Source organism: Microbispora sp. ATCC PTA-5024 (genome assembly GCF_000511135.2).
GTDB lineage: Bacteria > Actinomycetota > Actinomycetes > Streptosporangiales > Streptosporangiaceae > Microbispora > Microbispora corallina.
In genome coordinates, this window is sequence record NZ_KI866523.1 from 627,106 (window position 1) to 668,538 (window position 41,433).

45 protein-coding genes, 2 tRNA genes and 1 other RNA gene are annotated in these 41,433 nt (G+C 71.6%); 21 read left to right on the forward strand and 27 right to left on the reverse strand.

The annotated features are described in order from the left end of the window. Both MPTA5024_RS15370 and ffs read right to left on the reverse strand, forming a co-directional pair. Positions 1–1,745: DNA polymerase III subunit gamma and tau (locus MPTA5024_RS15370; RefSeq protein WP_051458213.1), on the reverse strand; the 1,745-nt coding region annotated here is incomplete at its 3' end. A 42-nt stretch (positions 1,746–1,787) separates the two neighbouring features. Further along, an RNA gene (gene ffs / locus MPTA5024_RS39005) (signal recognition particle sRNA small type) lies at positions 1,788–1,883 on the reverse strand. An 86-nt stretch (positions 1,884–1,969) separates the two neighbouring features. Here ffs and MPTA5024_RS15375 point away from each other — a divergent pair. Both MPTA5024_RS15375 and MPTA5024_RS15380 read left to right on the forward strand, forming a co-directional pair. Next, positions 1,970–2,055: transfer RNA gene (locus MPTA5024_RS15375), tRNA-Ser, on the forward strand. 662 nt (positions 2,056–2,717) lie between these two features. Beyond that, positions 2,718–4,055, forward strand: coding sequence for a YcaO-like family protein (locus tag MPTA5024_RS15380; RefSeq protein ID WP_051458214.1), 1,338 nt, complete (start codon positions 2,718–2,720; stop codon positions 4,053–4,055). 57 nt (positions 4,056–4,112) lie between these two features. Here MPTA5024_RS15380 and MPTA5024_RS15385 read toward each other — a convergent pair whose 3' ends face one another. After that, positions 4,113–4,466, reverse strand: coding sequence for a hypothetical protein (locus MPTA5024_RS15385; protein WP_036324714.1), 354 nt, complete (start codon positions 4,464–4,466; stop codon positions 4,113–4,115). A gap of 148 nt (positions 4,467–4,614) precedes the next feature. Continuing rightward, a complete protein-coding gene (locus MPTA5024_RS15390; RefSeq protein WP_084369717.1) occupies positions 4,615–6,120 on the reverse strand; it encodes a phospholipid carrier-dependent glycosyltransferase in 1,506 nt (501 codons plus the stop codon). A gap of 231 nt (positions 6,121–6,351) precedes the next feature. Between MPTA5024_RS15390 and ypfJ the strand changes: the two genes are divergently transcribed. From ypfJ to MPTA5024_RS15405, 3 genes are all read left to right on the forward strand, one after another. Continuing rightward, entirely contained in the window at positions 6,352–7,218 is an 867-nt protein-coding gene (gene ypfJ, locus MPTA5024_RS15395; protein ID WP_036324716.1) for a KPN_02809 family neutral zinc metallopeptidase, read from the forward strand. Between the two features lie 58 nt (positions 7,219–7,276). Further along, on the forward strand, positions 7,277–7,573 hold the full coding sequence (locus tag MPTA5024_RS15400) for a type II toxin-antitoxin system VapB family antitoxin (protein ID WP_036324717.1): 297 nt from the start codon (positions 7,277–7,279) through the stop codon (positions 7,571–7,573). A 235-nt stretch (positions 7,574–7,808) separates the two neighbouring features. Next, positions 7,809–8,027: a hypothetical protein gene (locus tag MPTA5024_RS15405; protein ID WP_084369718.1), complete on the forward strand. Its 219-nt coding sequence runs from the start codon at positions 7,809–7,811 to the stop codon at positions 8,025–8,027. Positions 8,028–8,253: 226 nt separating this feature from the next. On the opposite strand, the gene MPTA5024_RS15410 is transcribed toward MPTA5024_RS15405, so the two are convergent. From MPTA5024_RS15410 to MPTA5024_RS15425, 4 genes are all read right to left on the reverse strand, one after another. Continuing rightward, positions 8,254–8,338: transfer RNA gene (locus MPTA5024_RS15410), tRNA-Ser, on the reverse strand. Between the two features lie 93 nt (positions 8,339–8,431). Continuing rightward, positions 8,432–8,908: a tRNA adenosine(34) deaminase TadA gene (tadA, locus tag MPTA5024_RS15415; RefSeq protein ID WP_198167170.1), complete on the reverse strand. Its 477-nt coding sequence runs from the start codon at positions 8,906–8,908 to the stop codon at positions 8,432–8,434. Positions 8,909–8,917: 9 nt separating this feature from the next. Continuing rightward, a complete protein-coding gene (locus tag MPTA5024_RS15420) occupies positions 8,918–9,400 on the reverse strand; it encodes a tRNA adenosine deaminase-associated protein (protein WP_036324719.1) in 483 nt (160 codons plus the stop codon). 15 nt (positions 9,401–9,415) lie between these two features. Then, the gene (locus tag MPTA5024_RS15425) at positions 9,416–9,904 is read right to left on the reverse strand and encodes a tRNA adenosine deaminase-associated protein (protein WP_036326306.1); all 489 of its coding nucleotides are present in this window, start codon (positions 9,902–9,904) and stop codon (positions 9,416–9,418) included. A gap of 139 nt (positions 9,905–10,043) precedes the next feature. On the opposite strand from MPTA5024_RS15425, the gene upp reads away from it, so the two are divergent. From upp to MPTA5024_RS15450, 6 genes are all read left to right on the forward strand, one after another. Next, positions 10,044–10,682, forward strand: coding sequence for a uracil phosphoribosyltransferase (gene upp / locus MPTA5024_RS15430; RefSeq protein WP_036324720.1), 639 nt, complete (start codon positions 10,044–10,046; stop codon positions 10,680–10,682). A gap of 112 nt (positions 10,683–10,794) precedes the next feature. Continuing rightward, on the forward strand, positions 10,795–11,013 hold the full coding sequence (locus MPTA5024_RS15435; protein ID WP_036324721.1) for a hypothetical protein: 219 nt from the start codon (positions 10,795–10,797) through the stop codon (positions 11,011–11,013). A 77-nt stretch (positions 11,014–11,090) separates the two neighbouring features. Continuing rightward, entirely contained in the window at positions 11,091–11,267 is a 177-nt protein-coding gene (locus MPTA5024_RS40880; protein WP_157099485.1) for a hypothetical protein, read from the forward strand. After that, the gene (locus MPTA5024_RS15440; protein WP_036324722.1) at positions 11,264–11,794 is read left to right on the forward strand and encodes a PH domain-containing protein; all 531 of its coding nucleotides are present in this window, start codon (positions 11,264–11,266) and stop codon (positions 11,792–11,794) included. The genes MPTA5024_RS40880 and MPTA5024_RS15440 overlap by 4 nt, the downstream gene beginning before the upstream one ends. Before the next feature lie 132 nt (positions 11,795–11,926). After that, positions 11,927–13,255 carry a helix-turn-helix domain-containing protein gene (locus tag MPTA5024_RS15445; RefSeq protein ID WP_036324723.1) on the forward strand — a complete coding sequence of 443 codons (1,329 nt, stop codon included), beginning with the start codon at positions 11,927–11,929 and terminating at the stop codon, positions 13,253–13,255. Between the two features lie 99 nt (positions 13,256–13,354). Next, positions 13,355–14,041 (forward strand): FadR/GntR family transcriptional regulator, encoded by a 687-nt coding sequence (locus tag MPTA5024_RS15450; protein WP_036324724.1) that lies wholly within the window; start codon positions 13,355–13,357, stop codon positions 14,039–14,041. A gap of 80 nt (positions 14,042–14,121) precedes the next feature. Here MPTA5024_RS15450 and dnaN read toward each other — a convergent pair whose 3' ends face one another. From dnaN to MPTA5024_RS15465, 3 genes are all read right to left on the reverse strand, one after another. After that, positions 14,122–15,213 (reverse strand): DNA polymerase III subunit beta, encoded by a 1,092-nt coding sequence (dnaN, locus tag MPTA5024_RS15455; protein WP_036326309.1) that lies wholly within the window; start codon positions 15,211–15,213, stop codon positions 14,122–14,124. Positions 15,214–15,308: 95 nt separating this feature from the next. Beyond that, positions 15,309–15,956, reverse strand: coding sequence for a response regulator (locus tag MPTA5024_RS15460; protein WP_036324725.1), 648 nt, complete (start codon positions 15,954–15,956; stop codon positions 15,309–15,311). Further along, positions 15,947–17,446 (reverse strand): sensor histidine kinase, encoded by a 1,500-nt coding sequence (locus MPTA5024_RS15465; protein ID WP_063794698.1) that lies wholly within the window; start codon positions 17,444–17,446, stop codon positions 15,947–15,949. Before MPTA5024_RS15465 ends, MPTA5024_RS15460 begins: the two co-directional genes overlap by 10 nt. A 132-nt stretch (positions 17,447–17,578) precedes the next feature. On the opposite strand from MPTA5024_RS15465, the gene MPTA5024_RS15470 reads away from it, so the two are divergent. From MPTA5024_RS15470 to MPTA5024_RS15485, 4 genes are all read left to right on the forward strand, one after another. Beyond that, positions 17,579–18,445 carry an ABC transporter ATP-binding protein gene (locus MPTA5024_RS15470; protein WP_036324726.1) on the forward strand — a complete coding sequence of 289 codons (867 nt, stop codon included), beginning with the start codon at positions 17,579–17,581 and terminating at the stop codon, positions 18,443–18,445. 43 nt (positions 18,446–18,488) lie between these two features. Then, the gene (locus MPTA5024_RS15475) at positions 18,489–19,259 is read left to right on the forward strand and encodes an ABC transporter permease (RefSeq protein ID WP_051458427.1); all 771 of its coding nucleotides are present in this window, start codon (positions 18,489–18,491) and stop codon (positions 19,257–19,259) included. A gap of 74 nt (positions 19,260–19,333) precedes the next feature. Next, complete coding sequence (locus MPTA5024_RS15480; protein WP_051458215.1) at positions 19,334–20,125, forward strand: helix-turn-helix domain-containing protein; 792 nt, start codon at positions 19,334–19,336, stop codon at positions 20,123–20,125. 79 nt (positions 20,126–20,204) lie between these two features. Further along, complete coding sequence (locus tag MPTA5024_RS15485; protein ID WP_036324727.1) at positions 20,205–20,663, forward strand: SRPBCC family protein; 459 nt, start codon at positions 20,205–20,207, stop codon at positions 20,661–20,663. A gap of 17 nt (positions 20,664–20,680) precedes the next feature. Here MPTA5024_RS15485 and MPTA5024_RS15490 read toward each other — a convergent pair whose 3' ends face one another. Further along, positions 20,681–21,124: an ester cyclase gene (locus tag MPTA5024_RS15490; RefSeq protein ID WP_036324728.1), complete on the reverse strand. Its 444-nt coding sequence runs from the start codon at positions 21,122–21,124 to the stop codon at positions 20,681–20,683. 191 nt (positions 21,125–21,315) lie between these two features. Between MPTA5024_RS15490 and MPTA5024_RS15495 the strand changes: the two genes are divergently transcribed. Then, positions 21,316–22,050, forward strand: a complete 735-nt coding sequence (locus tag MPTA5024_RS15495; protein ID WP_036324729.1) for a metallophosphoesterase — start codon at positions 21,316–21,318, stop codon at positions 22,048–22,050. Positions 22,051–22,073: 23 nt separating this feature from the next. On the opposite strand, the gene MPTA5024_RS15500 is transcribed toward MPTA5024_RS15495, so the two are convergent. Together MPTA5024_RS15500 and MPTA5024_RS15505 are read right to left on the reverse strand one after the other, a co-directional pair. Beyond that, the gene (locus tag MPTA5024_RS15500; RefSeq protein ID WP_036324730.1) at positions 22,074–23,372 is read right to left on the reverse strand and encodes a carotenoid oxygenase family protein; all 1,299 of its coding nucleotides are present in this window, start codon (positions 23,370–23,372) and stop codon (positions 22,074–22,076) included. Positions 23,373–23,385: 13 nt separating this feature from the next. Further along, positions 23,386–23,943, reverse strand: a complete 558-nt coding sequence (locus tag MPTA5024_RS15505; RefSeq protein WP_157099486.1) for a hypothetical protein — start codon at positions 23,941–23,943, stop codon at positions 23,386–23,388. A 98-nt stretch (positions 23,944–24,041) separates the two neighbouring features. Here MPTA5024_RS15505 and MPTA5024_RS15510 point away from each other — a divergent pair, with 98 nt between their 5' ends. Together MPTA5024_RS15510 and MPTA5024_RS15515 are read left to right on the forward strand one after the other, a co-directional pair. After that, complete coding sequence (locus MPTA5024_RS15510) at positions 24,042–24,647, forward strand: PadR family transcriptional regulator (RefSeq protein ID WP_051458216.1); 606 nt, start codon at positions 24,042–24,044, stop codon at positions 24,645–24,647. A 389-nt stretch (positions 24,648–25,036) separates the two neighbouring features. Next, on the forward strand, positions 25,037–25,360 hold the full coding sequence (locus MPTA5024_RS15515) for a YciI family protein (RefSeq protein ID WP_036324731.1): 324 nt from the start codon (positions 25,037–25,039) through the stop codon (positions 25,358–25,360). Positions 25,361–25,365: 5 nt separating this feature from the next. Here the strand turns inward: MPTA5024_RS15515 and MPTA5024_RS15520 are convergent, their stop codons facing one another. Both MPTA5024_RS15520 and dnaB read right to left on the reverse strand, forming a co-directional pair. Continuing rightward, on the reverse strand, positions 25,366–26,502 hold the full coding sequence (locus MPTA5024_RS15520) for a hypothetical protein (RefSeq protein WP_198167171.1): 1,137 nt from the start codon (positions 26,500–26,502) through the stop codon (positions 25,366–25,368). A gap of 58 nt (positions 26,503–26,560) precedes the next feature. Beyond that, entirely contained in the window at positions 26,561–27,928 is a 1,368-nt protein-coding gene (gene dnaB / locus MPTA5024_RS15525; protein ID WP_036324732.1) for a replicative DNA helicase, read from the reverse strand. A 290-nt stretch (positions 27,929–28,218) separates the two neighbouring features. On the opposite strand from dnaB, the gene MPTA5024_RS15530 reads away from it, so the two are divergent. Further along, entirely contained in the window at positions 28,219–29,544 is a 1,326-nt protein-coding gene (locus MPTA5024_RS15530) for an MATE family efflux transporter (RefSeq protein ID WP_036324733.1), read from the forward strand. A 77-nt stretch (positions 29,545–29,621) separates the two neighbouring features. Here the strand turns inward: MPTA5024_RS15530 and MPTA5024_RS15535 are convergent, their stop codons facing one another. The 7 genes from MPTA5024_RS15535 to rpsF form a co-directional block, all read right to left on the reverse strand. Beyond that, positions 29,622–30,365, reverse strand: coding sequence for an amino acid ABC transporter ATP-binding protein (locus MPTA5024_RS15535; protein ID WP_036324734.1), 744 nt, complete (start codon positions 30,363–30,365; stop codon positions 29,622–29,624). Beyond that, the gene (locus tag MPTA5024_RS15540) at positions 30,362–31,201 is read right to left on the reverse strand and encodes an amino acid ABC transporter permease (RefSeq protein ID WP_036326327.1); all 840 of its coding nucleotides are present in this window, start codon (positions 31,199–31,201) and stop codon (positions 30,362–30,364) included. The genes MPTA5024_RS15535 and MPTA5024_RS15540 overlap by 4 nt, the downstream gene beginning before the upstream one ends. 221 nt (positions 31,202–31,422) lie before the next feature. Next, entirely contained in the window at positions 31,423–32,328 is a 906-nt protein-coding gene (locus MPTA5024_RS15545) for an ABC transporter substrate-binding protein (RefSeq protein ID WP_036324735.1), read from the reverse strand. 147 nt (positions 32,329–32,475) lie between these two features. Beyond that, positions 32,476–32,922, reverse strand: a complete 447-nt coding sequence (gene rplI / locus MPTA5024_RS15550; protein WP_036324736.1) for a 50S ribosomal protein L9 — start codon at positions 32,920–32,922, stop codon at positions 32,476–32,478. Positions 32,923–32,939: 17 nt separating this feature from the next. Beyond that, positions 32,940–33,176 (reverse strand): 30S ribosomal protein S18, encoded by a 237-nt coding sequence (gene rpsR / locus MPTA5024_RS15555; protein WP_036324737.1) that lies wholly within the window; start codon positions 33,174–33,176, stop codon positions 32,940–32,942. Between the two features lie 82 nt (positions 33,177–33,258). After that, on the reverse strand, positions 33,259–33,795 hold the full coding sequence (locus tag MPTA5024_RS15560; protein WP_036324738.1) for a single-stranded DNA-binding protein: 537 nt from the start codon (positions 33,793–33,795) through the stop codon (positions 33,259–33,261). Positions 33,796–33,887: 92 nt separating this feature from the next. Continuing rightward, complete coding sequence (gene rpsF / locus MPTA5024_RS15565) at positions 33,888–34,178, reverse strand: 30S ribosomal protein S6 (RefSeq protein WP_036324739.1); 291 nt, start codon at positions 34,176–34,178, stop codon at positions 33,888–33,890. 189 nt (positions 34,179–34,367) lie between these two features. Here rpsF and MPTA5024_RS15570 point away from each other — a divergent pair, with 189 nt between their 5' ends. Beyond that, on the forward strand, positions 34,368–34,685 hold the full coding sequence (locus MPTA5024_RS15570) for a hypothetical protein (RefSeq protein ID WP_051458217.1): 318 nt from the start codon (positions 34,368–34,370) through the stop codon (positions 34,683–34,685). Between the two features lie 70 nt (positions 34,686–34,755). On the opposite strand, the gene MPTA5024_RS42190 is transcribed toward MPTA5024_RS15570, so the two are convergent. Continuing rightward, positions 34,756–34,932, reverse strand: a complete 177-nt coding sequence (locus MPTA5024_RS42190) for a hypothetical protein (protein ID WP_198167172.1) — start codon at positions 34,930–34,932, stop codon at positions 34,756–34,758. A gap of 167 nt (positions 34,933–35,099) precedes the next feature. Between MPTA5024_RS42190 and MPTA5024_RS15575 the strand changes: the two genes are divergently transcribed. Continuing rightward, on the forward strand, positions 35,100–35,900 hold the full coding sequence (locus tag MPTA5024_RS15575) for a deoxyribonuclease IV (RefSeq protein ID WP_036324740.1): 801 nt from the start codon (positions 35,100–35,102) through the stop codon (positions 35,898–35,900). A gap of 42 nt (positions 35,901–35,942) precedes the next feature. Here MPTA5024_RS15575 and MPTA5024_RS15580 read toward each other — a convergent pair whose 3' ends face one another. From MPTA5024_RS15580 to MPTA5024_RS15590, 3 genes are all read right to left on the reverse strand, one after another. Further along, positions 35,943–37,175: a glycosyltransferase family 87 protein gene (locus tag MPTA5024_RS15580; RefSeq protein WP_157099487.1), complete on the reverse strand. Its 1,233-nt coding sequence runs from the start codon at positions 37,173–37,175 to the stop codon at positions 35,943–35,945. A gap of 173 nt (positions 37,176–37,348) precedes the next feature. After that, complete coding sequence (locus MPTA5024_RS15585; RefSeq protein WP_036324741.1) at positions 37,349–38,668, reverse strand: glycosyltransferase family 87 protein; 1,320 nt, start codon at positions 38,666–38,668, stop codon at positions 37,349–37,351. Between the two features lie 259 nt (positions 38,669–38,927). Beyond that, positions 38,928–41,433 (reverse strand): transglycosylase domain-containing protein (locus tag MPTA5024_RS15590; protein ID WP_051458219.1); only part of this gene is annotated, 2,506 nt, incomplete at its 5' end.

Here is a 41,433-nt window from a genome sequence, read left to right on the forward strand (position 1 = left end):
CCGGCCGCGGGGCCCTGCGGACCGGAGGGTCCGCGCGTGGCCGGACCGGCGGGGCCCGGCCCCGAACCGCCGACCACGACGTCCACCCGCCAGGTGCCGCCGAGCACGTCGCTCAGCGCCGCCGCCACCACCTCGTCGCGCTTGCCCTTGAGGAAGCCCTGCACGTCTCCGGGCTTCTCGAAGCCCACGGTCACGACGTTGCCCTCCACGCCGAGCAGGCGGCCCTGCGCGTTGAGGATCATCCAGGCGACGCGCTGCCGGTTCTTGATCGCCTCCAGCACCTGCGGCCACGCCTGCTGGACGGGCCCGCTCCCCGCGGCGGCGGGAGAGGCCGCGGCCGGCGCGGTGGGAGCCGGGGCCGCGGCCGGGGCGCCGGGCCGTACGGGAGTGGGCCAGTCGTCGGCGGCGGGCGCCTCGCCCGCGGAGGTGGGCGTCTGTGAGCCCTCAGCCCGGGGGGCCGGAGCGGCCTGAGGGGGGTGAGGGACCTGCGCCGGGGCGGCCGGCGGCGCGGACGCGGGCGGCGTCGTGGCGGCGGGCGTGGCGACAGGCGCGGAGGCGACCGGCGCGGAGAGGACCTGACCGCCCGCGGGAATGCCGCGCTCCAGCCGTTCGAGGCGGGTCAGCAGCGCCGCCTCCCCCTGCTCGGCGGCCGGGAGCAGCACGCGGGCGCACATGAGCTCGAGCAGCAGCCGGGGCGACGTGGCGCCGCGCATCTCGGTCAGCCCCGCGTTGAACACCTCGGCGGCCCGGGTCAGCTCCGCCGGTCCCATCGACGCGGCCTGGACCTTCAGCCGTTCCAGCTCGTCGGCCGGCCGGTCGAGCAGGCCGCTGCTCGCCGCCTCGGGGACGTTCGACAGGATGACCAGGTCGCGGAAGCGCTCCAGCAGGTCGGTGGCGAAGCGGCGGGGGTCGTGACCGCCCTCGACCACCCGGTTCACGGCGTGGAAGACGGCCGCGCCGTCGCGCCTGGCGAACGCGTCGACGACCTCGTCCAGCAGGTCGCCGTCGGTGTAGCCGAGCAGGGACACGGCCCGCTGGTAGGTGATCCCGCCGTCGCCCGCGCCGGCGAGAAGCTGGTCGAGGATCGACAGCGAGTCGCGGGCCGACCCGGCGCCCGCCCGCACCACCAGCGGCAGCGCCGCCGGCTCGTACGGCACGGACTCCGACTCGAGGATCTCCTCCATGAGCTGGCGGAGCGTGGCCGGCGGCATGAGCCGGAACGGGTAGTGGTGGGTGCGGGACTTGATCGTCCCGATGACCTTCTCCGGCTCGGTGGTCGCGAAGACGAACTTCAGGTGCGGCGGGGGCTCCTCCACCAGCTTCAGCAGCGCGTTGAAGCCCTCACGGGTGACCATGTGGGCCTCGTCGATGATGTAGATCTTGAAGCGCGCCGAGACCGGGGCGAAGAAGGCCCGCTCACGAAGGTCGCGCGCGTCGTCGACGCCGCCGTGCGACGCGGCGTCGATCTCGATCACGTCCAGGTGGCCGGGGCCGGTCGCGGCCAGGGCGACACACGACTCGCACTCGCCGCAGGGGTCGGGCGTGGGGCCCTTCTCGCAGTTCAGGGAGCGGGCGAGGATGCGGGCGCTGGAGGTCTTGCCGCAGCCGCGGGGCCCGCTGAAGAGGTAGGCGTGGTGGATGCGCCCGCTGCGCAGGGCCTGACGCAACGGCTCGGTGACGTGCTCCTGCCCCTTGACCTCGGCGAACGTCCCGGGTCTGTACTTGCGGTACAGCGCAAGACTCATGCCGCCTCCTCGGGGGGTCGACCCGGCCGGCGAATCCGCTAACTGAGAGACCCCTCGCACACCCGCCAGAGCCCGCTTATCCTTGCTGCCTTCCGGCCCTGGGGAGGTTCACAGGATGACGCCGCGCGAGGGGTCCGGTGCACAGTCTAACCACTCGGGAACGATGCGCAGGCCGTTCGGCGGCACGGTCATCACGGGCCGGAAAGTCCGCTAAGCTGTTCGGCGGAGGATTCGCCTAGTTGGCCTAGGGCGCACGCTTGGAAAGCGTGTTGGGGGCAACCCCTCAGGAGTTCGAATCTCCTATCCTCCGCGCTTGGTTGAGCAGCAAGAACGCGAAAGGCCCGGTCCATCCAGCCGGGCCTTTCGCGCGTTCCGGGTCTCACCACTGGTCTCGGTCGAACCCGCCGCCGACTCGCCGAGCCGATCGACCCCCGCAGGTGCGTACGTGATGCTTGCGTGCCCGTGGTCCCTGTTTGATCTGAGCCGGGCAGCGTGTTTTGGCAGTACGGAGGGGCGATTGGTATTCGCTCGACCGATTGGGGGCGATGGTGCCCATTACAAGTCAGGGACCCATGAGGAAGGAGACCGATCATGGGTGCTTACCGTCCTGATATGCGTCAGTGCGAGCAGGCTCAGCAGGAGCTGACGAAGGCGGAGGAGAGCCGGCTCCAGGAACTGCTGGCCGCGTTCCGCGAGACCGAGTGACACGTCACCGCCGCCGACGGCGGTGGTGACCCGGGTGGGCACGGCAGCTTCCGTGCCCACCGCTTCCCGACCCGCACCCACGCTCCCGCCGCGTCCGAACCCGCACAATCCAAGCGCTCGGAAAGCCCACCGCTCCCAGACCGGCACATCCGAGCGGCCGACACGCGCACCGCTTCCAGACCGGCACGCTCCCCGGTGACCCGCTCCCGAACCGGCGCCTCCCCGGTTCCCACCGTCGTCACACCGGCACACCGGAAGGACGCGGGCATGGACCACCTCGATCAGCGAAGCGCCACCAACGGCAGTCCGGTCGCGCGCCCGGCGGGCGGCCCGCCGCCGTCGGGAGTGGAGCGGGCGGTGCCGCTGCCGGAGGCGGAACGCCTGGTCCTGGCCGCCCTGCGGGAGCTGGCCCTGGAGGCCGGGCTCGAAGAGCTCCAGGCCGGCGGCGAGCCGACGGCCTACCGGTGCGTGTTGCGCACCGCCACCGGCCAGGTGGCGCCGGAAGGCGTCGGCATGGGCAAGGGCCTGCGCCAGGAGGCCCGGGTGGGGGCGCTGTTCGAGGCGCTGGAGCACTACGCGACCGGCCCGGAGTGGTTCGACCCGGCCGGGACGCGCCTGCGTCCCGCCCGCGCGCTGGCCGGCGGCGTCCTCGCCCGGGACGTGATCGCCCCGCTGCTGGCCGAACTGGGCGACCAGCCGCTGGCCTGCCACGACTACATCCCCCTGCACGCGAACACCCTCGACGGGGCCGGAGGCGACCACGAGCAGGTGGCGGCGCCGGTGTTCCTGGGCGCCCCGTGGTACCTCGAAGACGGCGGGGAGGAGGCCCGCGCGGCCGCGGGCGATCGCTGCGACTACCGGTGGGTGGCGCGCTACAGCAGCAACAGCGGGTCGGCCATCGGCGTGACCGCCGCTGAGGCGCTGGTGCACGCCCTCAACGAGGCCGTCGAACGCGACGCGTACTCGCTGCTGCTGGCACACGCCTTCCTCGGCGGCGGGCACCGGCTGCGCCGCGTGGACGTCGCCACCCTCCCGGGTGATCTGGCGGCCGCGCACGCCCTGGCCCAGCGGCTGGCCGGGCAGCGGGTGCATCTGCTGGACATGACCACCGACCTGGGCGTGCCCACCTTCCTGGCCTACGCCGCCCCCACCTCCGGCGTTCCCCACCGGCGCGGCGCCGGGACCTCGCTGAGCGGCCACTACGCCGCCTGGCGGGCGCTGACCGAGTTCATCCAGGGCGTCCTCAGCGGCGATCACTCCGGCGCCCACCCGTCTGACCTGTCCGCGCTGGCCCGCTACCCCGAGCTGCACGCCTGTGGCCGCTTCGACCTCACGGCCCACCTGGCGGTGGCCCGCACCGTGCCCTACGTCCCGCCCACCGCCGTCCCGGCGACTCCCGCCGAGCACCTGCGCGCGCTGGTGGACGTCCTCACCCGCGCCGGTCATCCTCCGTACCACCGGATCGTGGCCGAGCTTCCCGGCGGCATCACCGCCGTGCACACCCTGGTGCCGGGCCTGGAGCGCTTCATGCTCATCCTGCAGGGCGCCCTCATCCTGCCCGGTCCCCGCGCCCAAGCCGCCCTCACCACCGCGGCCCTCCCCTGACCGGACGGCGCCGGCGGGGAGGGGACGGGCCGATCGGACGGCCCGCCCCCTCCGGCCTCACCGGCCGGGGGTCTTCACCCCGTTGAGCGTGCTCCCGCCCTGCGCCGTCTGTCCCAGCGGCGCCAGGCCGTGGTGGTGGTGACGACGGTGGTGGTGGTGCCGGTGGTGGTGCCGGTGGTGGCGGCCCAGCCGGCGGCCGAGCTGCGGGTCCAGGTGTCCGCCCTGCACGTGGGTCTCCCGCCCCGCCGAGGACGCCGGCGTCGACCCCTGAGCCGAGGACGCCGGCGTCGTCCCGTGAGCCGAGGACCTCGGCGTCGACGCGTGATTCGAGGCGAACGCGGTTCCCGTCGCCGCTCCGCCGACGGCGAGCCCCGCCACCGCGAGACCGGCGATCGTGAGTGTGAGTTTCATCGGCCTTCCGTTCCTGGTCGCTTGTTGTAACCGACGCAGGACAGCCTGTACGTGTGACGGTGAGACGACCGTTCTGGGCGGATGAGGGCCGGGCAAAGTCGGGGTCAGGCCGTGGGAGATCGACACGCCCGGCCTCCCCCAGCCGGGATCAGATCCAGCTGGGGAACATCATGCGGCTGTGCCAGTCATCGTACGGCACGGGGACGGCGGTGAGGACGGGCCACAGCCACCAGAAGTCCACCAGCGCCAGCAGCGCGAACGCCCCGATGACGGAGGCGCCCAGCGCGCGCCTGGCGGGGGAGGCGTCCACGCGGCCGAGGATCAGCCCGCACGCCAGGACGATGGCCAGGATCATGAACGGGACCATCGGGAGCGCGTAGAACAGGTACATCGTGCGGTGGTCGGCCAGGGCGTAGTAGAACCACGGCAGCCAGCCGGCCGCGTAGATCAGGAGCACGCTCCCCGCCCGCCAGTCCCGGGTCGCGGCATACCAGGTCAGCGCGGCCACCAGGGCGAGCAGTCCCGCGTACCAGATGACGGGGGTGCCGGTGCCGAGCACGGCCTGCGAGCAGGTGGCCGCCCCGCAGACGCCCTTGGGCGACTCGTAAAAGAAGGCCACCGGACGCAGCAGCAGGGGCCAGGTCCACGGCTGCGACTGGTAGGGGTGCGACGCGTCCAGTCCCTCGTGGAACCCGAGCACCTGGCTCTGGTAGTGGACCAGCGACCGCACCGAGTCGACGACGAAGAACACCCAGCCGTTCGAGGTCGCCTGGGCCCAGTTCCGGCCCCATCCGGCGGCGGAGGCGAACCACCCTGCGAACGAGGCGACATACACCACCAGGGGCGACACGACCGTCCACGCGAGGCCGAGGGGCCAGTCGAGCCGCAGCGACTCCCGGAAGGGACGGCGCAGGCCGATGGCGTGCCGCGCACCCGCGTCCCAGACCAGTCCGAGGAGCGCGAAGGCGACGACGAAGAACAGGCCGGACCACTTGGTGGCCAGGGCCGCCCCCACGCAGAGGCCGGCCGCCAGGCGCCATGGGCGCAGGCCCAGCCGCGGCCCCTCGCCCGCCAGCGAGGACGTCCCGTACCAGTCCGCGAGCCGGGCGCGGGCCCGGTCCCGGTCCACGACGAGGCAGGCGAACCCGGCCAGCACCCAGAACGTGAGGAACACGTCGAGCAGGGCCGAGCGGGAGAACACCAGGTGCAGGCCGTCCAGCGCCAGCAGGAGGCCCGCGAGGCAGCCGAGCAGCGTCGAACGGGTGAGACGCCGGGCGACCCTGGCCAGGACCAGCACGCTGAGCGTCCCGACGAGCGCGGCGGCGAACCGCCAGCCGAACGGCGTGAGGCCGTACAGCCACTCGCCCACCGCGATCAGCCACTTGCCCAGCGGCGGGTGCGTCACGTACCCGCAGTACGGGTCCTGGCCGCAGGCGGCGAAGATGTCCGTGCGGCCCGCCAGCATGAGCTTGTCGGCGTCGGCGGCGAACTTGCGCTCGACGCCGAACCTGAGCAGGGCGTAGGCGTCCTTGGCGTAGTACGTCTCGTCGAAGACCACGGCCCGCGGGACGCCGAGCCGGTCGAAGCGGAGGAACCCCGCGAAGACCGTCACGATCAGCGGGCCGAGCCACCCCCACAGCGGGCTGCCCGGCATGGGCGGCACGAGACGATCGCGTACGGAGACGGGAGGCGCCCCAGCCGTCTCCGCGATCGTCCGGGATACGGGTGGGGCCACGGGGGAATCCTAGCGCCACATTCGGTACAAACTCCCACGAAGAACGCGTCGGCATCGGCTGCCATGAATGATCATCGGCATTCTGGGCAGAAGGCCCCGGCGACAGCATCGACAGCGCAACCAGCGCCCCTCTCACCGGGAGCGTCGCAGATGGATTTCGATGACCGAGCACGACTCGACGCCTCCCAGGTGGAAGACGTCGGCGGAGGCGGCGGGGGCTTCCGGGGCGGTGGCCTCGCCATCGGCGGCGGAGCCGCCGGCATCATCGCCCTCATCGTGGCCCTGATATTCGGGATCAACCCCGGAGACATCACCGGCGGCGGCGGCGACCAGCCCGCGGGCCTCCAGCCCAGCAGCGACCTGAGCAAGCAGTGCAAGACCGGCGCCGACGCCGACCAGTCCGAGAAGTGCCGGGTCGTCGGCGTGGTCAACAGCATCCAGAAGTACTGGGAAGGCCAGATCGACGGCTACACGCCGGCCAAGACCACGCTGTTCTCCGGCGGCATCCAGACCGGGTGCGGCGCGGCCGACACCTCGGTCGGGCCGTTCTACTGCCCCTCCGACAAGCACGTCTACCTGGATCTGACGTTCTTCGACGAGCTGACCTCGCGGTTCGGGGCCAAGGGCGGCCCGTTCGCCCAGGCGTACGTGATCGCCCACGAGTACGGCCACCACGCCCAGGACCTGTTCGGCACGATGAACAGGGTCGGGCAGGAGCAAGGCGCCGAGAGCGGGTCGGTGCGGCTGGAACTGCAGGCCGACTGCTACGCGGGCGTCTGGGCCAAGAACGCCGTGGACACCGGCTTCTACGCCAAGCCGTTCACGGACGCCGACATCAAGGAGGCGCTCGACGCCGCGGCCGCGGTCGGCGACGACCACATCCAGGAGCAGGCCCAGGGCCGGGCCAACCCGGACACCTACACGCACGGCACCTCGGCGCAGCGGGAGAAGTGGTTCTCCAACGGCTACAGCTCCGGCGATCCCGGCTCGTGTGACACCTTCTCGGGAGGCATCTGACCGGGCGCTGGGCGGCTATCGACGCCAAACAACGCCATTGTCTCCTAAACTACGTACCGTGATCTTTAAGTTGATCGGCGACGGACGACCCTATCCCGAGCACGGCCTGTCGCATCGCGAGTGGGCGCGCATCCCGCCCCGCCAGGTCAGGCTCGACACGCTGATCACGACGAAGGCGGTGCTCGACCTGCACTCGCTGCTCGCGAAGGACTCGACGTTCTACGGCGACCTGTTCCCGCACGTGGTGCAGTGGCAGGGCGACCTCTACCTGGAGGACGGGCTGCACCGGGCCCTGCGGGCCGCCCTCCACCAGCGCTCGGTGCTGCACGCCCGCGTGCTGGAGCTCGACGACTGACGACCGGGCCCCCACGACGACCGGAGCCGCCGACCTGTCGCAGGCCGGCGGCTCTCGCGTGAGCGGTGGAGAAGGGCCGGCGGGAAAGTTTCAGAACCGCGGCCCGCGTGCCCGGCACCGCCGCAGGTCATCTCGCCGGGCGACGGCGGCGGCGAAACGTGATCTGTACCGAGATCGTCCGCGCTGCGATGCTCCGCAGTGGAAGTCCGGCACGACATCCCCCTGAGGAGGGTAGGTGCGGAAGATCAGAGCTTTGGCCGTCGCCGGTGCCTTGGTCAGCGGGCTGGCGATCGTCGCCACCGCCAGCCCCGCGCACGCCGACACACTGCGCAACGTCTACTACTACTCGTCCGACTGCTATCGGTACGGGGACTACGGCGTCCAGAACCACATGTGGAGCTGGTACCACTGCGACTACCAGTACAACCTGTGGTTCCTCTACAGCGTCCCGTAGGAGTTCCTCCCCGGCCGCGACCGGGACACCCTGGCCGGACTCGCGGACACCCGGCCACCTCGCAGTGACGAACCCATGAACCCTCTCCGGAGCCGGGTGCGGCTCCGGAGAGGACGTGCCGCCGCCGGATCACTGCTCCGCGAGCCGACCACCGCGAACCCCCGAAACACGAAACCCCCGAACCCGCGGGTTCAGGGGTTTCCGATGTCGTGCGACATCACAAGAGCGGTGGAGGTGGGATTTGAACCCACGGTAGGTTGCCCTACACACGCTTTCGAGGCGTGCGCCCTCGGCCACTAGGCGACTCCACCGCGCAGCAGCTTACCGGACGAATGCCAGTGCCCGCGCATCCGTTTCCCCGCGGCCACCGGCGCTCGGCGGCTCCCTGAGGCGGCGACGGCCCGTCAGCGGCGCCGGCCGGCGAAGAACTCGCTGAGCAGAGCGCCGCACTCGTCCGCGAGCACGCCCATCACCACCTCGGGCCGGTGGTTGAGCCGCCGGTCCCGGACGACGTCCCAGAGCGAGCCGACGGCCCCCGCCTTCTCGTCCACCGCGCCGTACACGATCCGGTCGACCCGGGACAGGACGGCGGCGCCCGCGCACATCGTGCAGGGCTCCAGCGTCACGACCAGCGTCCGGCCCGCGAGGCGCCACTCCCCGGCCGCGCGCGCCGCGGCCCGCAGGGCCAGCACCTCGGCGTGGGCCGTGGGGTCGCCGCTCGCCTCACGGTCGTTGCCCGCGGCCGCCACCGCGGCGCCGGAGGAGTCGAGGACGACCGCTCCGACCGGCACCTCGCCACGCCTCCCCGCCCGTACGGCCTCGGCCAGCGCGAGCCGCATGGCGGCCTCGTACGCGTCAGCGGACGCGGGTGCGGCGGCCATCGGCGGCGGTCATCGCAGGCGGTCGAGCTCGTCGGCGAAGCCGAGCCGTTCGGCGATGAGGGACAGGATGTCGGCGGGCAGCACGCCCTCCTCCATGCTGAGCTCCAGCAGCTCCTCCGCGCTCACCGAGAAGTCGGACAGCAGCTCCAGGTCGCCCACCGGGCGGATGCCGAGATCGGGCGCGTCCTTGTCGACCACGACGCCGGCGAGGTCGGCGAAGATCTCGCCGAGGGGGTCGCCCTGCACCGCGTGGGCGTCGGAGATGAACACCCGCGGGTCGAGGTCGTCCTCATAGCGGACGATCGCGAACCACTCGTCCTCGACCTCGACGCACAGCAGCGTGAGCTCGTCGCCGTCGAGGTTGAGGGCCTCCTGCGCGGCGTCGCCGAGGTCGTCGACTATCTCGGCCTCGCCGAGGTCGACCTCGGCGCCGGTCCAGCCGCCCGTGGTCCTGGCGAAGGCGGCGGAGAAGAGGTTGGATCTCGAGGGCATTGCCGTCTCCCGAAATCAGCCGATGGCGGCGTCGACGGCGCGTTCGAAGGGCTGGGAGAAGCCCAGCCGGGCGGCGATGCTCGACAGCACCTCGTCGGGCAGCAGGTCGAGGTCGCCCGAGAGGGCCCCGAGCTCCATCTCGTCGAGCCCGAGGTCGGCGAAGATGGACAGGTCGCCCGCCGGGAGGACGCTGTCGAGCTCCTCCTCCTCAGGGACGGGCACATCGAGGTACTCGAGGACCTGCTGCGCCAGCGGCCAGTCCCACGACGCAGTGATGTCCGAGAGGAAAACGCTCACGCGCTCGCCGAAGACCCGTAAAGCCACGAAGAAGTCATCCCCCACGGCGACCATGCCAATCGTGGTCCCCATGCTCGGCGTCTGCCGCAGGGCGTGGATGAGCCCGCGCAGATCGGAGGTGAGCGCCACGGGGAGCATCTCGGCCTCCCAGCGGTCGTCCTCGCGGTAGACCACGATGGCGAAGTCAAGCGTGTCCACGTCTGTCATCGTCTTCCCCACCGGCAAGGCCCTCACGTCAGGCAATCGTCCCAGACTCAAAGTCATACCGTACGGCGCTCCGGCCAAATTGTGATCAAAAGCCAGGTGACGTCGAGTGACCTTTCAGGACACGGTAACTTTTGGAGCCATGCAGACCCTCGTCGTCGACCACCCGCTCGTCGCCCACAAGCTCACCACCCTGCGCGACGTGCGGACCGATTCGCCGACGTTCCGCCGTCTCGCCGACGAGCTCGTCACGCTGCTCGCCTACGAGGCCACCCGGGACGTCCGCGTCATCGACGTCACGGTCGACACGCCGCTCGCCCCGGCCCACGGCGTGCGGCTGGCCCGCCCGGCGCCGCTGGTGGTGCCGATCCTGCGGGCCGGCCTCGGCATGCTCGACGGCATGACCCGCCTCCTCCCCACGGCGGAGGTGGGCTTCCTCGGCATGATCCGCGACGAGTCGACGCTCAAGGCGCAGACGTACGCGACCCGCCTGCCCGAGGACCTGTCCGGCCGCCAGTGCTACGTGCTGGACCCGATGCTGGCCACCGGCGGGACGCTCGCGGCCGCCGTCCACTTCCTGTTCGACCGCGGCGCCGAGGACGTCACCGCGATCTGCCTGCTCGCCGCGCCCGAGGGGCTCGCCCACCTCGACGAGGCCTTCCAGGGGATCGGCAAGCCGATCCGCGTGGTCACCGCCGCTCTCGACGAACGGCTGAACGAGAACGGCTACATCGTGCCCGGTCTCGGCGACGCCGGTGACCGCCTGTACGGCGTGGTCTGATCTCGTTCCCGCCCCTCCCGCGCCATAGTTACAGTGCGCGCCCATACGGGTACGCATAGTGATGTCGACGTCTCGCCGCGTTCGCGCGAGCGGCGCGCCACCAGGGAGTGCGATGAGCGAGCTTCCGGCCGACGAGCGCTACGAGCAGCTCGAGGCCCTGCTCAGGGACGAGTTCGCGGGGGTGCACCCCGCCGCGACCGTCACCCGATGTGTCCAGGCCGCGCATCACGGCGCGGTGGAGGTCACCGGCTCCGCCCCTCCGGCCCTGGTCGAGCGCATCGCGCGCAAGCACCTGCGGGTGCTGGCCACCGCCGCCGCCGAGCGCGGATGACGCCGGCCACATCGGCGTGGCGGATCTTCGGAGCTTTGCATCTTTACCGAGGGGGCCGCCTGGGTAATGTATAGGTCATGGGAGTGGTGACGGCAGTGCAGGTCAAGAAGATCCTCAAGTGGACAAGCGTCGGAGTGGTCACCTTCTACGTTCTGACCCGGCCCACTGACGCCGCGCACACGGTGCACGGCGCTTTCGACGGCCTGGTCGGCGCGGCCAACTCGATGGCGCAGTTCTTCGCCACCCTGACATGAGACTTGTGACCCACGGGGACTCCGCCCCGTCGTCGGTCAACCGTTACCTCCTCCCCCACGAGCACCAAGTCATCATGGTCAGGCGCCACCCCGCCGTACTCCTCCGGCCGGTGGCAGAGATATTCGGCGGGCTCATCCTCGCCGGGTTGCTCAGCAAGTGGCTCAGCGAGAGCGGAGCGGGCCAGATCCTCGTCCTCGTCTGGTGGGCCTGGCTGCTCCTCCTCATCCGCTTCGTCTGGAAGGTGGCGGAGTGGTCGGTCGACTACTTCGTCGTGACGTCCCAGCGCATGCTCCTCACCACCGGCCTCATCACGCGCAAGGTCGCGATGATGCCCCTGAGCAAGGTCACCGACATGAGCTTCCAGCGCTCGCTCCTCGGCCGCATGCTCGGCTACGGCGAGTTCGTCATGGAGTCGGCCGGCCAGGACCAGGCCCTGCGCACCGTTCCCCACATCCCCTACCCCGAGACCCTCTACCTCGAGGTCTGTCAGATGATCTTCCCCAGCAAGGACGGGGACGACGACTGACCCCCGCCTCCCCCGCAGCGTCCCCGTGATCGAACCTTCACCGTCGTGATTCTTGACGGAGGGTTACACGATTCGGTCGCTTCGTGCCATTATGGCGACACCATTGACCATTCCCCCGCCCTGAGAGATCAGATGCCGAGTCAGGGAACCATCGGTGACCGCGTCCGCGGATTGCGGTTGAGCAGGCGCATGTCCCAAGCCCAGCTGGCCGGACCCGACCTGTCGGACAGCTACGTCTCCCTCATCGAGTCCGGTAAGCGGACGCCTACTCCCGTCGTCGCGCGACTGCTCGCCGAACGGCTCGGGTGCACCACCGAGTTCCTGCTTCACGGCATAGAACCGCGGCAGCGCATCGACACCGAGCTCGGCCTGCGTCATGCCGAGCTCGAGCTGTATCACGGCGACCCCGTCGTCGCGGCCGACCGCTTCGGCGAGATCGTCAAGGCGGCGGGCGAGGACAACGCGATGCTCGCCGCGCACGCCCGGATGGGCGTGGCGCGCGCGCTGGAGGCGCAGGGACGCACCGGCCGGGCGGTCGAGGCCTACGAGCGGCTCCGCCGCGAGGCCGCGGCCCACCCCGAGCGGCTGGCCGACCTGCCGCTGACGATCGCGCTGTGCCGCTGCTACCAGCGGGCCGGCGACCGGCTGCGGGCCAGGGACCTCGGCGCCCACGCGCTGACCCAGGTCGACCGGCTCGGCTTCGTCGAGGGAGAGCTCGCCGTCGAGCTGGCCCTCGCGCTGGTCGAGGCCGAGACCGGGCTGCCGTACGTCGAGCGGGTGCTCACGGCGACGGGCTCCCCGGAGGCCGGCGACAGCAGCTCCGAGGTGCTCGCGCTCTGGCAGGCCAGCGTCACGGCCGCCGAGGGGGAGGACTCCGCGCTCGCCGTCCAGCTGGCGGAGGACGCGCTGGCCGCCGGCCGGCCCGCCCGGATCGCCATCCGCTGCGCGCGGATCGCCATGAACTGGGCGAGGCTCACGGCCTCGGATCCCGAAGACGCCGATTTGGATCGAGCCAACGAGCTGGCGACGTCCGCGAGCAGGGTCTTCGCCGGATTCGCGAACGAGCGGGCCGAACACGCGAAGAGCCTCGTGGTGCTGAGCTACGTCCGGCTTCGTTCCGGAGACACGGAATCCGCAGCGGATCTGGCCGATCAGGCACTGGATCTGTTGGTCGGCGTTCCGGGGACCACCGCCGCCACGGCGTACACCGTCCTCGCCGAGGTCGCTTTGGCACGGTCCGACGACGCGACGCCGGCGCTGCGCCGGGCGCAGGACCTGCTCGAAGCGGGGCCGGCCTCCCTCGACCGGGAGACCGCGCGCACCTGGCGTGCGCTCGGCGACCTCTGGGGACAGGCCGGTGCCCTTGATCAGCAGGCGGGGGCATATCGTAGAGCCCTGGAAGCCGTGGGAATCCGAGTGAACATACCGGGCTCCACTACCTCGGCGGTGCTCGCCCGATAAAGCCTCCTGGAGCTCCGGATTTGTTCTAGGGGCTCTGGAATAATTAGGGTCGACCACTCATTCAATCATCGGATGATTGGTAACCCAGAGGAGGCTGACGTGAGCCTGCGGACGGCGCAGCGGGCGTCTCTCGTGGACCAGGTGATCGACCAGCTCAAGGAGCAGATCACCTCTGGTTCCTGGCAGATGCATGCCAAGATCCCCACTGAGACGGTCCTGGCCGAGCACCTCGGCGTCGGGCGGAACACCGTGCGGGAGGCCGTACGGGCCCTGACCCACGCGGGGCTGCTCGAGTGCCGTCAGGGAGACGGGACCTACGTCCGGGCGACGAGCGAGCTGTCGGGCGCGATGGCCCGGCGGCTGCGGGCGGCCGAGCAGCTGGAGATCCTGGAGGTCCGCCGCGCGCTGGAGGTCGAGGCCGCCCGCCTCGCGGCCACCCGGCGGACCGACGGGGACATCGCGGCGGTCGAGGCCGCGCTGGCCGAGCGGGAGAAGGCGTGGGCGGACGGCGAGCCGGACGCCTTCGTCGAGGCCGACCTGGCCTTCCACGTCGCGGTCGTCGAGGCGACGCACAACCAGGTTCTGATCGACCTGTACGTCGACTTCTCCGCCGCGCTGCGGGCGAGCATCGCCGCGGCGGGCGGCTCGCTGGAGCAGAACTACATCCCCCACGACGCGATCGTCCGGGCCATCTCGGCGGGTGACGCCGCCGCCGCGGAGCGCGCGGGCCACGCGTGCATGGAGCACATCCTCATCGCCCTCACCGACTCCGGCCTGACCTCCTGACCCCCGTTCGACAGCTGACGGCCTGACCCGGTCTTCCCCACCGGAGGCCGATCTCCGTGACGCGCGCCGGTCCCTCGGCGTCAGGCGAGGCGGAGGGACATCACGAGGTAGCGGAAACCCGGGTCGTCGCCGTCGTCGGTGATGAGGGCCGGGCGGGTGGACGAGTCCATGTGGACGCGGACGCGCTCGGTCTCGACGCCGGCGAGGCCGTCGAGCAGGAAGTGGGGCTGGAAGGCGATCTGGATGTCCGGCCCGTCGAGGTCGGCCTCGATCACCTCGGCCCCCCGGCCGATGTCCCCGCCGCCTGCCTGGATCAGCACCTGCCCCTGCGAGAACGACAGCCGGACCGCCGTGTTCCGCTCGGCCACCAGGCAGACCCGCTTGATCGCCTCCACGAACGGCCCCGCCACGACGTCGGCGTGGACCGGCCACTCCTCCGACAGGCGCGCCCGGTAGTCGATGAACTGGTCGTCGAGCAGCCGGACCGTGGTCACCCGGCCCTGGCTCTCGAACCCGGCGACGTTGTCCCCCAGGCCGATCGACACCTCGCCGCCGCGCAGCGAGCGGGCCACCTCGACCAGGACCCGGGCCGGGACCACGACGCCGTGGCGCTCGCCGTCCCGCTCGGGGTGCCACAGGAATTCTCGGGCGGCGATGCGGTAGCGGTCGGTCGCCGCCATCGCGACCTGCACGCCGTCGATGTCGATCCGGACGCCCGTGAGCATCGGCAGCGTGTCGTCGCGGCTGGCCGCCGGGGCCACCTGGCCGACCGCGGCGGCGAACACGCCCCCGCCGACGGCGCCCACCTTCGGCGGCATGACCGGCATGGTCGGGAAGTCTTCGTCGGGCATGGTGAGCAGCCCGAACTCGGCGCTGCCGCAGGTCAGCACGGCCTCCGAGCCGCTCCGGACGATCTCCACGGGCCGCGCGGGCAGGCTGCGGGTGATCTCCGCGAGCACCCGGCCGGGGATCAGCACGCGCCCCGGCTCCGCGACGTCGGCCTCGATCTCGGCCCGGGCCGACACGTCGTAGTCGAAGGCGGACACCCGCAGGTCGTCGCCCGCCTCCAGCAGCAGGCCGGCCAGCACGGGGACGGCGGGCCGGGCCGGCAGCACCCGGGCCGTCCACGCCACCGCCTCGGCGAGGACATCCCGGTTCACCTGGAACTTCATCCCGACCTCCCGTGTGCGCCGCCACTCGCTGGCCACCGTAGCCTCCGGCACCGACAAACCCGGCGAGACCAGTCTGGCACCGGGATCCGCGGGCGTCACCGCGAGTTGAGGTAGGCGAGGACAGCCAGCACGCGGCGGTTGTCGTCGTCGGAGGGGGCGAGGTCGAGCTTGGCGAAGATGCCGGCCGTGTGCTTGCCGACCGCGCTCTCGCTCAGGTGGAGCCGCTGGCCGATGGCGGCGTTCGACCGGCCCTCCGCCATGAGCTCAAGCACCTCGCGCTCGCGGGGGGTGAGACGGCCGATGGGCTCCTTGCGGGCGTTGCTCACCAGCAGCTTGGCGATGACCTCGGGGTCCATCGCCGTCCCCCCGGCGGCGACCCGGCGTACGGCGTCGATGAACTGCTCGCCGTTGAACACCCGGTCCTTCAGCAGGTAGCCGATGCCGCCGCTGCCGTCGGCCAGCAGCTCGCGGGCGTACAGCTGCTCCACGTGCTGGGACAGCACGAGGATCGGCAGCCCGGGGACGCGCCGCCGGGCCGCGAGCGATGCCTGCAGCCCCTCGTCGGTGAACGTCGGGGGGAGCCGTACGTCGACGACCGCGACGTCGGGGCGCTCGGCGACCAGCGCCTCCAGCAGGTCGGGGCCCGACTCGACGGCGGCGACCACGTCGAAGCCGTGCGCGCGGAGCAGGTGGACCAGGCCCTCCCGCAGCAGGTGGAGGTCCTCCGCCAGGACTACGCGCACCCGCCGCCCTCCGTTTCCCTGGTCCGCACCGTCGTCGCCAGCGCGACGGCCAGCAGGCCGCCGCCGAGCAGAATCATGCCGACGATGGCCGGCCACTGGAAGGGCTCGGGCATGTACAGGGCCAGGAACCAGGACTTCACCGGCGACCCCACCAGCTTGAACACCATCGCGACCAGTCCCTGCGGGAACAGCGCGATCGGCCACAGCGCCCAGCACAGGCGGCCGAAGTAGCGCCACGGGGTCGTCGGCGCCGGCCTCGTCCGGAACGCCCGGGGAAGTTCGATGACGGCCGTGGTCGGGCCGCCCACGGGGCTGTTCACCGCGAGGACGCCGTCGAAGGCCCCGAGCCTGCGCTCGATGCCGCGCAGGCCGGTGCCGCGCTCGGGGTCCGCGCCGCCGTGGCCGTCGTCGGTCACCGTCACGCGCAGCGCCGGGCCCTGCGCGCTCACGTCCACCCACGCCTCGGTCGCGTCGCCGTGCCTGGCGGCGTTGGCCAGCAGCTCGCTCACCGCGAAGTACGCCGCCGACTCCAGCGGCGCGGAGGCCCGCTCGGGCAGGTCGACGGTGACGTGGACGCGCAGCGGACTGTCCAGGGCGAGGGCACGTACGGCGTCGCCGAGGCCGCGCTCGGCCAGCACCGGGGGATGGATGCCGCGCACCAGCCGCCGGATCTCCTGCAAGGCGGTCGCCGACGCCTCCCTCGCCTTGCCGAGCAGCGCCCGGGCGGCCTGCGGGTCGCTTTCCAGCAGTTGCTCGGCCGCGCCGATCGTCATACCGATCGCCACCAAACGGGCCTGCGCGCCGTCGTGCAGGTCACGCTCGATCCGGCGCAGCTCGGCGGCCTGGGAGTCGACGGCCTCGGTGCGGGCGGCGTCGAGGCGGGTGACCCGCTGGGCGAGCCTGGCCTTCTCCGTGGGCCCCAGCAACGCGGCGGCGACCTGGCCGTGCAGGCGCACGGCCCACGGCGCGTACCAGGGCGCGACGATCACCGCGAGCAGGATCCAGACCGCGCCCATCGCCGGGTTGCCCCCGGCTGCCCACGCGACGCCGTACGCGACCGCCAGCAGCGGAGCGGCGGCCACGAATCCGCCGGCCAACGGCGCGGAGATCAGGAAGGCGAGGTCCCGCCAGGTGGCGGGGTCCTTGGTCATCCAGTTCCACCGCTTGTTGAAGGCCGGGATCGTGGGCTTCCTGTAGAGGGTGCGGCCGTCGCGATACCAGCCGTCAGCCTGTGGGACCGGCGGGGGCGGCGCGGGCCGGTACGGGTCGTCGATCGAGATGCCCGACCAGCGGGCGGCCAGCCCGCGCTGCCGCCGGGTCACGGCCCGCGCGAACCGTACGGCCGGCGGGAAGGCGAACACCAGGCCGACCAGGAAGGTGAGCAGCACCGCCACGAGCATCACCAGGCCGGCGGCCAGGCCCAGCAGGGCGAGGCCGGCGAGGGCGGTGCTCCGGGCCAGGGCGGTGAGGGTCGAGCGAGCTGAGGCCATGGGTTCAGTCTGGGCGCTGACGCCGGGCGGGCACAGTGGGCGAAGCCGCCCGATGGGGGTGGAGGAAAGTGCACCCCTATCGGGTCCGCAGCCGCATTCCGGGCCGCCCGCCAGATTCCTAGCGTCGTCGGCATGGCAATCATCACGGTGGACCACCTCCGCAGGACGTACGGCGCGCGGGTCGCGGTCGAGGACGTCTCGTTCTCCGTCGAGGAGGGCGAGATCTTCGGGATCGTCGGCCTCAACGGCGCCGGCAAGACGACGACGGTCGAGTGCGTCGCCGGTCTGCGCACTCCCACCTCCGGGCGGATCGAGGTGGACGCCGACCTCAAGGAGCAGGTCGGCGTGCAGCTTCAGGAGTGCTCGCTGCCCGACAAGATCCGGGTCGGGGAGGCGCTGTCGCTCTACGCCTCGTTCTACTCCCGGCCCGCCGACTGGCGTGACCTGCTCGGCGAGGCCGGCCTCGACCCGCGGACCCCGTTCGCCAAGTTGTCGGGCGGCCAGCGGCAGCGGCTGTCGATCGCGCTCGCGCTGGTCGGCGACCCGCGGATCGCGATCCTCGACGAGCTCACCACCGGCCTCGACCCGCAGGCCCGGCGCGAGACCTGGGACCTCGTCGCCCGCATCCGCGACCGCGGGGTCACGGTCGTGCTGGTCACCCACTTCATGGACGAGGTCGAGCGGCTCTGCGACCGGGTCGCGGTCATCGCCGAGGGCCGGGTGCTCGCCGTGGACACGCCCGCCGGCCTGATCGACCGGGCCGGCGGCGGGCGGCGGCTGACCTTCCGCACGGACGGCCCGGTGGAGGGTCTCCGGGCGCTGCCCGAGGTCGCCTCCGTGGCCATGGAGGGCGACACGGTCGTGGTGACCGGCACGGGCGACCTGCTCGGCGCGGTGCTCGCGGTTCTGCCCGCCTCCCGGCTGTCCGACCTCGTCGTCCAGCGGACCACGCTCGACGACGCGTTCCTCGCCCTGACCGGCTCCCATGCCGCCGTCTGAGGCCGCTTCCGCCGCCACTCCCCTCACGACCCCGGAGACCTTCATGACCGCCCCCGCCGCCTTCGTCCCCGCCCGTCTGGCCAGGCTGGCCGGCGTCGAGGCCCGCCTGTTCCTCCGGGAGCCGGTCGCGGTGTTCTTCGCCGTGCTGCTGCCCGCGGCCCTGCTGCTCGTCCTCGGCTTCTCGATCCCCGGCTTCCGCGACCCGGACCCCGCCCTCGGCGGGCAGCGGGTGGTCGACGTGCAGCTGCCCGGGATGATGGTCCTGCTGTCGGTGGTGACGCTCGCGCTCAGCACGCTGCCGACCGCCCTGGTCGTCTACCGGGAGCGCGGCGTGCTGCGCCGGATGTCCACCACGCCGGTGCGCCCGTCCGCGCTGCTCGGCGCGCAACTCGTGGTCAACGCCGTCGTCGCGGCGGCGGCGACGGCGCTGACGCTCGCCCTCGGTCACGTGCTGCTGGGCACGCCGTTCCCGCGGGCGCCGCTCGGGTTCGCCGCCGTCTTCACGCTGGGCTGCCTGGCGATGTTCGCGATCGGGCTGTGCCTGGCCGCCGTGTCGCCGAACTCCCGGATCGTCCAGGGCGCGGGGGCGGCCGTGATGTTCCCGCTGCTGTTCCTGGCCGGCATGTGGCTGCCCCGTCCGCTCATGCCCGAGGTCCTGCGGCGGATCAGCGACGTCACCCCGACCGGAGCCTTCGGCCAGGGCCTGCTCGACGCCCTCGCCGGCCACGGCCTACAGCCGCTCCACCTGGCCGTGCTGGCCGGCTGGGCGGCGGCGGCCGGGCTCGGCGCGGCCCGCCTGTTCCGCTGGGAATGAACGGCCCGGGGACGACGGGCGATTACCCGGCGGGTAATCGCCCCGCCTCACGGACGCCGGATAGCGTCGGGGACGTGACAGCGGCGCACATCTTCCAGAGACCCTTCGGCGAGCTGCTCCGGCAGTGGCGCGAGCACCGGCGGCTCAGCCAGCTGGAGCTGTCGGTCCAGGCCGAGATCTCCACGCGGCACCTCAGCTTCCTGGAGACCGGCCGGGCCAAGCCGAGCCGCGACATGGTCCTCCACCTCGCCGAGCACCTCGACCTCCCGCTCCGGGAGCGCAACCACCTGCTGCTGGCCGGCGGGTACGCCCCGGTCTACGCCGAGTCCGCCCTCGACTCCCCGCGGATGGCCGCCGTGTGCGAGGCGATACGGCGGCTGCTGACGGCCCACGACCCGTACCCGGCCGTGGTGGTGGACCGCAACTGGGACCTGGTCGACGCCAACGCCGGGATCGGCCTGCTCAGCGAGGGCGTCGACCCCGATCTGCTCGCCAACGTGCTGCGGGCGAGCCTCCATCCCGAAGGGCTCGCGCCGCACATCGTGAACCTCGGCGAGTGGCGCGCCCACCTGCTCGGCCGGTTGAGGAGGCAGATCGCGGTCACGGCGGACCCCCGGCTCGGGGAGCTGTACAAGGAGCTGTGCGACTATCCCTGCGACCAGCCGGAGCCCGAGGTCGAGCTGCCGGGGCCGGGCGACATCCTGGTGCCGCTGCGGGTGCGCCGGGCGGGCCGGGAGCTGTCGTTCTTCAGCATCGTCGCCACGTTCGGCACCCCGCTCGACGTGACGGTGTCGGAGCTGATGATCGAGTCGTTCTACCCGGCGGACCCGGCCACGGCCGCGTACCTCCGCGACACCGCTTCGTGACCCTGCCGCGCTTCCACCCGATCGTCCTGACTTGTCACAATTCGCCAGGAAGATGACGATCAAGCACAGGAGGCAAGGAGTGCCGACCAGGGTGCTCACCCACGCGTTCCACGTGGACGCGGTCCCGGACAAGGTGTTCGACCACCTGACGACGCCGGAGAACTACATCGGCCTGTCGCCCCTCGTGGTCGCGGTCAGGGACGTGGACCGCTCCGAGCCCAGGGTGATCCGCTACACGGCGGTCGAGCGCTTCCGGTTCCTCGGGGTCGTCACGCACGACAACCCGATCCGGGTGGCCCTGCACACCGACGGACTCGCCGTCCACGGGGAGGTGCGCAGCCCCGGCGGGGTCCGGATGGCCTACCGCTTCGACCTGTCCCCGGACGACTCGGGGACCCGCGTCGACGACCGGCTGGAGCTGTCGGCCCCCTGGTTCCTGGTGGGGTACGCCGCGGGACAGGCGCGCAAGGTCCAGCTGGCCCGGGCGGGGATCCTGGCGGAGCGCCTGTCGGCCGGCTCCGCCGCGACCCCCGGCTGACCCCGCCCGTCAGGGAATCAGTCCTGGCTCTCGCGGTCGAGCTCGACGAGGCCGAACCCGAGCTGGCTGTACAGCTCCAGCTGGTCGAAGTACTCGCGGTGCGTGACGATCCGGCCGCCCTCGACGTACGACAGGCAGGACGCGCGGAGGGTCACGTGGCGGCCGGTGGCCCGCAGCTCACGGCCGTCGGGCAGCAGGAAGGGGCCGGCGTGGGTGCCGGTGATCGTCCACTCGGAGACGGCGGGATCGTCGCAGTCGACCTCCAGCCACGGGGTCTGGCAGTAGTCGGGGAAGCCCTTGAACAGCTGCTCGTAGATCCAGGCGATCTGGTCGCGCCCCTCCGCCACGCCCGCGGGGCAGACCAGGACCGCGTCCGGGCTGTAGCACTCCAGGACGGCGTGCAGGTCGTGCACGTTGATCGCCTGGCACAGCCTGTGCTTGACATCCCATCCGGTGGACATCACGATCCCCTTCGCGGGCCGCTGTCTCGACGCTACCCATTGGTACGTAAGCGACAAACCACAAAGATGTCGCATATCGCCCATAGAAGGCTTACCGGCCTATCTCGGACGCCGAGGCAAGATCAATCAGGCGTCGCCCCAGCCCGGCCGGCGTGAGAAGCTGGAGCCCCAAAAGTCCGGAGAGGTGCCTCATGCTCGTGCTGGCCCACGTGAGCGACATCCACATCGACGGGAGCGAGCGGAACACGGCGCGTGCCGCGCGGGCCCTCGGGTACGCCCGGAGCCTGCGGCCCGACGCCCTCGTGCTCACGGGGGACATCGCGGACCACGGCGCGCCGCAGGAGTACGAGATCGTGCGCGAGCTGCTGGCGGACGACGACACGCCGCTCGTCCTGTGCCCGGGCAATCACGACAGCCGCGGCGACCTCCGCAAGGCGCTGCTGGGCCTGGACGGCGACCAGCCCGTCAACCAGGCGCTCAACCTGCCGAGCGCCACGATCGCCCTCTGCGACTCCAGCATCCCCGGCCGTCCGGAGGGACGGCTGGATGAGGACACGCTCTCCTGGCTCGACTCGGTGCTCACGGCCACGCCGGGGGTGCCCGCCTTCGTCGGCATGCACCACCCGCCGGTCGCCCTCGGCATCCCGTACGTCGACGAGATCGGCCTGCGGGAGCCCGACGGGCTGCGGGCGGTGCTGGAGGGGCACCCGCACGTGGTGGCCGTCCTGGTCGGTCACGCCCACACGGCCGCCGCCACCACGTTCGCCGGGCTGCCGCTGCTGGTCGCCCCCGGCGTGGTCAACACGGGCCTGCTGCCGTCGGAGACCTCGGCGCTGCCGCCGATCGACGGCGACCTGCCGCCGGCCGTCGCGATCCACGTGCTCGACGACGGCCGGATCACGACCCACTACCGGCCGGTTCTCTGACCTCGGGGCTCACCCGCCGGGGCTCACTCGTCGGGGATCCATGAGCCGTGGAACCCGGCGGGCACCCGGCGCGGCAGCCGTACGGACGCCACCGCCGTCAGGTCGGACGCGTCGAGCACGCGCAGCTCCGCCTCGTGCTCGGAGCCCACGATCGACAGCAGCCAGCCCTCGTCCTCGCCGCCGCCGTCGGCCGGCACGAACACCGCCTCGCCCGGCGACCGCTCGCCGGTCTCGTGGGCGAGACTCGCCCCGGTCTCCGTGTCGTACTTCACGACGGCGTCGTCCGCGACCGCGTAGACGTAACGGCCGGTCAGGCCGGTGCGGGCGTCGTTGATCGTCGGGAACTCCACGGCGCGGTCGTCGAGCCGCTCGTCCTTGGCGACGCCGGTGGCCGGGTCGAGCACCCAGCGGTGCAGGGCGGCGCCGCCCGTCTCCGCGGCCGGGTTGGCGCTGCCGCCGATGCGCGGCCACAGCGTCGCGAACGCCCCGGGCGAGTAGCGGACCGCGTCGACGACGACGCGCCCGTGCTCGTCCTCATGGGCGTTGCCCACGTGGAACACGTAGCAGGGGTCGACGTCGAACCACCGCACCGGGCCGCCCTCGCGCGGCATCACGCCGAGCCGGGCTCCGTACCCGTCGTCCCACCGGTACGGCAGGCCGCGGCCCACGAAATCCACGTCGAAGACCACCGGCAGGTCGAGCCAGATCACGTGGCCCCGGGTGATGGCGAAGTCGTGCATCATGGTCGGCCCCGGCACCGGGATCTCCCGGCTCTCCACCAGCTCGCCCGCCGACGAGAGCCGGTGGTAGGTGAGGTACGGCTCGGCGAAGCCGTACCCGAAGAAGTGCAGGTCGCCGGTGAGCGGGTCCTCCTTCGGGTGGGCGGTCATGGCGGTGGTGAGCCGGCCGCCGAAGTCGCACGGGCCGACCGTCTCCAGGTCCGGAGTCATCTCGTACGGCAGGCCGTTCTCGACGAGCGCGAGGATGCGGTCGGCGTGGCGGACGACGTGCGTGTTGGCCGGCACGGCGGTCCGGTCGATCCCCGTGTCGGTGATGAAGCGGCCCTCCCCGGCGAGGAGAGGGGTGCGGACCCACCGGTTGCGGTACCACTCGGCCCGGCCGTCGCGCAGCCGGATGCCGTGGATCATGCCGTGGCCGGTGAACCAGTGACCCGGGTCCTGCCCGGGCAGCGGGTTGGGGCCGTTGCGGAAGTAGCGGCCGGACAGCTCGGGCGGCAGGGACCCCGAGACGGGCAGGTCGAGCGCGTCGATCTCGTCCGGGACGGGGGCCAGGAGGCCGGTGAGGTAGGCGGCGGTCGTCATGGCTGGACTCCTGTCAGACGGCGTAACGGGCGCGGACGATCCGGGGGTAGCGGAGCGTGAAGATCGCGGGGATCACGAACGCGCAGACCTTGACGGCGACGATGGCGACCGCGGCGTGCGGGGCCACCGCGTACAGGACCGCCAGGGCGAGCGCGTCGAGCGTGAAGGCGGCCGCCCACACGGCGGTGATGACGGCGTTGACCCGGTAGAACAGCGGCGAGGCGTGCACCTCGACCGGCGTCGACTGCCGGGCGATGCCCAGCGTGAACGGCCGGCGGACGGCGAGGGACGCCCAGGAGATCAGCGCCAGCCAGCCCACCGAGACGGCCGGGCCGTACGCCCCGAGAGGCGCCGGAGAGATCGTGAACGAGGCGATCACCAGGGCGGCGAAGAAGAGCGCCGAGCCGACCTCCAGAACAAGCTCGTCCCAGCCCCGCCCCGCCCGCCGGTCACCCGCGAGCAGCACGGCCGACAGCGCGAGCGCGGCCAGTGCGCCCCAGCGCGCCTCGGTGTCCGTGCTCAGGACGGCGAAGGCGATCCAGGGGAGGAAGGTGCGCAGGTAGCGGATCACGAGGGGTTCCTTCGAGACAACGACGTTCCATAAGTGACATGTCGAAGCTAGAACCTCCTGTAGCGACATGTCAACATAGGAAGGTAAGATTCGGAGCCATGAGTCTCCGTCACGCGATGCTCGGCCTGCTCACCGCCGGCCCGGCGAGCGGCTACGACCTGCTGAAAGTCTTCGAGATCTCGCTGAACCACGTCTGGCCCGCCACCCAGAGCCAGGTCTACGCGGAGCTCAACCGCCTCGCGGGCGCGGGGCTGGTCAAGGCCGCCGCCGAGGGCCCCCGGGGCCGCAAGGAGTACGCCATCACCGAGACCGGGATCGCCGAGCTGCGCCACTGGCTGACCGAGGTCGAGCCGCAGCGGACCCACCGCTTCGAGGCCCTGCTCCGGGTGTTCTTCCTCAGCGAGCTGGAGCCGGAGCAGGCTCGGAGCTACCTGGAACGGCAGGCCGTGGCCGCCGAGGAGGACCACGCCGGGCTGCTGGAGCTCCGGGAGTCCGTCAGCCAGGGCGACGACCCGCTGTCCCTCTACGGCAACATCGCCCTGGAATGGGGGCTGCGGTTCACCTCCATGCAGCGGGAGTGGGCCGAGTGGGCCGCCGAGCGTGTCGCGTCCCTCAACGACCTGCCCGCGCACCCCGCCGCCACCGCGCCACCCGGCGGAAGCCTCTCATCGGGAGCGCCACCGGCGGACGCGCCGCCCGCCTGAGGGCCGCCGAGGCCGCCGCCCGGGGACGACCTCCCGTGCCCCGCGCAACTTCCGCGCCCCCGCCCGCATCCAATGGCCGGACCGACCGGTCATGCACCGCGTGCTGGCCACCGACCCCGACCTCGGCGTCCTGCCGGACTCCCTGCGCGCGCTCGCGGCGGCCGCCCTCAGCAAGGAGCCGAACGAGCGGCGTCCTGCGCGAGGTGCCCGTCGCCCCCTCCCTCCAGGCGGCCGCCGTCTGCGCCCGCGCCGGGCGTACGCTGACGGACGCCGAGTGGCGCCGGCACTTCCCCGGCGTGCCGTACCGGGACGTCTGCGCCTGACCGCGCTCCCGATGTCGATCCGCGGGCCGGCCGTTCGTCGGGTTGACGTCGAAGGGAGACCACCGCATGAAGTACATGCTCCTGATCTGCACCGACCACACCGTGGACGACGTGCCCGAGGTGCCCGCCGGAGACTGGGCCGACGAGATGAGCCGCCGGGGCGTGCGCCTGGACGGCAACCGCCTGCGGCCCCCGAGCGACGCCACCACCGTCCGCGTCCGCGGCGACGAGGTCCTGGTGGCCGACGGGCCGTTCGCCGAGACCAAGGACCTCATGGCCGGCTACGACATCATCGAGGTGGCCGACCTCGACGAGGCCGTGGAGGTGGCGGCCGCCCACCCGTTCGCGAGGTACGGCCAGATCGAGATCCGGCCGTACTGGCTGCCCTGACGCCGCTACTTGAGCGTGCTGCCGACGACGGCCGGCTTCCCGGCGCCCTTGTAGAAGACGCCCGGGTAGCCCGCCGTCTCGAACCCGGCGCTGCGGTTGTTCCGCAGCGCCGACCGCTCGATCCGCAGCGTGCCGGTCATGTCGTTGCTGACGAAGAAGATCGCCCCGCCGCCCTCCCTGGCGGAGTTGCCCTGGATCAGCGAGCCCGCGATCCGCACGGTGTACCGGTTGCCGTCGGTGTAGATCGCCCCGCCGCTGCCGCCGCCCGGGGTGCCGCCGCGCGCCGGGTTCGCGCCCCGGCCGACGGCCCGGTTGTAGGTCAGGACGCTGTTCAGCACGACCCAGGAGACCCCGATGCTGCTGAGCGCGCCGCCGTTCGAGCAGACGCCGCCCTTGCCGGGGGCGCCGCCGAACGTGCTGCCCACGACGTAGACCGGCTGGTCGTGCGACTGGTCGAGCACCCGGATCGCGGCGCCGCCGACGTCGGGGCCGGTGGCGTCGCAGCGGTTGCGATAGAACCGGGAGTTCACCACAGCGAACCGGCCGCCCCTGACGAAGATCGCCCCGCCGCCCCCGCCGTCGGTCCGCTGCCCGGTGGCGTTGCCGTCGGCGAAGGTCAGGTTCTGCACCGTGAGCCGGGGCTGCTCCTGGTCGTCGCAGTGCGACGTGGTCCACCCCTGGGCCTTGTCACAGGTGTTCATGTACAGGATCCGCCGGACGCCGCCGCCGCTCAGCGTCACCTTCCCGCCGCCGTCGAGCACGACGCGGGCGCTCGCGTTGCGGACCTTGGCCGTCGCCGTCATCCAGATCGTCACGGGCTTGGGGCCGCAGGAGAAGCGGATGATCCCGCCCTTCGCCACCGCCGCGACCACGGCCCGCGACGTGCAACTGCCCGGCGTGCCGTTCCCGATCACCCGCGTGGGGTGCGAGGTGTCGACCGGCCGTCCGGCCGGCGGCACCGGCACGGCCCCCTTCGCGTTCGCCTGCCTGGCCGTCGCGGTGTTCACGGCGGTTGTGCGGGTCGCGGTGCTCACCGTGCGGGCCGTCCCGGCGGTCGCGGCGTACGACGGGGGCACGGCGGCCTGGACGGCGACCAGGGACAGCAGCGTGGCGGCGGTGACGGCTCCGCGCGGGAATCGCATGGGCCGACTCTACTGCCGCCCCTTTGCCCTCACTCGCCTCTTTCGTTTACTCCCGCGGTCAGTGAGTGGCCATGTCCACGAATCGGCTGTAGTGCCCCTGGAAGGCCACCGTCACCGTGGCCGTGGGGCCGTTGCGGTGCTTGGCCACGATCAGGTCGGCCTCGCCCGCGCGCGGCGACTCCCGCTCGTACGCGTCCTCCCGGTGCAGCAGGATGACCATGTCGGCGTCCTGCTCGATGGAGCCCGATTCACGGAGGTCCGACACCTGAGGGCGCTTGTCGGTGCGCTGCTCAGGGCCACGGTTGAGCTGGGAGATCGCGATGACCGGCACCTCGAGCTCCTTGGCGAGCAGCTTCAGCGCCCGGGAGAGCTCGGACACCTCCTGCTGACGGCTCTCGGTCTTCTTCGGCGAGCTCATCAGCTGGAGGTAGTCGACGATCACGAACCGCAGGTCGTGGCGCTGCTTGAGCCGCCGGCACTTGGCCCGGATCTCCATCATCGACATGTTGGGCGAGTCGTCGATGAACAGCGGCGCCTCGGCCACCTCGCCCATGCGGCGGGCCATCCGCGTCCAGTCGTCGTCGTTCATCATGCCGGAGCGCATGGTGTGCAGGGCCACCCTCGCCTCGGCCGACAGCAGACGCATCGTGATCTCGTTTCGCGACATCTCCAGCGAGAAGATGACGGTGGTCATTCCATGCTTAATCGCCGCAGACCGTGCGAAATCTAGACCAAGGGTGCTTTTGCCGATGGCAGGTCGAGCAGCCACAACGATCATCTGGCCGGGGTGGAGGCCGTTCGTGAGGGCGTCGAGGTCCTGGAAGCCGGTGGGGACGCCGACCATCTGGCCGCCGCGGCTGCCGATGGCCTCGATCTCGTCGAGCGCGGACGGCATGATCTCGGCGAGGGGGAGGTAGTCCTCGGAGGTGCGGCGCTCGGTGACCTTGTAGATCTCGGCCTGCGCGCGGTCGACGAGCTCGTCGACCTCCTCGCCCTGGCCGCCGTACCCGTAGGAGACGATGCGGGTGCCGGCCTCGATGAGGCGGCGCAGGACGGCCTGCTCCCGCACGATCTTGGCGTAGTAGCCGGCGTTGGCCGCCGTGGGGACGATGGCGGTGAGCGTGTGGAGATAGGCGCCGCCGCCGACGCGGGCGACCTCGCCGCGCTTTTGCAGCTCGTCGAAGACGGTGACGGAGTCGGCGGGCTCGCCCCGGCCGTACAGGTCGATGACGACGTCGAAGATGATCTGGTGGGCGGGGCGGTAGAAGTCCTCGGCGCGCAGCACCTCGATGACGTCGGCGATCGCGTCCTTGGACAGCAGCATGCCGCCCAGGACGGACTGCTCGGCCTCGATGTTGTTCGGCGGCGTCCGCTCGAACGACGATTCCGATCCTCCCGAACCTCCCGGGAAGTCGAGCACGCTCACCTCACACCCCCTTGCGCAGCCGCCCCAGCGTCCTCAGGTCGGTCCGCCAGTCTCCCGGTCCACGCCCTCATCGGGCAACCCGGCCTGTCGACAAGGGTGTGGATAACATGTGCAGACTCCCCGTCAGCCCTGGGAAAACCTTGGGGACAGCCCTGTGGACAAGATGGTCGCCCTCGCCGAGAAGCGGGCCTGACCAGCGGAATCGATGTCCACCAGCTGTGGAGAAAAGAAAGTCGGGAAGACACGCCGATACCGATCGGGCATGGGGCGGTAAGCCGCAAAATAGGGTTATGCCGCTTACCACCGGGGCTGGCCGGACCGTCCGGCAAAGCCGGGCCCACGACAGGGAGATCCTCAGGCTGGCCGTCCCGGCGTTCGGGGCCCTCGTCGCCGAGCCGCTCTTCCTGCTCACGGACTCCGTCATCGTCGGCCGCCTCCCCGATCCCGCGCTCGGCGCTCTTGGCGTGGCCAGCGCGGCCCTGTCGGCCCTGGTGGGCCTGTGCGTGTTCCTCGCGTACGCGACCACCGCGGCCGTGGCCCGGCGGCTGGGTGCGGGGAACGTGGGGCAGGCGATGCGCCAGGGCGTGGACGGCCTCTGGCTGGCGGCCGCCATCGGCCTGGCCGTCTGCGCGGCGTGCTGGCCTCTTGCGCCATTTATCGTACACCTGTTCGGAGCGGCGGACCAGCTCGCCGCGCTGTCCGTCACGTACCTGCGGGTCAGCCTGCTCGGCGTCCCCGCGATGCTGGTGGTCCTCGCGGGCACGGGCGTGCTGCGGGGGCTGCAGGACACGCGGACGCCGCTGGCCGTGTCCGTCGGGTCGTTCGCGCTGAACGGCCTGCTCAACCTGTGGTTCGTGCTCGGTCTCGGCTGGGGGATCGCGGGGTCCGCCTGGGGGACCGTGGTCGCCCAGACCCTGTCGGCGGCCGTGTACGTCGTGCTGGTCGTGCGGCAGGCCCGCCGGCACGGCGCCTCCCTGCTGCCCGACCTGGCGGGCGTGCGCGCGGCCGGCGCCGCCGGCTTCGCCCTGGTCGTCCGTACGGCGAGCCTGCAGATCGTGCTGCTCGTGGCCACGTCGCTGGCGACCCGCATGGGCGAGGAGCAGATCGAGGCGCACACCATCGCGGCCCGGATCTGGACGTTCCTGGCGTTCGCCCTCGACGCGATCGCGATCGCGGGGCAGGCGATCACCGGCCGGACACTGGGCGCGGGCGACGTGGCGGCGACCCGGGCGGCGACGCGGCGGATGGTGCTATGGGGCGTGGTCTGCGGCGTGCTGTTCGGCGCCGTGTTGCTGCTCGCGCGGCCGGCGGTCCCCGGTCTGTTCGGGGCCGGCCCGGCCGTCGCCACCCAACTGGAGGCCGCGCTCTGGCCGGTGGCGCTGCTCCAGCCGGTCGCGGGCGTGGTGTTCGTGCTGGACGGGGTGCTGATCGGCGCGGGCGACCAGCGCTACCTGGCCTGGGCCGGGGTGGCGACGACGCTCGCCTACCTGCCGTTCGCGGCCCTCGCGGGAGGTCTCGTCACGTTGTGGCTGGCGCTCGGCGTCTGGATGCTGGCGCGGCTGGTCACCCTGACCGTCCGGGCGCACGGCGCGGCGTGGCTCGTCACCGGCGCCTGAGCCGCCCCGCCGGGCCCTCACGCGAGCAGGGCCCTCGGGAGGTGCCGTCACAGCGACCCCCGGCGCCGGGAAAGCCGTCACATCCGCCGGGCCTCGAGGATCCGCTGGAGGAACCCCCTCGTCCGGGCATGCTCGGGGGCCGTGAAGATCTGCTCGGGCGAGCCGCGCTCCAGCAGCACGCCGCCGTCGAGGAAGCACACGGTGTCGGCGATGTCGCGGGCGAACCCCATCTCGTGAGTGGCGAGGATCATCGTCATCCCGGCGTCCTTCAGCTCCCGGATGACGCCGAGCACCTCGGTGACCAGCGCGGGGTCGAGCGCGGAGGTGACCTCGTCGAGCAGCAGCAGCCGGGGCTGGGTCGCCACGGCCCGGATCACCGCGACCCGCTGCTGCTGGCCGCCGGACAGCCGGTCGGGGTACTCCCCGGCCTTGTCCGACAGCCCGAACCGGTCGAGCAGCTCCCTGGCCTGGTCTTCGGCCTCCCGCGGCCGGACGCCGTGGACCCTGCGGGGAGCCAGCGTGATGTTGTCGAGCACGGTCATGTGCGGGAAGAGGTTGTAGGACTGGAAGACCATCCCGATCCGCTTGCGCACCTCGTCCGGATCGGCCCGCACGTCCGTGATCTCGGCGCCGTCCAGGAAGATCGCTCCGTCGTCGATCGTCTCGAGCAGGTTCACGCAGCGCAGCAGCGTCGACTTGCCCGAGCCGGACGCGCCGATCAGGCAGACCACCTCGTGCGGCGCCACCTCCAGGTCGATGCCGCGCAGGACGCTGTGGTCGTGGTACTGCTTCCAGACGCCGTCGATCGTCAGCAGGCTCATATGGTCCCGCCTCCCGTGCGCCGCCGTGCCGTACGGGCGGCGAGGTGGTCGGTGAACCGCGCCATGGGCACGGTCAGGGCGATGAACAGCAGGGCCGACGTCAGGTAGGGCGTGTAGTTGAACGACGACGCCGCGTGGATCTGGGCCTGCCGGAGGGACTCGAGCGGGCCGAGCACCGCCACGAGCGCGCTGTCCTTCTGGAGCGAGGCGAAGTCGTTGAGCAGCGGCGGGACGACCCTGCGGACCGCCTGCGGCAGCACGACGTGGCGCATGGTCTGCCCGTGGGTCAGCGCCAGCGAGCGCGCCGCGGCCCGCTGACTGGGATGGACCGACTCGATGCCCGAGCGGAAGACCTCGGCGACGTACGACCCGTACGACAGCACGAGCGCGATGATGCCGAGAGTGACCGGGTCGCTGGGTGCGCCCTGAAGCTGGAGCGCCGGGACGCCGAAGCCCACCAGGTACACCAGCAGGATCACCGGGACGCCGCGGAAGACGTCCGTGTACAGCACGGCGAGGGCGCGCAGCGGGAAGAACACCGGCGAGCGCAGGCCGCGCACCAGCGCCACGAGCAGCCCCAGTATCAGGATCAGCACCTCGGCGATGAGGAAGATCTTGATGTTGAGCAGGAAGCCGCGCAGCACGTCGGGCAGCGCCTCGGCGAACGCGCCCGGGTTCAGGAACGTCTCCTGGACCCGCGGCCACCCGGGCGACGCGGTCACGGCGACCACCAGGACGACGGCCGCCAGCACCGTGGAGGCCGTGGCCACCGTCGCCGACCTCCGGGACCGGGCGCGCAGCTCCGCCTCGCGGCGCACCTGCCGCTCGCTCTTCACCCACTCCGCCGCCGAAGCTCCCGCCTCCCCGTGGCCGTGGAGGGGGGACGCGCCGTCCGTCCGGGCTGAGGCGCCCGCGCGGCCGTCCGTGGAGGACGCCGGTGAGCCGGACTCGCCATGCGTGGAGGACGCCGGAGCGGGAGCGGCCGCCGGTGCGCCGGCATCGCCGCCCGGGTGGGGCGCCGGGACCGGCACCGCCGATGCGCCGGCCTCGTCGTCCGTCACTTCAGCTCCGGCGCGCCGGCGGCGGCGGTGAGCCACTGGCTCTCGATCCCGGCGAGCTCACCGGACGACTTGAGCTCGCCCAGCGCCTTGTCCACGCAGGTCACCAGCTTGCTGCCCTTCTGGAACAGCAGGCCGAACTCCTCCGGGGAGCCCGAGGCCGCCGAGATCTGCCCGACGATCTTCGACCCCTTCACCTGGGCGGCGGTGACGTAGAAGGCGGTGGGCAGGTCGACGACGATGGCGTCGATCTGCTTGTTCTTCAGCGCGTTGACGGCGTCGACCTGCTGGTTGAACACACTCGGGTCGTTCGTCGGCTTGATCACCTGCCGGACGGCCTCGAGCGCGGTGGTCGCGGCCTGGACGCCGATCTTCACGTCCTTCAGCTCGGCGAGGCTGGTCGCCCCGGCCGCCTTCGAGCCCTCAAGGGCGACGACGCCCTGCTTGACCGTGTAGTAGCCCTGGCTGAAGTCGACGGCCTTCGCGCGCTCGGGGGTGATGGAGACCTGGTTGATGTCGAAGTCGAACTGCTTGGGCCCGGGGGCGAACGACGAGTCGAACGGCACGACGGTCCAGCTGACCTGGTCCTTGCCGAACCCCAGCTTCTGGGCGACGGCGTAGGCGACGGCGCTCTCGAAGCCCTGCCCGTTTGAGGGGTCGTCGTCCTTGAACCACGGCTCGTACGCCGGCTTGTCGGTGCCGACCGTGAGCTTGCCGGGGGTCACGAGCGGGAGCGAGGCGGGGGAGCAGGAGGCCGAGGCCGAGGCGGCGGCCGAACCGGCCGCGCTCGCGGTCGTGGTGGAGGTGTCGGACGCCGGGGCGCAGGCGGCGGCCGCCAGCGTGAGTGCGCCGACGGCCAGCGGCAGGTGGGAACGGCGCATCTCGGCCTCCATCAAGGGTGTCATCTACGGATTCCGCGCATTTGGCTGGGGAAATACTAGCGTTCCGTAGTACCCCCGTTTACCTAGTGGGATGGACGACATTGTTGCGTTTCGGTGGAGAAACGCGAAGGACCCCTCCCGAGACGGGAAGGGTCCTCCGACGAGCAGGTGTCAGGCGCCGACGACCTCGACGTCGATCGTGGCCGCCACCTCGGGGTGGAGCCGGACGCTGACCTTGTGGGTGCCGACGCTCTTGATCGCGTTGTCGATCACGATGCGGCGGCGGTCGAGCTGCGGGCCGCCGGCGGCCTTGACGGCGTCGGCGATGTCGCCCGTCGTCACCGAGCCGAACAGCCGGCCGGAGTCGCCCGCGCGGGTCGTGAGCCGGACCTTGAGGGCGCCGAGCCTGCCGGCGACCTCCTTGGCCGAGCCGAGGTCGCGGATCTCCCGGGCGCCGCGCGCCTTCTTGATGGAGTCGATCTGCGTCTCGGCGCCGCGGGTCCACCGGATGGCGAAGCCGCGCGGGATGAGGTAGTTGCGGCCGTAGCCGTCCTTGACCTCGACGACGTCGCCGGGGGCGCCGAGCCCGGAGACCTCAGTGGTGAGGATGAGCTTCATGTCCTGAGTCTCCTTTCTCAGCGCGCCGTGCTCGTGTACGGCAGCAGGGCCATCTCACGGGCGTTCTTGATAGCGGTCGCCACGTCGCGCTGGTGCTGGGTGCAGTTGCCCGTCACCCGGCGGGCACGGATCTTGCCGCGGTCGGAGATGAACTTCCGCAGCAGCGCCGTGTCCTTGTAGTCGACGTAGGAGATCTTGTCGTGGCAGAAGAGGCAAACCTTCTTCTTGGGCTTGCGAACTGCCGGCTTCGCCATCGTGGTGCTCCTTTCAGAGCCCCGCGTGATGCGGGAATGGTCGCTCGGTTTTCCTGTGGTGATGAGACGGGGAGAAGGCCCCTTAGAAGGGCGGCTCGTCGCTGAAGTCGCCGCCGAAGCCGCCGCCCTGCTGGCCGCCGCCGAAGCCGCCGCCCTGCTGGCCGCCACCGAAGCCGCCGCCGCCCTGGGGAGCGGGGGCCGCGGTCGCCCACGGGTCGTTGGCCGGTCCGCCGCCGAAGCCGCCGCCCTGGCGGGCGGTCTTGTTGACCTTCGCCGTCGCGTTGCGCAGCGAGGGCCCGACCTCGTCGACCTCGACCTCGTAGACCGTGCGCTTCTCGCCTTCCTTGGTCTCGTACGACCGTTGGCGCAGCCGTCCCTGGACGATGACCCGCATCCCGCGCTGCAGGCTCTCGGCGACGTTCTCCGCCGCCTGACGCCAGACGTTGCAGGTGAGGAACAGGCCCTCGCCGTCCTTCCACTCGTTGGTCTGCTTGTCCAGGAACCGCGGAGTGGATGCGATGCGGAACCGGGCCACGGCCTGCCCCGTCGGGGTGAAGCGCAGCTCCGGGTCGTCGACAAGGTTGCCGACGATGGTGATCGTGGTGTCGCCTGCTGCCATCGGTCGCTTTCGCCTTCCTATCCCGTCAGCTGAGCCGTGTAGGGCTCAGAGTACGGCCAGAGCCCGACAAAAAGCCGGGCTTCCGGTACTGCTCAGTGAAGCTCGGGGCGGAGGACCTTGGTGCGGAGCACGCCCTCGTTCAGGTTGAGCTGACGGTCCAGCTCCTTGATCGTGGCGGGCTCGGCGGTCAGGTCGACCACGGCGTAGATGCCCTCGGACTTCTTGGCGATGTCGTACGACAGCCGGCGGCGGCCCCAGACGTCGACCTTCTCCACGGTGCCGCCGTCGTTGCGGACGACGGTGAGGAACTGGTCGAGCGAGGGCTGCACGGTGCGCTCGTCGAGGGACGGGTCGAGGATGACCATCATCTCGTAGCGACGCATAGGTGTATCCAACCTCCTCTGGACTCTTGCGGTCACGACGCTCTGCCGTGACAGGAGGACACTGCGCGGGCGCCGGAGGCGGTCACCGCCGCCGGGACCCATATCAGACGCAGCCGAACAAGGCTATCAGCCCCTTGGCCGTGCGCCGCCCGGAGAGTGAAACTGAAGCTGAGAGGGGGTGCGCGGTCTATGCGACACGTCATCGGCACGGGGCGGAGCCTGTCCTTCCGTCTCACCCTGAACACCGACGGAAGGCCGCATCCGCTGGAGAACGCCATGACGATCGCCACGCTGGCGCTCGGGCTCGTGGCGTTCGTCACCGGGTTCGTCGTGAGGGCTCACGTGGTCGCGGCGTGGACGGGGGCGATCGGCTTCTGGGGCGGCCTGTACGCCCAGTACGTCTCGTCGACCACCGCCCAGCGTTCGCTGATCATCGTGGGGGTGGTGGGGTCGTTCGTGGGGGTGGCGCTGGGGATCGCCCATGGAGGGTTCGTTCCCAAGCCCTGACGGTGGAACCGGCCCCGCGCGGCTTCGCGTGGAAGCCCCGTCCCGCGCGGGAGGGCGCCGGCGGCCGGGGTCATCCTCCGATGTGCAGATCGACGCCGAGGAGGACGAGGAACCACAGGAAGATGGCGAGCAGCGCCTGGGCGATCTGCTTGAGCAGGGTGGGGGTGAGGTAGTGGTGGACCCAGGCCACGTAGAGGCCAACGAGGATGTAGATCAGTAAGAGGAAGCTGCCGACGCGATATCTCATGCTCGTCTCCTTGTATCATCGGCGCGCGGGGAGCAGGGCGCGTTCGACGTGCGACTGCCCTGGCGCGCCCTCTTGAAACGCTCTTGGACAGGGCCTAGAGTTCGCCCTTCCGCGTTCGGCGGCCTTCCTGCGGTGACGCCCGACACGCGAGTGATGGAGGAACCGGGATGGACACGCACCACGGCGAGGAGCGCCCCCGGCGCATCGGAGCCCACGTCGACCAGGACGACCCGCTGGCCCACGCGGCGGCCCGCGACGCCGACGTCGTGCAGTTCTTCCTGGGCGACCCCCAGGGCTGGAAGAACCCGGTCGTCCCGGCGTCCGCCGACGCCCTGCGCGCCTCCGACGTCGACGTCTACGTCCACGCGCCGTACGTCATCAACGTGGCGACCGCGAACAACCGCATCCGCATCCCCAGCCGCAAGCTCCTCGACGGCCACCTCAAGGCGGCCGCGTCCATCGGCGCCAAGGGGCTGATCGTGCACGGCGGCCACGTCAACGCGGGCGACGACCCGCAGATCGGCTTCGACAACTGGCGGAAGGTCTTCGAGCGCACCGAGTGCCCGATCCCCGTCCTGATCGAGAACACGGCGGGCGGCGGCAACGCCATGGCCCGCAAGCTCGACCGCATCGCGCGCCTGTGGGACGCGGTCACCGCCGGCGCCCCCGACCCGTCCGTGATCGGGTTCTGCCTCGACACCTGCCACTTCCACGCAGGAGGTGAGGAGCTCGTCGGCGTCGTCGAGCGGGTGAAGGCGATCACCGGCCGGATCGACCTGGTCCACTGCAACGACTCGCGCGACGCGTTCGACTCGGGGGCCGACAGGCACGCCAACATCGGCAGCGGGCAGATCGACCCCGAGGTCATCGTCGAGGTCTGCCGGGCCGCGGGCGGGGCGCCGATCGTGGTCGAGACGCCGGCCGAGGGCCAGGCCGACGACATCGCGTTCCTGCGCAAGCACCTGTAGCACTTGTCCACAGGCTGTGGACGAATCTCTGGATTGGCGAGGTCACCGGACGGGTAGGGACTCCTGGTTCGCCGCCTCGTCCTCGGCATGCGCGCTTCGCCGGGTGTCGCGCCACAGCCGCACGAACGACACGACCGTGGCGGCGAGCAGGACCAGGTTGCGGGCGACCAGCACGAGGGTGCCCGGCAGGTCGCCCTTCCAGCTGTAGTCCTCCTCCATCCACGGGTACATCACCCCGGTCAGGAGGCAGGAGACCAGCACCAGCCACGCGGCCGGCCGCTGCCCCGGGCCCGGCCGGTCCCGCCGTACGGACAGGGCGACGGCGGCGACGCCGAGCACCCAGATGAGGTACTGCGGCGACAGCACCCGGCTGGTCAGCACGAGGAGGAGCACGGTGGTGAGCGCCGCGTCGTAGTAGGACAGCGCGCTCGGGGCGGCGCGCAGCCACCAGACGGCCATCAACGCCAGCGCGGCCGGGGTGGCGACGAGGCTCACGGTCTCCGCCGTGCCGACGCCCGCGCCCACCGCCTCCATCGCGCCGTGCTGGTAGGTGGTGAAGCCGTCCCACCACCCCACGGCCCGGGCGAACGCGAACGGCGTGGCGGCCAGCGACTCGATCTGCAGGCCGCGGTCCTGCTGCGCGGTGAGGAAGTCGAGGGCGTGCGGCATCGCGAGGGCCGCCACGACGCAACCCACGACCGCGACCGCGACCGCCGACCCGCCGGCCGTCAACAGCTCGCGCCAGCGGCGCAGCCCGGTCAGCAACGCGACCGGCCAGACCTTGACGATCAGCCCGATCCCGATCAGCGACCCCCGTACGGCCGGGTCGGCCGACACGGTCAGCGCGAGGACGGCGACCAGCGTGACCATGAGGTCGTAGCGCGAGATCAGCAGCGGCCCGAGCAGGGCCGCGCCCACGGTCCAGGCCCACAGGCCGGTGCGGCCCGCCCCTTCCCGGAGGGAGAAGCGCCACAGCAGCACGAGGATGGCCAGGTCGCAGACGACGGCCAGCAGGTAGAAGCCGATCCGGTAGCCGAAGGGCAACAGGTGGGGCGCGAGCATGGGCAGCGCCGCGAACGGCGGGTACTGCCACTTGTCGTCGCCCGCGGGGAACTCCCCGCGGAGCAGGACGCCGGACCACTCCCGGTAGAGCTCGACGTCGTTCTCGAACGAGCCGGTGTGCCCAACGGGGACGACCTGCGTCGCCGCGAGGAAGAGCGCGGCCCGGGTGAGCGCCCAGACCAGCAGCACCAGCCATGGCGGCCTGTGTCGCACCTGCGCCCCCACCCCCGTGTCCCGCGGCGTTCGCCGGCTCACTTGTCTCCCAAGGCTACGGTGCGACCCGGCGGTCACCGCCACCACACGAGCGGAAGATCCGATGAAAGTTTCACGTGCCGGGCACCTCCCGGCGCGCCCGCGGCCCGCCTCAGACGGGTCTCAGGCCGGTCTTACTCGACGGTCGCCGCGGCCCGGGACCGCAGGGCGAACCTGTCCTCGGCTCGGTTGAACACCCCGCCCGACTGGTCGTCGATCCCCGCCTGGCGGACCACGTCGTGCTCGGGCCGCAGCACGTCGCGGACCACGAGGGCCATCAGGACCACGATGGTGATCGCCCGCGCCCACACCGACAGGAAGTAGGGCAGGTCACCGATGCCGAGGGCCTCCTGTCCCGGGGTCTGGCCGACGAGGTAGAGCCAGATGGAGAAGAAGTACCAGCACTCGGCCGCCTGCCAAGCCGCCAGCGCCCCCCAGCGCGGCCTGGCCAGCACCGCGAACGGCACGAGCCACAGCACGTACTGCGGCGACCACACCTTGTTGGTGATCATGAAGGCGGCCAGCGCGAGGAAGCACAGCTGCATCAGGCGGGGCCGGCGCGGCGCCGCGAGGGCGAGCACCGCCACCCCCGCCAGCAGCACGGCGAGCGCGGCCATGGCCATCGTGTTCAGGTGCTCGGCGTCCGCGAGGAACCCCATCTGCCTGCGCTGGAAGAAGAACCAGAGCCCTCCCCAGTCGGCCCCGCGCTCGCTGCTGAAGGCGTAGAAGCGCTTCCAGCCCTCGTAGTTCACCGCCATGATCGGCACGTTGACCGCGAGCCAGGCGACCGCGGCCGCGGCGGCCGTCTTGAGGAACGGCACCCACTTCCCGGTGCGCACGGTGAGCAGGAACAACGCCCCGAAGAACATCAGCGGGTAGAACTTCGTGGCCACGGCAAGGGCCAGCAGCACCCCCGCCAGGTACTGCCGCTCCCGGGACCACGCCAGCAGCCCGCCCAGGGCCAGCGCCCCCGCCGCGAGGTCCCAGTTGATGTACGCGCACAGGATGACGGCCGGGCCGACCGCGTACCAGAGGGCGTCCCAAGGGCGGGTGCGGCCGGCCAGGGCGGCCGTCAGCAGCACCCCTACGACCAGGGAGATCCCCATGAGGGCCACGGTGATGTCGTAGAACGCGACCCCGTCGCCCCCGGCGAGGCGCCGCGCGAACTCCATGATCCCGCCGATCCCGACCGGATACTCGACCGGGTAGTCGACGTACGGGATCTTGCCCTGGTCGAGGTGCTCTCCCCAGAAGAGGGGGTAGATGTCCGTGTAGCAGAAGTGGGTGAACTGCCCGACTCCGCCGTTCCAGACGCCCCCGAACCTGCAGGGGTACTTCCACAGGTACGCGAGGACGGCGCCGACCCCCGCGAGAAGCCCGAGCGGCAGGTACGGCACGGCCCGCCCGGCGACCATTGGCAGCGGGCCGGAGGCGTTCGAGGTCCGGGTCGTCATGGTCGGTATTGCATCATTCGAGGCCGCTCGTTGGCGACTTCGCCATGCGGAAACCCGCGATACCGGAATCGCGCCGAGCCCTCCGGCCGCCGTCTCGCCGCCGTACCGACGCCGTACCGACGCCGTACCGACGCCGTACCGACGCCGTACCGACGCCGTACCGACGCCGTACCGACGCCGTGGTCCGCCGCCGTCTCGACGACACGGACGAGGGAGGGGGCCCGGACGCGGTCCGGGCCCCCCAGCACCGCCATGTGCCCTACTGGCCGGATCTCCGGTTGCCGGCGCCCGAGGGCGAGGTGACCGGGGTCGAGGCGGGCGCGCCGGTCCCGCCCGTGCCGCCGCCCTGGTTGGGGCCGGTCGGGTTGGAGCCGGGGTTGAGCTGCAGCCCGCCGTCGTCGTTGTTGCAGGACAGGTCGCCGGGGACGCAGCCGCCGGGCCCGTTGCCGCCACCGGGCCCGTTGCCGCCGGGCCCGGGCGGGAAGTCCGTCGGGAAGTCGGTCGGGAAGATGTCCGTCGGCGTGGGCGAGGGGGTCGGCGTCGGGCTCGGCACGATGTTCTCCGGAGTGCCGATGCCGGACTTCGGCGGGAAGTCCTTGACCGGCTTGCCCTGCAGCGCCTCCATCATGAAGGTGCGCCAGATCGTGGTCGGCGCGTCGGCGCCCTGGAAGCCCAGGGACACCTCCTTCGGATGGGTGTACGGGTTATTGGGGCCGTACTTCTTGCTCGGCTTGCCTCCCGGAGTGATCGGGCAGTTCGAGTACTCCGGCTGCACGATCTTGCCGCTGTCCGTGCGGCACTGCTCCCGGTACATGCCCACCGCGGCCGACAGCTGCGGAGTGAAGCCGACGAACCAGGCTTCCTTCTCGTCGTTGTTGGTACCGGTCTTGCCGGCGGCCGGACGGCCGATGCCCTTGCCCGCCGCCGTACCGACCTTGAGGACCTGCTCCATCGCGGTGACGGCGTCGGCGGCCGACTCCGGCGAGATCACCTGGCGGACGTCCCGCTTCTCCGGGAAGACGACGGTCTTGCCCTGCCGGACCTCCTGGATCACGTGGTAGTCCACGTGCTTGCCCTCGTTGGCGAAGATGGAGTAGCCGGCGGCCTGCTCGACCGGGGTCACGCCGACGCTGCCGATGGCGAGCTGGTAGCCGTGGCCGTGCGCCCCGCCCACGCCGTTCTCGTCCTCGTCGATCGCCTTCTTGCTGATGCCCGCGGCCTCGGCGATGGACCGGACGTCGTCCAGCTTGCCGGGCAGCGCGAAGGCCATGGACGCGAACGCCGTGTTGATCGAGTGGGCGGTCGCGTAGGTCACGTCGATCGACGAGGGGACGCGCTCACCATTTGTGATCTTGGTGGTGCCCGGGAGCTCCTTCGGGACGGTCTCGCTGCCCGGAACCCAGCTGTTGAGGCTGAAGCCCGCGTCGAGCCACGCCGCCAGGACGTACGGCTTGAACGCCGATGCCGCCTGCTTGCGTGAGTCGAAGGGCTCGTTCCACGGGTCGTGGATGTAGTTGTCGCCGCCGTAGAACGCGAGGACGCGCCCGGTGGCAGGGTCCACGGCGGCCAGGCCGGCGTGGAACTCCTTGGACATCGGGGTGGTGGTCGCCTTGACCGCCCTCTGCGCGGCCTGCATGAGCTTCTTGTCGAACGTCGTGATGATCTTGTAACCGCCCGACTCGACGTCCTCCCGGCTGAGGTTGCGCGTCGTCCGCAGCTCGAAGAGCGCCTGGGTGATCATGTAGCCCTTCAGGCCGCCGAACTCCTGGGAGGGGCGCGCCTCCCGCGGCTTGGGGAACTTGGCGGTGGTGGTGATGTTCGGATACTTGGGCTTGCCGTTCTCGTCGACCATCTGGGACATGCCGGAGACGACGTAGGCGAAGCGCTCCTGGGTGGGCTTGTAGTCGCCCTCGGACTCGGCCTTGTCGAAGTTGCCCGGCTGCTGGATGCGGCCCGCGAGGTAGGCGCCCTCGGCCACGGTCAGCTTCTTCGCCGGCTTGTTGAAGAACTCCCGGGCGGCGGCCTCGATGCCGTAGGTGTTGCGGCCGAACGGCACGGTGTTCAGGTAGTACTCGAGGACCTTGTCCTTGCTCCACTCCTTGTCGAGCTTGACGGCGATGAAGATCTCCTTGACCTTCCGCTTGATCGTCTGCTCGGTGCTGAGGCCCTGGAAGTAGTTGCGGGCCATCTGCTGGGTGATGGTGGAGCCGCCCTGCGTCTGCTGGCCGGTCGCCGTCATCCACACCGACCGGGTGAGACCGCTGAGGTCGATGCCCGAGTCCTGGTAGAAGCTGCGGTTCTCGGCCGCGACCACGGCGTCGCGGACGTGCTGGGGCACCTGGTCGATGGTGATGGCGACGCGCTTGGTGCCGAGGCGGGCGATGACCTGGCCGTCGTGGTAGTAGAACGTGCTGCCCTGCGCGATCGCCGTCTCCTGCGCCTCCTTCTCGGTGGGCAGCGGCGTGTTGATGTACGCCACGGCGATCATGCCGAAGAGGCCGGCCGCCAGGACGACGGCGCTCGCGAGGACGATCTTCCAGTTGGGCAGGAAGCGCTTCCAGCCCCTGCCGTCCGGCTCGGGCTCGTCGTCGAAATCGCGCGGGTCGCGGGGCCCGCGGCCGCCGGGACCACCCGGCCCGCCAGGCCCGCCCGGACCGTCGGGCCCACCTGGACCGCCGCGGGCACGGCGTCCCGGGGCGCGGCGACGGCCGCCGCTCGGCATCATCTCCGTGCCCTGGTCGTCCTGGCCGCGCCGGAAGCCGCCC

Coding starts and splice junctions, on each gene's coding strand:
- MPTA5024_RS15585 (WP_036324741.1), bottom strand. CDS start 38,668: ATGACGACCCGGACCTCGAACGCCTCCGGCCCGCTGCCAATGGTCGCC.
- MPTA5024_RS15470 (WP_036324726.1), top strand. CDS start 17,579: ATGGCAATCATCACGGTGGACCACCTCCGCAGGACGTACGGCGCGCGG.
- upp (WP_036324720.1), top strand. CDS start 10,044: ATGCAGACCCTCGTCGTCGACCACCCGCTCGTCGCCCACAAGCTCACC.
- MPTA5024_RS15500 (WP_036324730.1), bottom strand. CDS start 23,372: ATGACGACCGCCGCCTACCTCACCGGCCTCCTGGCCCCCGTCCCGGAC.
- MPTA5024_RS15495 (WP_036324729.1), top strand. CDS start 21,316: ATGCTCGTGCTGGCCCACGTGAGCGACATCCACATCGACGGGAGCGAG.
- MPTA5024_RS42190 (WP_198167172.1), bottom strand. CDS start 34,932: ATGAGATATCGCGTCGGCAGCTTCCTCTTACTGATCTACATCCTCGTT.
- dnaN (WP_036326309.1), bottom strand. CDS start 15,213: ATGAAGTTCCAGGTGAACCGGGATGTCCTCGCCGAGGCGGTGGCGTGG.
- MPTA5024_RS15545 (WP_036324735.1), bottom strand. CDS start 32,328: ATGACACCCTTGATGGAGGCCGAGATGCGCCGTTCCCACCTGCCGCTG.
- ypfJ (WP_036324716.1), top strand. CDS start 6,352: ATGGATTTCGATGACCGAGCACGACTCGACGCCTCCCAGGTGGAAGAC.
- rpsF (WP_036324739.1), bottom strand. CDS start 34,178: ATGCGTCGCTACGAGATGATGGTCATCCTCGACCCGTCCCTCGACGAG.
- MPTA5024_RS15520 (WP_198167171.1), bottom strand. CDS start 26,502: ATGCGATTCCCGCGCGGAGCCGTCACCGCCGCCACGCTGCTGTCCCTG.
- MPTA5024_RS15515 (WP_036324731.1), top strand. CDS start 25,037: ATGAAGTACATGCTCCTGATCTGCACCGACCACACCGTGGACGACGTG.
- MPTA5024_RS15510 (WP_051458216.1), top strand. CDS start 24,042: ATGAGTCTCCGTCACGCGATGCTCGGCCTGCTCACCGCCGGCCCGGCG.
- MPTA5024_RS15435 (WP_036324721.1), top strand. CDS start 10,795: ATGAGCGAGCTTCCGGCCGACGAGCGCTACGAGCAGCTCGAGGCCCTG.
- rpsR (WP_036324737.1), bottom strand. CDS start 33,176: ATGGCGAAGCCGGCAGTTCGCAAGCCCAAGAAGAAGGTTTGCCTCTTC.
- MPTA5024_RS15465 (WP_063794698.1), bottom strand. CDS start 17,446: ATGGCCTCAGCTCGCTCGACCCTCACCGCCCTGGCCCGGAGCACCGCC.
- MPTA5024_RS15575 (WP_036324740.1), top strand. CDS start 35,100: ATGGACACGCACCACGGCGAGGAGCGCCCCCGGCGCATCGGAGCCCAC.
- MPTA5024_RS15535 (WP_036324734.1), bottom strand. CDS start 30,365: ATGAGCCTGCTGACGATCGACGGCGTCTGGAAGCAGTACCACGACCAC.
- MPTA5024_RS15420 (WP_036324719.1), bottom strand. CDS start 9,400: ATGCCCTCGAGATCCAACCTCTTCTCCGCCGCCTTCGCCAGGACCACG.
- MPTA5024_RS15490 (WP_036324728.1), bottom strand. CDS start 21,124: ATGTCCACCGGATGGGATGTCAAGCACAGGCTGTGCCAGGCGATCAAC.
- rplI (WP_036324736.1), bottom strand. CDS start 32,922: ATGAAGCTCATCCTCACCACTGAGGTCTCCGGGCTCGGCGCCCCCGGC.
- MPTA5024_RS15440 (WP_036324722.1), top strand. CDS start 11,264: ATGAGACTTGTGACCCACGGGGACTCCGCCCCGTCGTCGGTCAACCGT.
- MPTA5024_RS15385 (WP_036324714.1), bottom strand. CDS start 4,466: ATGAAACTCACACTCACGATCGCCGGTCTCGCGGTGGCGGGGCTCGCC.
- MPTA5024_RS15425 (WP_036326306.1), bottom strand. CDS start 9,904: ATGACAGACGTGGACACGCTTGACTTCGCCATCGTGGTCTACCGCGAG.
- MPTA5024_RS40880 (WP_157099485.1), top strand. CDS start 11,091: ATGGGAGTGGTGACGGCAGTGCAGGTCAAGAAGATCCTCAAGTGGACA.
- tadA (WP_198167170.1), bottom strand. CDS start 8,908: ATGGCCGCCGCACCCGCGTCCGCTGACGCGTACGAGGCCGCCATGCGG.
- MPTA5024_RS15380 (WP_051458214.1), top strand. CDS start 2,718: ATGGACCACCTCGATCAGCGAAGCGCCACCAACGGCAGTCCGGTCGCG.
- MPTA5024_RS15390 (WP_084369717.1), bottom strand. CDS start 6,120: ATGCCGGGCAGCCCGCTGTGGGGGTGGCTCGGCCCGCTGATCGTGACG.
- MPTA5024_RS15445 (WP_036324723.1), top strand. CDS start 11,927: ATGCCGAGTCAGGGAACCATCGGTGACCGCGTCCGCGGATTGCGGTTG.
- MPTA5024_RS15570 (WP_051458217.1), top strand. CDS start 34,368: ATGCGACACGTCATCGGCACGGGGCGGAGCCTGTCCTTCCGTCTCACC.
- MPTA5024_RS15560 (WP_036324738.1), bottom strand. CDS start 33,795: ATGGCAGCAGGCGACACCACGATCACCATCGTCGGCAACCTTGTCGAC.
- MPTA5024_RS15475 (WP_051458427.1), top strand. CDS start 18,489: ATGACCGCCCCCGCCGCCTTCGTCCCCGCCCGTCTGGCCAGGCTGGCC.
- MPTA5024_RS15530 (WP_036324733.1), top strand. CDS start 28,219: ATGCCGCTTACCACCGGGGCTGGCCGGACCGTCCGGCAAAGCCGGGCC.